The 48,713-nt window shown below is 68.3% G+C and carries 43 protein-coding genes and 2 pseudogenes (1 of these 45 cut by a window edge); 12 read left to right on the top strand and 33 right to left on the bottom strand.

The genetic code is table 11. The features are described from left to right. Positions 1-61: 61 nt before the first annotated feature. From AC1DGI_RS12970 to AC1DGI_RS12960, 3 genes are all read right to left on the bottom strand, one after another. Entirely contained in the window at positions 62-934 is an 873-nt protein-coding gene (locus AC1DGI_RS12970) for a universal stress protein (protein ID WP_476899132.1), read from the bottom strand. 127 nt (positions 935-1,061) lie between these two features. After that, a complete protein-coding gene (gene gabT, locus AC1DGI_RS12965; RefSeq protein ID WP_441399887.1) occupies positions 1,062-2,417 on the bottom strand; it encodes a 4-aminobutyrate--2-oxoglutarate transaminase in 1,356 nt (451 codons plus the stop codon). A gap of 40 nt (positions 2,418-2,457) precedes the next feature. Beyond that, positions 2,458-3,888, bottom strand: a complete 1,431-nt coding sequence (locus AC1DGI_RS12960; RefSeq protein ID WP_441399886.1) for a gamma-aminobutyraldehyde dehydrogenase — start codon at positions 3,886-3,888, stop codon at positions 2,458-2,460. Between the two features lie 159 nt (positions 3,889-4,047). Between AC1DGI_RS12960 and AC1DGI_RS12955 the strand changes: the two genes are divergently transcribed. The 3 genes from AC1DGI_RS12955 to AC1DGI_RS12945 all read left to right on the top strand — a co-directional run bounded on the left by AC1DGI_RS12955 (position 4,048) and on the right by AC1DGI_RS12945 (position 7,550). Then, positions 4,048-5,490: a PucR family transcriptional regulator gene (locus tag AC1DGI_RS12955; RefSeq protein ID WP_476899131.1), complete on the top strand. Its 1,443-nt coding sequence runs from the start codon at positions 4,048-4,050 to the stop codon at positions 5,488-5,490. 105 nt (positions 5,491-5,595) lie between these two features. Next, positions 5,596-6,870 carry an MFS transporter gene (locus tag AC1DGI_RS12950; protein WP_441399884.1) on the top strand — a complete coding sequence of 425 codons (1,275 nt, stop codon included), beginning with the start codon at positions 5,596-5,598 and terminating at the stop codon, positions 6,868-6,870. Beyond that, positions 6,867-7,550, top strand: a complete 684-nt coding sequence (locus AC1DGI_RS12945) for a FadR/GntR family transcriptional regulator (RefSeq protein ID WP_441399883.1) — start codon at positions 6,867-6,869, stop codon at positions 7,548-7,550. The genes AC1DGI_RS12950 and AC1DGI_RS12945 overlap by 4 nt, the downstream gene beginning before the upstream one ends. Here AC1DGI_RS12945 and AC1DGI_RS12940 read toward each other — a convergent pair. Beyond that, positions 7,547-8,083 (bottom strand): hypothetical protein, encoded by a 537-nt coding sequence (locus tag AC1DGI_RS12940; protein WP_476899130.1) that lies wholly within the window; start codon positions 8,081-8,083, stop codon positions 7,547-7,549. The genes AC1DGI_RS12945 and AC1DGI_RS12940 overlap by 4 nt on opposite strands. Before the next feature lie 174 nt (positions 8,084-8,257). Here AC1DGI_RS12940 and AC1DGI_RS12935 point away from each other — a divergent pair, with 174 nt between their 5' ends. After that, on the top strand, positions 8,258-9,115 hold the full coding sequence (locus tag AC1DGI_RS12935) for a DUF1206 domain-containing protein (protein ID WP_476899129.1): 858 nt from the start codon (positions 8,258-8,260) through the stop codon (positions 9,113-9,115). 127 nt (positions 9,116-9,242) lie between these two features. Further along, on the top strand, positions 9,243-9,824 hold the full coding sequence (locus AC1DGI_RS12930; protein ID WP_476899128.1) for a hypothetical protein: 582 nt from the start codon (positions 9,243-9,245) through the stop codon (positions 9,822-9,824). A 24-nt stretch (positions 9,825-9,848) separates the two neighbouring features. Here AC1DGI_RS12930 and AC1DGI_RS12925 read toward each other — a convergent pair whose 3' ends face one another. The 13 genes from AC1DGI_RS12925 to AC1DGI_RS12865 all read right to left on the bottom strand — a co-directional run bounded on the left by AC1DGI_RS12925 (position 9,849) and on the right by AC1DGI_RS12865 (position 24,370). After that, positions 9,849-10,838: a DNA topoisomerase IB gene (locus AC1DGI_RS12925; protein WP_441399879.1), complete on the bottom strand. Its 990-nt coding sequence runs from the start codon at positions 10,836-10,838 to the stop codon at positions 9,849-9,851. Between the two features lie 81 nt (positions 10,839-10,919). Beyond that, positions 10,920-12,386, bottom strand: coding sequence for an FAD-dependent oxidoreductase (locus tag AC1DGI_RS12920; RefSeq protein WP_476899127.1), 1,467 nt, complete (start codon positions 12,384-12,386; stop codon positions 10,920-10,922). A 106-nt stretch (positions 12,387-12,492) separates the two neighbouring features. After that, the gene (gene cobA / locus AC1DGI_RS12915) at positions 12,493-13,770 is read right to left on the bottom strand and encodes a uroporphyrinogen-III C-methyltransferase (protein ID WP_476899126.1); all 1,278 of its coding nucleotides are present in this window, start codon (positions 13,768-13,770) and stop codon (positions 12,493-12,495) included. Positions 13,771-14,033: 263 nt separating this feature from the next. Beyond that, entirely contained in the window at positions 14,034-14,330 is a 297-nt protein-coding gene (locus tag AC1DGI_RS12910) for a putative quinol monooxygenase (RefSeq protein ID WP_441402819.1), read from the bottom strand. A gap of 93 nt (positions 14,331-14,423) precedes the next feature. Continuing rightward, a complete protein-coding gene (locus AC1DGI_RS12905; RefSeq protein ID WP_476899125.1) occupies positions 14,424-15,362 on the bottom strand; it encodes an ABC transporter permease in 939 nt (312 codons plus the stop codon). Next, positions 15,352-16,077 carry an ABC transporter ATP-binding protein gene (locus tag AC1DGI_RS12900; RefSeq protein WP_476899124.1) on the bottom strand — a complete coding sequence of 242 codons (726 nt, stop codon included), beginning with the start codon at positions 16,075-16,077 and terminating at the stop codon, positions 15,352-15,354. Before AC1DGI_RS12900 ends, AC1DGI_RS12905 begins: the two co-directional genes overlap by 11 nt. 62 nt (positions 16,078-16,139) lie before the next feature. Beyond that, on the bottom strand, positions 16,140-17,285 hold the full coding sequence (locus tag AC1DGI_RS12895) for an ABC transporter substrate-binding protein (RefSeq protein ID WP_476899123.1): 1,146 nt from the start codon (positions 17,283-17,285) through the stop codon (positions 16,140-16,142). A gap of 220 nt (positions 17,286-17,505) precedes the next feature. Further along, positions 17,506-18,513 carry a GTP pyrophosphokinase gene (locus AC1DGI_RS12890; RefSeq protein ID WP_441403378.1) on the bottom strand — a complete coding sequence of 336 codons (1,008 nt, stop codon included), beginning with the start codon at positions 18,511-18,513 and terminating at the stop codon, positions 17,506-17,508. Between the two features lie 99 nt (positions 18,514-18,612). Next, entirely contained in the window at positions 18,613-20,040 is a 1,428-nt protein-coding gene (locus AC1DGI_RS12885) for a sulfate adenylyltransferase subunit 1 (RefSeq protein ID WP_476899122.1), read from the bottom strand. After that, positions 20,040-21,110: a sulfate adenylyltransferase subunit CysD gene (gene cysD, locus AC1DGI_RS12880; protein WP_476899121.1), complete on the bottom strand. Its 1,071-nt coding sequence runs from the start codon at positions 21,108-21,110 to the stop codon at positions 20,040-20,042. The genes AC1DGI_RS12885 and cysD overlap by 1 nt, the downstream gene beginning before the upstream one ends. Next, on the bottom strand, positions 21,107-21,817 hold the full coding sequence (locus AC1DGI_RS12875; protein WP_476899120.1) for a phosphoadenylyl-sulfate reductase: 711 nt from the start codon (positions 21,815-21,817) through the stop codon (positions 21,107-21,109). Before AC1DGI_RS12875 ends, cysD begins: the two co-directional genes overlap by 4 nt. Beyond that, positions 21,814-23,559, bottom strand: coding sequence for a nitrite/sulfite reductase (locus AC1DGI_RS12870; RefSeq protein ID WP_476899119.1), 1,746 nt, complete (start codon positions 23,557-23,559; stop codon positions 21,814-21,816). Before AC1DGI_RS12870 ends, AC1DGI_RS12875 begins: the two co-directional genes overlap by 4 nt. A gap of 73 nt (positions 23,560-23,632) precedes the next feature. After that, positions 23,633-24,370, bottom strand: a complete 738-nt coding sequence (locus AC1DGI_RS12865) for a sirohydrochlorin chelatase (protein ID WP_476899118.1) — start codon at positions 24,368-24,370, stop codon at positions 23,633-23,635. Positions 24,371-24,430: 60 nt separating this feature from the next. Between AC1DGI_RS12865 and AC1DGI_RS12860 the strand changes: the two genes are divergently transcribed. Further along, positions 24,431-25,102, top strand: a complete 672-nt coding sequence (locus AC1DGI_RS12860) for a trimeric intracellular cation channel family protein (protein ID WP_441400542.1) — start codon at positions 24,431-24,433, stop codon at positions 25,100-25,102. Between the two features lie 14 nt (positions 25,103-25,116). Then, positions 25,117-25,545: a hypothetical protein gene (locus AC1DGI_RS12855; protein WP_476899117.1), complete on the top strand. Its 429-nt coding sequence runs from the start codon at positions 25,117-25,119 to the stop codon at positions 25,543-25,545. A 243-nt stretch (positions 25,546-25,788) separates the two neighbouring features. Here AC1DGI_RS12855 and AC1DGI_RS12850 read toward each other — a convergent pair whose 3' ends face one another. From AC1DGI_RS12850 to AC1DGI_RS12830, 5 genes and pseudogenes are all read right to left on the bottom strand, one after another. Continuing rightward, positions 25,789-26,097, bottom strand: coding sequence for an endonuclease domain-containing protein (locus AC1DGI_RS12850; protein WP_476899139.1), 309 nt, complete (start codon positions 26,095-26,097; stop codon positions 25,789-25,791). 441 nt (positions 26,098-26,538) lie between these two features. Further along, positions 26,539-26,625, bottom strand: a pseudogene (locus tag AC1DGI_RS12845) (hypothetical protein); the annotation flags it as partial. Between the two features lie 647 nt (positions 26,626-27,272). Continuing rightward, a complete protein-coding gene (locus AC1DGI_RS12840) occupies positions 27,273-28,373 on the bottom strand; it encodes a polyprenyl synthetase family protein (RefSeq protein WP_476899116.1) in 1,101 nt (366 codons plus the stop codon). Next, positions 28,370-29,707: a geranylgeranyl reductase family protein gene (locus tag AC1DGI_RS12835; protein ID WP_476899115.1), complete on the bottom strand. Its 1,338-nt coding sequence runs from the start codon at positions 29,705-29,707 to the stop codon at positions 28,370-28,372. Before AC1DGI_RS12835 ends, AC1DGI_RS12840 begins: the two co-directional genes overlap by 4 nt. 12 nt (positions 29,708-29,719) lie before the next feature. Next, a complete protein-coding gene (locus AC1DGI_RS12830) occupies positions 29,720-30,511 on the bottom strand; it encodes a demethylmenaquinone methyltransferase (protein WP_476899114.1) in 792 nt (263 codons plus the stop codon). 87 nt (positions 30,512-30,598) lie between these two features. Between AC1DGI_RS12830 and AC1DGI_RS12825 the strand changes: the two genes are divergently transcribed. The 4 genes from AC1DGI_RS12825 to AC1DGI_RS12810 all read left to right on the top strand — a co-directional run bounded on the left by AC1DGI_RS12825 (position 30,599) and on the right by AC1DGI_RS12810 (position 34,944). Then, a complete protein-coding gene (locus tag AC1DGI_RS12825) occupies positions 30,599-32,008 on the top strand; it encodes an isochorismate synthase (protein ID WP_476899113.1) in 1,410 nt (469 codons plus the stop codon). Positions 32,009-32,216: 208 nt separating this feature from the next. Next, positions 32,217-33,176: an ABC transporter substrate-binding protein gene (locus AC1DGI_RS12820; protein WP_476899112.1), complete on the top strand. Its 960-nt coding sequence runs from the start codon at positions 32,217-32,219 to the stop codon at positions 33,174-33,176. Positions 33,177-33,211: 35 nt separating this feature from the next. Then, the gene (locus AC1DGI_RS12815) at positions 33,212-34,171 is read left to right on the top strand and encodes an amino acid ABC transporter permease (RefSeq protein WP_441402015.1); all 960 of its coding nucleotides are present in this window, start codon (positions 33,212-33,214) and stop codon (positions 34,169-34,171) included. After that, positions 34,168-34,944, top strand: coding sequence for an amino acid ABC transporter ATP-binding protein (locus AC1DGI_RS12810; RefSeq protein WP_441402016.1), 777 nt, complete (start codon positions 34,168-34,170; stop codon positions 34,942-34,944). Before AC1DGI_RS12815 ends, AC1DGI_RS12810 begins: the two co-directional genes overlap by 4 nt. 89 nt (positions 34,945-35,033) lie before the next feature. Here the strand turns inward: AC1DGI_RS12810 and menD are convergent, their stop codons facing one another. The 4 genes and pseudogenes from menD to AC1DGI_RS12790 form a co-directional block, all read right to left on the bottom strand. Continuing rightward, on the bottom strand, positions 35,034-36,818 hold the full coding sequence (gene menD, locus AC1DGI_RS12805; protein ID WP_476899111.1) for a 2-succinyl-5-enolpyruvyl-6-hydroxy-3-cyclohexene-1-carboxylic-acid synthase: 1,785 nt from the start codon (positions 36,816-36,818) through the stop codon (positions 35,034-35,036). Further along, a complete protein-coding gene (gene argS, locus AC1DGI_RS12800; RefSeq protein WP_441403450.1) occupies positions 36,815-38,575 on the bottom strand; it encodes an arginine--tRNA ligase in 1,761 nt (586 codons plus the stop codon). The genes menD and argS overlap by 4 nt, the downstream gene beginning before the upstream one ends. A gap of 194 nt (positions 38,576-38,769) precedes the next feature. Beyond that, a pseudogene (locus tag AC1DGI_RS12795) lies at positions 38,770-38,958 on the bottom strand (hypothetical protein); the annotation flags it as partial. Between the two features lie 3 nt (positions 38,959-38,961). Continuing rightward, complete coding sequence (locus tag AC1DGI_RS12790) at positions 38,962-40,008, bottom strand: o-succinylbenzoate synthase (RefSeq protein ID WP_441400562.1); 1,047 nt, start codon at positions 40,006-40,008, stop codon at positions 38,962-38,964. Positions 40,009-40,355: 347 nt separating this feature from the next. Between AC1DGI_RS12790 and AC1DGI_RS12785 the strand changes: the two genes are divergently transcribed. Beyond that, positions 40,356-41,300 (top strand): phosphatase PAP2 family protein, encoded by a 945-nt coding sequence (locus AC1DGI_RS12785; protein ID WP_476899110.1) that lies wholly within the window; start codon positions 40,356-40,358, stop codon positions 41,298-41,300. 30 nt (positions 41,301-41,330) lie between these two features. Here the strand turns inward: AC1DGI_RS12785 and AC1DGI_RS12780 are convergent, their stop codons facing one another. The 7 genes from AC1DGI_RS12780 to pdhA all read right to left on the bottom strand — a co-directional run. Next, complete coding sequence (locus AC1DGI_RS12780) at positions 41,331-42,545, bottom strand: MFS transporter (RefSeq protein ID WP_476899109.1); 1,215 nt, start codon at positions 42,543-42,545, stop codon at positions 41,331-41,333. Positions 42,546-42,611: 66 nt separating this feature from the next. After that, the gene (locus AC1DGI_RS12775) at positions 42,612-43,346 is read right to left on the bottom strand and encodes a GAF and ANTAR domain-containing protein (RefSeq protein WP_476899108.1); all 735 of its coding nucleotides are present in this window, start codon (positions 43,344-43,346) and stop codon (positions 42,612-42,614) included. Between the two features lie 16 nt (positions 43,347-43,362). Then, complete coding sequence (locus tag AC1DGI_RS12770) at positions 43,363-44,748, bottom strand: MinD/ParA family ATP-binding protein (protein WP_476899107.1); 1,386 nt, start codon at positions 44,746-44,748, stop codon at positions 43,363-43,365. 123 nt (positions 44,749-44,871) lie between these two features. Further along, the gene (locus AC1DGI_RS12765) at positions 44,872-45,687 is read right to left on the bottom strand and encodes an MBL fold metallo-hydrolase (RefSeq protein WP_441403158.1); all 816 of its coding nucleotides are present in this window, start codon (positions 45,685-45,687) and stop codon (positions 44,872-44,874) included. A 73-nt stretch (positions 45,688-45,760) separates the two neighbouring features. Next, the gene (locus tag AC1DGI_RS12760) at positions 45,761-47,308 is read right to left on the bottom strand and encodes a dihydrolipoamide acetyltransferase family protein (RefSeq protein ID WP_476899106.1); all 1,548 of its coding nucleotides are present in this window, start codon (positions 47,306-47,308) and stop codon (positions 45,761-45,763) included. A 2-nt stretch (positions 47,309-47,310) separates the two neighbouring features. After that, positions 47,311-48,423 carry an alpha-ketoacid dehydrogenase subunit beta gene (locus tag AC1DGI_RS12755; RefSeq protein ID WP_476899105.1) on the bottom strand — a complete coding sequence of 371 codons (1,113 nt, stop codon included), beginning with the start codon at positions 48,421-48,423 and terminating at the stop codon, positions 47,311-47,313. Beyond that, positions 48,420-48,713, bottom strand: the 3' end of a protein-coding gene (pdhA, locus tag AC1DGI_RS12750) for a pyruvate dehydrogenase (acetyl-transferring) E1 component subunit alpha (RefSeq protein ID WP_476899104.1). 921 nt of this gene lie beyond the right edge of the window; only the last 294 of its 1,215 coding nucleotides appear in the window; the start codon falls outside the window, past its right edge; the stop codon is at positions 48,420-48,422. Before pdhA ends, AC1DGI_RS12755 begins: the two co-directional genes overlap by 4 nt.

Below are 48,713 nucleotides of genomic sequence, written 5' to 3'. Positions count from 1 at the left end.
GCTCGGTCGCGCGGCCCGCGGCGGCGCCCCGCGGCGCGCGGCCCGCGGCGGCGCCCCGCGCTCAGTCCTCCGGGTCGCTGTCGATGCGCACGTAGTCCCGCGGCACCACCACCATGGGAACCGGCAGGGCGCGGAGCACCTTGTTGGCCGTACTCCCGAGGAAGAGCTTGTTCTTTTCCGCCAGCCGCGACGAGCCGACGATCATGACTTCCCCGTCGTTCCACTCGAGGTCATCGATGGCCTCCTCGATGGTCCGGCCGTGTGCCACCTCGACGCTGACGTGGTGTCCTTCGGGCAGGCGGCCGGCCGCGGCCTTGAGCACCGTGTTTGCGTGGATGTGCGCGGCATTGATGTTTTCGCCGCTGGCGCCCTCGGCGTCCAATTCGACCAGCGACACCAGCCGCAGCGGCACGCCGCGGCGTTCGGCGGCTCCGATCGCGACGTCGATTGCTGCTTCCGCTCCGGTGCGCTGCCCGACGGCGAGGGTCAGCCCGCTGACCGGTTCGGTCCGCCGGTAGCCGCGGGGCGCCAGGGCCACCGGCACCGGGGAGGCGTGCAGGAGCGCGTTGGCCACGCTGCCGACGCTGTAGCGCTTGAACAGCCCGTTGCGTGCCGCGCCCACCACGATCAGGCCGGCGCGGTATTCCTTCGCCGCGTCGATCAGGCCCCCGGCGAAGGAGTCCCCCTGGCGCACGTGGAACCTGGCTACGAGGCCCTCGGGAACCAGGGCAAGGCCCTGCCGTTCCGCGGTCAGCACGGACTGCTCCGCCACGCTGACGCGGTTTCCCTGCGGGTTGAGCGCGACGTATGGGGTCTTCCGGTCCACCACGTGGACCAGGTCCAGGTGGGCCCCCTGGGCGCGGGCCAGGGCCGAAGCCAGGGCGACGGCATCAGCGCCGCGGTCGTCGGGTGTGTAGCCAACTACGTATCGCATCGATGAACCCCTCATTGGGTCTGGGCAGAATCCAGCTTGGCTCCGGGGGCCCGGGCGACGTCGGCCGGCCTGCGTTCCTGCAGTGGTAGGAACGACTCTAGCCCAGCGACCCCCGGAATAGCGCCGTTTAGGCGTTGGCGCGGATAGCCGCGGCCAGCACCTCGAGTCCGTCCAGCAGCAGCTCGTCGGTGATGACCAGCGGCGGGAGCAGCCGGATTACGTTGCCGTACGTGCCGCAGGTGAGGATGATGACGCCCTCCTTGAGGCAGGCCGCGGCGACTGCCTTGGTCAGCTCCGGGTTCGGTTCCTTGGAACCGGCCTGGACCAGTTCGACGGCGAGCATGGCGCCGCGGCCGCGGACGTCACCGATCACGGGCTGTGCGCTGGCGAGTTCGCGCAGCGTGCCGAGGGCGAGTTCCTCGATATGGCGGGCCCGGGCGTTGAGGTCGTACTGTTCCATCGATCCGATCGCGGCCAGTGCCGCGGCGCAGGCCACCGGGTTGCCGCCGTAGGTGCCGCCGAGGCCGCCGGGGTGCACGGCGTCGAGCAGTTCGGCGCGGCCGGTGATTGCGGAGAGCGGCATGCCGCCGGCGATTCCCTTGGCCATGGTGATGATGTCCGGGATGACGCCCTCGTGGTTCACGGCGAACCATTCGCCGGTGCGGCAGAAGCCGGACTGGACCTCGTCGGCGATGAAGACGATGCCCTTCTCCTTCGCCCACGCCGCGAGCGCCGGCAGGAAGCCCTCGGCCGGGACAATGAAGCCGCCCTCGCCCTGGATGGGTTCGATGATGATCGCGGCAACCTGCTCACCGCCGATCTGCTTTTCGATCATGGTGATGGCGCGCTGGGCGGCCTCGGCGCCGGTGATCGCCGGGTTTTCCTCGCGGAACGGGTAGCTCATCGGCATCCGGTAGACCTCGGGCGCGAACGGACCAAAGTTGGTCTTGTACGGCATCGCCTTGGCGGTCAGGGCCATGGTGAGGTTGGTGCGGCCGTGGTAGGCGTGGTCGAAGGCGACGACGGCGTCCCGGCCGGTGGCCAGGCGCGCCACCTTGACGGCGTTTTCGACGGCTTCGGCGCCGGAGTTGAACAACACGGTGCGCTTCTCGTGGTCGCCCGGGGTGAGGCGGTTCAGCTGCTCGGCGACGGCCACATAGCCTTCGTAGGGCGTGACCATGAAGCAGGTGTGGGTGAAGTGCTCCACGGCTTCCTTCACAGCACCGACGACGGCGGGGTCCGAGGCACCCACGCTGGTGACGGCGATGCCGGCGCCGAGGTCGATGAAGGAGTTCCCGTCGACGTCCTGGATGATGCCGCCGTCGGCGTCGGCGACGTAGACCGGGACGCTGGAGGCGACACCGGACGCGACGACGGCCTTGCGGCGCTCGGTCAGTGCAAGAGACTTGGGGCCCGGGAAGTCGGCCTGGACGCGGCGCTTCTGCTCCAGCCGGAAGATGATGTCGTTTGCTGTGGTGGTCATGGAAGGGCCTTTCTAGGTGTGGAGGGGGACAGAGCCTGCGTTATGCGTCGAGTGCGGACATGACGTGCTTGATGCGGGTGTAATCCTCGACGCCGTACATCGAGAGATCCTTGCCGTAGCCGGACTGTTTGAAGCCTCCGTGCGGCATCTCGGCGGTCAGCAGGATGTGGGTGTTGATCCAGACCGCACCGAAATCGAGGTCGCGGCTGACCCGCATGGCCGTGCCGTGGTCAGTGGTCCAGACGCTGGAGGCGAGGGCGTAGTCGACGTCGTTGGCCAGTTCGATGGCCTCGGCCTCGGTGCTGAACTTCTGCACCGTGATGACGGGGCCGAAGGTTTCCTTCTGCACGATGTCATCGGTCTGCTTGGCGCCGGTGACAATGGTGGGCTCGAAGAAGAATCCCTTTTCCCCCGCGCGGTGGCCGCCGGTCTCGATCCTGCAGTTCGCCGGCAGGTGCTCGACGACGGAGGTGACTGCATTGAAGTGGTTGACGTTGTTCAGCGGGCCGAAGTAATTGTCTTCGTCGTTCTGCGAGCCCGTGTGCAGGGTCTTGGTGTGCTCCACCATGGCGGCAACGACGTCGTCGTGGACCTCGTCCTGGACCAGCACGCGGGTGATCGCGGTGCAGTCCTGGCCGGCGTTGAAGAAGGCGAATTCGGCGATGGCAGCGGCGCTCTTTTTGATGTCGGCGTCCTTGAAAACGATCGCGGGGGCCTTCCCGCCGAGTTCCAGGTGGGCGCGTTTGAGTCCCTTTGCGGCCCCGGAGGCGACGGCGATGCCTGCCCGCACGGAGCCGGTGATGGAGACCAGGCCGGGGACCTTGTGCTCCACCATAAGGGCGCCGGTCTCGCCGGTGCCGAGGACGACGTTGAGGACGCCGGCCGGGAAGATCGCTCCGGCGAGGCGGGCCAGGACGAGGGTGGATTCCGGGGTGGTGTCCGAGGGCTTGAGCACGACGGTGTTGCCTGCGGCGAGGGCGGGCCCGATCTTCCAGATCGCCATCAGGAACGGGTAGTTCCAGGGTGCAACCTGCGCGACGACGCCGATCGGTTCCCGCCGGACGTAGGAGGTGTGGCCCTCGAAGTATTCCCCGGCGGACTTGCCCTCCATGATGCGGGCGGCACCGGCGAAGAAGCGCAGCTGGTCCGCTCCCGCGGCGACTTCCTCGGAGGCGATCAGGGACCGGACCTGGCCGGTGTTCCGGTGCTGGGCCTCGACCAGTTCGTCGCTGTTGGCCTCGACGGCGTCCGCGAGCTTGAGCAGCATCAGCTGGCGCTGGCCGGGAGTCACGTGCTTCCAGTCGGCGAAAGCGTCCTTGGCGGCCGTCATGGCGGCGTCGACGTCGGCCTGGACCGAGATTGGCGACTTCGCCACGACGTCGCCGGTGGCGGGGTTGATGATGTCCAGCAATGCGGTGCCGGCGGGGGTGACGAACTCCCCGTTGATGAAGTTCTGCAAGGTTTGAACCACGGTGTACAACCTCTTTCGAGCTGGCCTGGCGATGGCAGGGATGGGGGATCTGCGGCTGCTCCGAGCCTATGCCAGCCCTGCACGACTGGGAATAGGCAGCTGCACACCGTAAACACGGAAGTTTAGTGCGGTTGACCAGCACCCGGTTATCCTGATTCCATGGCAATTTCCCTCGCGGCCCTGCTTGGGGTCCCGTCCCTGCGGCTGACAAAAACCGGCGTCGCGGAGACCACCTGGCACTCGGATATCCGCTGGGTTGCGGTCACCGAGCAGGAGGACCCGCAGCGCTTCCTCAATGGCGGGGAACTGGTCCTGACAACCGGTATGCGGCTCAAGACGGCCCCCGATCAGCGCCGATTTGTCCGCCAGGTCCAGCGCGCCGGAGCCGTGGGCATCGGTTTCGGCGTCGGTCTCACGCACGATGCGGTGCCCCCGGCGTTGGTCGCCGAGGCCAACCGCTGGGGCCTTCCGGTGGTGTCGGTGCCTTACGAAACCCCGTTCATCGCGATCGGCAAGCTCGTGGCCGATGCCCAGTCCGCGGACCACTACGCCAAGCTGGAGCGCCTGATCGCCGGGCACCAGGTCCTGGCCCGGGCTCTGTTGACCGGCGGGGGCCTGGCCGAACTGCTCAAGCACTTGGGCTCCATGCTGCGCACCGACATAGTGCTTACGCAGTTCACTGCGCAGCTCTACAACAGCGCCACCGGCAGCCCCTCCCCCACGGCGGACGGCTGGGCCTCGTACCCGGTCCCGACCGGCCGCCGCGATGCCTGCACGCTGTGGATCCGGCACCCGTTCGAAGACTCGGGGATAGTCGGCTACGCGCAGAACCTGATCAGCGTCGAGCTCAACAACATGGTCAAGCAGCGGCAGTCACAGCGGGCACTGGCCGGGCAGGTCCTCGAGGACGTCATCCATGGCACCCTGGAGCCCACCGAGGCCACCCGGCGGCTCGCCGGCATCGGCGTCAACAGCACCCGCAAAAACGTGGTCCTGCTGGCGGAATCGGCCGCCCACGCCGCCCAGTTGGCGAGTTCCTCGCTGCCGCAGCCGCTGAGGACGGCGGTGACCGCCGTCGTCGGCCGGGACCTGGTGGCGGTGGTGCACGACGACGGCAGCGGCGCCGCCGCCCTGGCCCGGGGCCTCAGCGACCACCTCGCCGAGGCCGGAATCCACGCCACGATCGGCATCGGCGGGGCGTACACAAAGCCGAATGGACTGCGCTGGAGCTACTTCGAGGCCCGCGATGCGGCGAGCCACGGTCTGCCGGTCAACGAGCCGGAACGGCTGAGCCTGACCTCGCTGCTGCTCGCCAGCGAGGACGTTCCGCTGGCGGACATGGCAAACGAGTCACTGAACCCGTTGCGCCAGTTCGACGCCGCGCATGGCGCCGGCCTGATGGCCACACTGGAGAGCTACCTGGGCAACAACGGCTCGGTCGCTGCCGTCGCCGAGGAGCTCACGCTGCACCGGAATACCGTCCGCTACCGGCTGGCGCAGATCACCGAACTGACCGGATACGACGCGGCGCAAACCGCGGACCGGGTGCAGCTGTGGCTGGCGCTGGCCGTGCAGCGGCTCGGCGCCCGCCACCCCCGCTGACACAGCACACCGACTGTCCGCGCGCTGCGTGCCGGGCGTTGTCTCTTTCGGAGATCTTCGCCACCGCAGTTTGGGTTCCAAACATCAAACGTCTAACCTTTGGAGATGGCCAGCAGCACGGCGCTTCCCGCCCTTCCCCAGACAGCCCCACCCGGCACCGGCCGCCCGCGCGGCGTAATCGTGGCGGGCGTCGTGGCGATCGTGCTGATCGGCCTCAACCTGCGCGCCGGCATCAGCGGGGCCTCCGCGCTGTTCCACGACCTGCAGCAGGTTCTTGGGTACGGGCCGTTTGTCGCTGCCATCGTTCCATCGATTCCCACGCTCTGCTTCGCCGTTGCCGGGGCCGCCACGTCCTGGCTGACCAGACGCCTCGGCGTGGAAAAGGCGATCCTGCTCTCCCTTGTCATGCTCGCCGGCGGCCTGCTGCTCCGCGGCGTGCCCTCGACCGGGATGCTGGTGGCGGGCACTGTGGTCGGGATGTCCGGGCTGGCCGTGTGCAACGTCGCCATGCCGTCCTTCATCCGCGAGTATTTCGCCGACCGGACCTCCCTCATGACGGGCCTTTACACGATGACCATGACCAGCGGAGCCACCGTCATTTCCGTCTTGATCGTTCCGATGGCACAGCAGCTCGGTTCGCCCTCCGCCGGACTGGGGGCGATCGGCATTCTGGCTCTCACCGCTTGCCTGGGCTTTTTGCCGATAGCGCTGCACGCGCACCGTCACGCGCCCGCGCGGAAGGCCACGCATGTCTCACCATGGCCGCTGCTGCGGACCCGCACGGGGATCATGATCACCGCCGGCTTCACCCTGCAGGCCCTCCTCGCCTACTCCGTGCTGAGCTGGTTTCCGTACATGCTGGCCACGGAGGGGGTCAGTGCCTCCCAAAGCGGGCTGATGTTCGGGCTGATGCAGCTCGTTTCGGTCCCGGCCGGAATGACGCTCATCGCGATCGGAGCCCGCCCCCGGATGTTGCGCCCTGCTTTTTACCTGGCCTCCGCGGCCACTTTGCTGGGCGTCGGCGGCATGCTGCTGCTGCCGGCCGGGATGGCACCCTTGACCGCGGTCCTCCTCGGCGTCGGACTGGGCATCTTCCCGCTGATCATGGTGATGATCAGCCGGGCCGGCCGGAACACCGCTGAGACCACCGCCCTGTCCACCGTCGCCCAGTCGGCGGGGTACCTGCTGGCGACCATCGGACCGTTCGGCATGGGTCTGCTGCACGGCGCCACAGGCAGCTGGACCCTGCCGCTGGTCCTGCTGCTGGCCGTGGCGGCGGGCCAGGTTGTCGTGGGGCACCTGCTGACGGTCCGGATAACCAAGCCGCGGGCCGCCGGCGGCCGGCCCGTGGGGCCGCCGCTGGGAGGGGTGCAGCGATGACGTTGACCCCTTCACCCCGGCCTCCCCTGGTGGAGGAGATCACCGCCAAACTCCGCGACTCCATCCACTCGGGCGAGTGGCAGCTGCAACAGCGCATTCCCGCCGAACCGGAACTAATGGCGGCACTGGGCGTCTCCCGTGGCACCTTGCGGGAGGCCATCAAGGCCCTGGCGCACAGCGGCATGCTGGAGGTCCGCCGCGGGGATGGCACCTACGTCCGCGCCACCAGCGAAATCTCTGGCGCCGCGCAGCGCATGTACCGTGACCACTCCCAGATGCACATTTTGGAGGTGCGCGTGGGGCTGGACACCCAGGCCGCCCGGCTCGCGGCCCGCCACGCCTCGGACGACGACGTCGCGGCGCTGCGGGAACTGCTCGAAGTCCGCCGCCGCACGTGGCTGGCAGGGGACTTCGCCGGCTGGGCGCAGGCTGACTGGAACTTCCATGTCATGGTCGCGCAGGCCTCAGGCAACCCGCTCCTGCACGAGCTGTACGTCAGCTTCGGCGGAGTGTTTCACAGCGACCTGCTCCGCCAGCAGCGCCGGGGCGGCTTCGATGGCCTTCCACACCCAGGCCACGGCGGGCTGGTGGACGCCATCGCTGCCCGCGACGCGGACGCCGCGGTCGAAAGCGTCCACCGCAACCTGAACTCCTGTGCGGAATGGATCGGGCGGGTCTAACGAGCGAGACCCTTGAAGACGTTCTTGGGCCGCTGCATTTCGCCGTGCTTGGCGCCCAGGACGATCACCCAACCGGCGAACATCGGGATGGTCCACTGCAGGATTTTCAACTGCTGCTGGGCGGACTGGAGCTCCTGCGAGGCACCGTGCCTGGGCTCGGTGGCTCCGGCAGCGCCCTCGTCGGCGAGCTTGTCCACCTTTGCGCCCTGCAGGCCCGCATAAAGTGTCACGGCCGCGCCGGCCAGGGTGACAACGGACTTGTAGATGCTCAGCCGGGTCACGCCGTCCTGCTTGGCCATCCGGTCCTTGTTCTCCCAGATGATGGCCAGGCCGGAGAGAAGGTGCGCGCCGAAGGCCGCCGTTTGGTACGGGGCCCACTTCTTCCAGCCGAGGCTGGAGAGCCGGGTCCGCTCGGCGGGATCTTTGGCCTCCGCCGTCGCACCGTTCAGCCCGATCGCGCCCATCAGCGAACCGCCGAACCACGCGCCCGCGGTCAAGTCGTGAATGGATCGGGCAACAAGATTTCCTGCCATGGTGAGCGTCCTATCGTGAGTTTGCGAATACGGAACGGCACAGCCCCACAGGGAGTCCGCACCCGGATATAGTAAGCACACTTAGCAACAGGATGGTAGCCCTGCTTTACGGGGGCCTCGTCCTGAAGGGGCCGCCCGGCATGCGGGTAGGCTCGTGGGCATGGAAGGACACCGTTGAGCGGAAACCCATCCGGCGGACGTGCGGGGGCGGCCCCTGAGACCATCCTCGGCGAGGCCGCCGATGCCGCGGAAGCCGCGTCCAACAGCAAGCCGCTCGACGTCGCCGCGCGTTGGGGATTCGCCGTGATGGCCCTGCTCCACGTCGTGATCGGGGCCATCGTCGTCGCACTGGTGCTGGGCGCACCGGGCAAGGCCGAGCCCACCGGTGCGATCGAGCAGCTCGCTGCCAACCCCTGGGGCCCGGCGGTGATGTGGTCGGGCTGCATCGGCTGCGCCGGGCTCGCGCTCTGGCAGCTGAGCGAGGCGACCTTGCGGGCCCGCCACCTGCCACGCAGCGAAGGGCTGGGCAAGCTGGTTTCCTCCGGCTTCCTGGCGGTTGCCTACGGCGGCGTCGGGTACACCTTCGGCAGCTTCGCCGTCGGGGTCCGCAGCGATTCGAGCGACTCCACCGCCGCGTTCAGCCGGTCACTGATGGACCGGCCGCTCGGCGCCCCGCTGTTGACCGCCTTGGGGCTGACAGTCGCCGGGATTGGCGTCTACTTCGTGGTGAAGGGACTGGGCAAGAAGTTCAAGGAGGAACTGCGGCACTTCGAGGGAACGCACCGCGGCCACCTCGTCAGCGCCCTGGGCGTGGCCGGCCATGTGGCCAAGGGGCTCGCACTGGTCCTCACCGGCTTGCTGTTCGTGGTGGCCGCGGCCACCAACGATCCCGGTTCGTCCACCGGGCTGGACGGCAGCCTCAAGGCGCTGCTGCACCACCCGTTTGGTCCGTACCTGCTTCTGCCCATCGGCGCAGGCTTCATCGCGTACGGCGTCTTCGCCCTGATCCGCGCGCGGTTCGGGCGGATGTAGCGCCGCCGTCGGTCCTTGTTGTCGAGCGGTCCGGGCGATATCGTGTGAGCTAGCTTCCGAACCGCGTTTCCTGCCTTTCAGGTAGATCAGTTCGACCCCCGGCGGGCGGGTTCTTCAAGGTAAGGCCATGAGCTACGTCCCAGTCAGCAGGCGCACAGTCCGGCGCCACCGCGAATCCGAACGGGCCACGAGGCGCCTGGTGATCGGTCTGTCCGCCGCGGCAGCGGTGGCTTGGCTCCTCTCGGTCACGATGTCCACCGCGGTCCACGTCGGCGGCACCCCGTACAACATTGCGGTTGTCCTGCATGTCCTCTCCCTCGTCGCAGCGTTCGGCGCCATTATCCTGGTCGACTGGCACGGATTCCTGTGGCTCATCGGCCGCCGCAAACTGGCAGAAATCATCAGGCTCGACGGCGCCGCCACCCCGCTGATCTGGGGCGGCCTCCTCGGGATGCTGGCCACCGGGGCCTTCCTCAGCCCGCATTTGTACAACCCGATGACGGACGTGAAGCTGGCCGCGGTTCTGGCGCTGAGCCTGAACGGCATCATGCTGATCCCGCTCATGCGCCGGCTCGCCCACCTGCCGCCGGATTCTTCGTTCGGGGCCCTCAGCGTCGGGCAGCGGACCCATCTGCTGTTGAGCCTGACCATCTCACAGGCGTGCTGGTGGACGGCGATCATCATCGGCTTCATCAATGCCGAGTTCTGAACCTTCCGCCTGCGGCCGCTCCGGCTACCCCAGCGGGACGACCGCGCCTTCCTGGTAGAGCAGCGCCCGGATCTCCGATTCGGCCGAGTCCAGCCGCTTCGGGTCGATTGTCTCCCCCGCCGCGAAGTGGTCCAGCAGCCGCGGATCCACGTAACTCTTGCGGGCGATCGACGGCGTGTTCCCCAGCACCGCCGCAGCGTCCACCATCGCGCGGCTCACCGCGCGCTTCCGGGCCGAGACCTTCGGCTGCGGCCCGCTCCGGGCCAGGCTCACGGCTGCCGCCACCGTCCCGCGCAGAGTGCGGAAATCCTTGGCGGTGAAGTCCCCGCCGGTGCGTTCTTTCACGTAGTCGTTAATCTCGGCGCTCGTGACCGGGTGCCAGCTGCGGCCGTTCTTGTAGGCGAGCAGGCGGGCGTTTCCACCGCGGCGCTTGAGTGAGCGGACGACGGCGGCGAGGTCGGCGTCGTCAATCCTGGAGTCCCAGGTCTTGCCGCTCTTGGCCGGGAAGCTGAGCCGGAGCTCGTCCTTGCGCACCTTCACGTGGGCGCAGAGCAGGGTGGCCAGGCCGTGGCTGCCGTTCTCGTTGGTGTACCGCTCGGAGCCGACGCGCAGCGAGCCGCTGTCCAGCATCCTGAAGGCGGCCGCCAGCACGCGCTCCCGGGTGAGCCCATCCGAGCGCAGGTCCATGGTTACCAGCCGGCGCGCGGCGGCCAGGGTTTCCGCGAGCTGAAGGGAACGGTCAAACTTCACCCGGTCCTTCCGCTCCCGCCAGCCCGGGTGGTAAATGTACTGGCGCCGGCCGACGGCGTCGAGCCCGGTGGCCTGGATGTGCCCGTTCTCGTAAGGCGCGATCCAGACGTCGGTCCACGCCGGCGGGATGCCGATGCCCTCCAGCCGGTCCCGGATCGGCCCGGGCGGCACGGTGGACCCGTCCAGGTCCTTGTAGCTGAACCCGGTCCCGGCGGGGACCCGGCGGTAACCGCGGCCGGACGCGTTGCTGTGGCGAAGCCTCATCGGCCGGTCCCTGGGTGTCTGGTGTCCATGACGGTAAGCCTACTGACTACGGATCATGGAAACACCGAACAACGCGGGGGCTCAGACCTCCGCGGCCACCCCGCCGCGGGAGATTTCCACCATGTCCTCGCGCGGGACAACCTTGATCCGTTCGCGCTGGACAGCGACGCCGTGCGACTCCCTTGCCGTGCTCGCCTTCTCGCCGAGCGATCGTTCGTGCGCGTCCAGGGCCAGCCAGCCCTCCCAGCTGGTGAACTTCACGCCGCGGTTCTCTAGCAGCTCGACGATCACCTCGGGGGCGGGTGCCGCTGCCGGCGGCAGAGCCTGACGGTCCTCCAGCAGGTAGGTCACGGTCTCCAGGGCGTCACCCTTGGTATGGCCGATCAGGCCGACGGGGCCGCGCTTGATCCAGCCGGTGGCGTAGAGGCCGGGCAGGTGGGCGCCGGAGGCATCCAGGACGCGGCCGCCGTCGTTCGGGACGACGCCCTTGCTGTGGTCGAACTCGACCTCGGGCAGGGCAGAGCCGAAGTAGCCGATGGCACGGTAAACGGCCTGGACCGGGTAGTCGACGAACTCGCCGGTGCCGCGGGCGTTCCCGTCGCCGTCCAGTTCGTTGCGCTCGAACTTGATGCCCGCGACCTTGCTGGGGTGGGCGGCGTCGTCGTAAATCTCGACCGGGCTGTGCAGGAAGTGCAGGTGCAGGCGGCGGGACGCCGTGAGCTCGGAGAGATCCTCGGGCTGCTCGGCGATCCAGTTGGTGAGCGTGCCCACCATCGTCTTGGTCTGGTTGTTGCTCTGGATCTGGCGGTCCGATTCGGCGTCGAACTCGAAGTCCTCGGGGTAGAGGACGATGTCGACGTCCTTGGAGTGCGACAGTTCGCGCAGTTCCAGCGGCGTGAACTTCACTTGGGCCGGGCCGCGGCGGCCGAAGACGTGGACGTCGGTGACCGGGGAATTCTTCAGGGCCCGGTAGACGTTGTCCGGAATCTCGGAGACGAGGAGGTCGTCGGCGTGCTTGGAGAGCATCCGGGCGACGTCGAGGGCGACGTTGCCGTTGCCGATCACCGCGACCTCTTTGGCCTCCAGCGGCCAGTCACGGGAAACGTCAGGGTGGCCGTCGTACCAGGAGACGAAGTCGGCGCCGCCGTAGGAGCCCTCGAGCTCGACGCCGGGGATGTTCAGGTCGGCGTCCTTGATGGCGCCGGTGGCAAAGATGACGGCGTCGTAGTGGGTGCGGAGGTCCGCGAGGGTGAGGTCGGTGCCGTAGTCCACGTTGCCGAAGAAGCGGATGTCGCCGCGGTCCAGGACCTTGTGCAGGGCGTTGACGATGCCTTTGATGCGGGGGTGGTCCGGGGCCACGCCGTAGCGGATCAGGCCGTAGGGCGCCGGGTAGCGGTCGAACAGGTCGATGCTGACGGTCAGTTCGCCGCTCTTGACGGCCTCGCTCTTGGTCAGGATGTCCGCGGCGTAGACGCCGGCGGGGCCGGATCCGACGACGGCGACGCGCAGCGGACGGGCGGCGGTTCCTACGGGGGTGTTCGTTGACACGGCTGTGTTCCTTTGGTTCGTTCCGTCCCAACTGACTCGCATTTGTTGTCGTTATGAGGGCTCAAAACGACAACAACTGCGAGCTAGTTGGGTAGTGCGGGTGAAACTAACGGGCGGCGACGCGCGGGGCGTTCGGGGAGGTGGTGCTGTAGTCCGCGGTCTTGAAGTGCGACGGCGCGAACGGGCTGACGCGGACCACGTCGCCGATCACGATCACGGCAGGATTCGCGACGCCTGCGGCCTCCGCCTGGTCCGCGATGGTCCCGAGCGTACCGATGGTCACCCGCTGGTTCGGCAGGTATCCATTCTCTACGATGCCAACAGGCGTCCCGGCTGGCAAACCGGCGCGTCCCAGCGAGGCCGCGGATTCGCGGAGTTGGCCCACGCCCATGAGCAGGATCACGGTATGGTCGGCGCGGGCCGGGACCTCGGATAGCTCTTCGTGCCCGGTGACCACGCTGAAGCCCTTGGCCAGGCCGCGGTGCGTGACCGGGATCCCGGCGGCGGCCGGGACGGAGATCGCCGACGTCACGCCGGGCACCACTTCGACCTCGATGCCGTTTTGCCGGCAGAACTCGGCTTCCTCGCCGCCGCGGCCGAGGACGTACGGGTCGCCGCCCTTGAGGCGGACCACGCGATGGCCGGCCAGTGCTTCCTCCACCAGGATCCGGTTGATCCCCTCCTGCGGCACGGGGTGGTGGCCTGGGGTTTTGCCCACCTCGATCACCCGGACATCGGCGGCCAGCTCGCCCAGCAGTTCACGCGGGCCGAGCCGGTCCGCGACGACGACGTCGGCTTGGCCCAGGAGCCGCCGACCGCGGACGGTGATGAGCCCGACAGCGCCGGGCCCGCCGCCCACGAGCGCCACGGAACCGGTCCCGGCGGGTGCCCCCGGGCCCGACACTCGGTGCCGGCGCAGCGGAAGGTCCCCGGTCTCCAGTGCGGTGGCGACGGCGTCGCGCAGGGCCATGGCGCGGCGCGGGTCTCCCCCGGCGTTGACGGCGATCTTGACGTCGTCCACGACGGCGACGGCGGGCGTCCAGGCGGCGGAGGCTTCGTGGTCGGAGGCGTTGACGCACCAGATGCGCTGCGCCTCGGCGTCGGCGGCGACCTGCGCGTCGACAGCAAAGTCACCGGTGGCGGTCTGGACGAACCAAACGCCGTCGACGTCGGTGCTGCGGTATTCGCGGGGCTGCCAGGCGAGGAGCCCGGCGCCGGCCAGTCCGTTCAGCGCAGGGCAGGCAAACGGGGCCACGACCGTGACGCGGGCGCCGGCGTCGAGCAGCCCCTTGGCGCGTCGTGCGGCAACGGGTCCACCGCCGACCACCAGCACGGGGCGGCCGAGCAGGCGCAGCGCCGTGGGATAAATGTCCTGAATTGCCATGCATCGACGATAGGGCTGCGTCCGAACGAGGAACAGCGTCGCGGAAACACCGGTTCACGCAGGGTAACGGGACGTAACTTTGGACCCGCCGCCCGGCACGCCAGCTGCCGCCTGCCCGCCGCCCCGGGGGAACTTTGACGGCTGCGGCATCCGCACCGGCCTCAAACGACGGCGTGTCCGTGTCGAAGCCGCCCCGGACGGCAGCCATCCACACCTCACCCCCGACTCCCGACTCCTTAAAGGCCCGCCGCCGGCAGGGCCGGCTACTTCACCGCAATGACTTCCACGAGTTTGATGTCGGGGTCCGTGGCGAGCAGCGCGGGGCCGTGTTCGCCCAGGGCCGCGGGGATGGCTCCGTTGAGGTGTGCCTGGCGGTCTTCCTCGGTGTCGAAAGTGTCGAAAATGCCGAAGGTGTTCGCGCTGACCCGGAACGCATACCAGGTCCGGGTGCCCGGTTCGCTGAGGACGATTTCGCGGCCGCCGTTGAGGAAGTCCCAGACGTCCTGTTCCTTTCCCGCTTTGGCTTCGACCAATGCCAGCACTCCGAATTTTGGTGCCACGGCTGTCTCCTTGGATTGGGACGGATGGGCCGCGTACCGGCCCATTGCCGTGAGTGTAGGCCTGCGGCTGACCCGTGGGAAGGAGCCGGGGAATTAGCGGGTGCTGCCGGCGAGGAGACCGCGGCGGCGCAGCAGTCGCTTTTCGACCGGGGCGAAAACGAGCAATTCGACCAGAATGCCGACGGCGAGGATCAGCAGGATGGCGGCCAGCACGATCGTCATGTCGGCGAGGTCGCGGCCCTGGTTGAGCATCGAACCCAGGCCGAAGCCGATGCTGCCGCCCACCGTAATGATTTCCGCGGCCATCAGGGACCGCCAGGAAAAGGCCCAGCCCTGTTTGAGACCGCTCAGGTAACCGGGCAGCGCGGCCGGGAGAACGATCTGCAGCGCCATTTGCAAGCGGGATGCGCCCAGGACGGTGCCTAAGCGGCGGTACTGCGGCGGGATCTGGTCGACGCCGGAGATCAACCCGTTGACGATCGAGGGGATGGCACCCATCAGCACAACGAAGTACACGGTCGCGTCGGTCAGGCCGAACCAGATGATGGCGGCTGGCACCCACGCCACAGACGGCAGGACCTGCAGCCCGGAAATCAGCGGCCCGAAGGCCCTCCGAAGCGGGGCAACCTGGGCCAGCAGCAGGCCTACCGGCGTCGCGATGACCACGCTGATCAGGAAGCCCGCGAAGCCGCGCTGCAGTGAGGTCCAGACGGCCTCCTGCAGCTTGGCCTCGCTCCAGAGGGTGCCGAGCTGGCCGATGACATCCAGCGGGCCGGGCACCAGGTCACGGCGTTTGATGCCCAACGAGACGTAGACCTGCCACGCGATGATGAGGATGGCGAGTGCGGCCACGGGCAGGAGGATTCGGCTCCAGTCGATCCGGGCCCCGCGGGCGGCGTCGGATTGGAGCGAATCAAGTCCGGCTTCCAGTTGCCGCAGATCCTCGGCCCCGGTGGAGGACCGGGTCAGGGCTGCATGCACCTTGCGGCTCTCGGCAGGCGCATCCGCCACATGGAGTTGGTTATTGGGCATGACGGCGGATCTCCTCGCGTAGCCGGGCGGTGATGACTCCGGTCAGCTGTCCGGCCAGGCCGGCGTCGGTGCGGTGTTCCTCGGAGACGTGCCATTCCTGCACCACGCGACCGGGCCGGGAGGAGAGCAGCAGTACGCGCTGGCCCAGCCGGACGGCTTCCCGGACGTTATGGGTGACAAAGACGATGGTGCGGCCGGTTTCCTTCCAGATCCGTTCCAGCTCGTCGTGCAGGAGGTCACGGGTAATCGCATCGAGCGCCGCGAACGGCTCGTCCATCAGCAGCAACTGCCGGTCCTGTGCCAGCGACCGGGCCAGGGCCACCCTCTGGCGCATGCCGCCGGACAGCTCGTGCGGGCGCTTGTCCCCGGCCCCGCCCAGGTGCACCAGCTCCAGCAGCTCTTCGGCCTGCCCCCGGCGTTCAGTCTTGCCGACGCCCCGCAGCTTGAGGGCAAGCTCCACGTTTTCCCTGGCGGTGAGCCAGGGGAACAGGGCCGCGTCCTGGAACATGAAGGCGGCACCGTCGCTGGGCACCTCCAGGGCGCCCGACGTCGGTGCCTCGAGTCCGGCGATAATGTTCAGCAGGGTGGACTTGCCGCAGCCGGACGCACCGAGCAGGGCGACGAATTCGCCCCGCTCGATGCTGGCGTTGACGCCGTCCAGCACCGGGGCGCCGTCGTCGAAGCGCTTGCCCAGGTTTTCCAGTACAACTGGCATGGTTACGTCCTTAGTGATGGTGGCAGCCGGAGTGGTGGTGGCGGCCGGGCGGCGGGACCCGGCTAGTCCTTGCCCAGTCCTTGCGCCGAGGTCTTCTTCGCCGCCACCGAGTTCAGGGCGGTCAAGTCGAAGATGCCGGTGATGTCCGCCTGTTTGGTGGTGCCGGCGTCGACGCCGTCCTGCAGCAGTTTTTGGTATGTCCCGGCGAGCGGGTCGACGGTGAAGGTGATGTTCTTGAGCGAGCGCTCGACGACGTCGGCGGGCAGCGCGGCGCCGCCGGATTCCTTCAGCGCGGCGTTGAGGACACTGGCTTTCTCGGCAGCCGGGGCGGCGGTGAGCCAGTTCACGGATTCGACGTGTCCCTTCAGGAGCGCCTTCACCGTTTCAGGGTGCTCGGCGGCGAATCTCTTGTTGACGATCAGAACGGTGGTGACGAACTCGCCCTTGTCCCACAGGTCCTTCTCGTCGACCAGGACCTTCGCTCCGGCCTGGAGCACCAGGCGGGAGGCCCACGGCTCCGGCAGCCATGCCCCGTCCAGCTTGCCGTCTTGGAACAGCTTCAGGGTCTGGGCGTTCTCGGTGGGATCGATCGTGACGTCACCGCCGCCGCCCGGGGAGGTCTTGTAGCCCTGTTTGCCGAGCCAGGCCCGCAGGGCCACATCCTGGGTGCCCCCGAGCTGCGGCGTCGCGAGCTTCTTCCCCTTCAGATCCGCCGACGTGATGTCCGGCCGCACTACGAGCTGCGCGCCGCCGGAGGCCGCCCCGGCGATGATGCTGATGGATTCGCCCTTGCTCTTGACATAGGAGTTGATGGCCGGGTTGGGGCCGATATAGGTGGCGTCGATTGCACCGGCGTTCAGCGCCTCGATCGCCGCCGGTCCGGCGTTGAACACCTGGGTGCTGAGCTTGGTCTGGCCGAGATCCTTGGCGATAAACCCTTTATTGACGCCGACAAGGGCGGGGCCGTGGGTGATGTTGCCGAAGTAGCCGAGCTTCAGTTCGGCTGCCGCGGTGGTGCCGCTGGCCGGCGCTGCCGCGGCGTCGTTGTTGCCGGACACCGTCGAGGCGACGGCGGCGCCGGCGCCGATCAGCAGGGCCAGTCCGACGGCGACGCTGATTTCGACGGTGCGCTTGCGCTTCGGCTTCGCCGTTTCGCCGGCAACGATCCGGGTCGTGCCGGGGGTGGGGTCTTCGGGGGTGGATGACATGGACGGATCCTGTTCGTGGGCGGTGCGGGTGGGCCGGGCGGGTGGTCAGCGCCGGCGACATCGCCCCTGGTGTGCCCTGCTGGAAGGCTTGGTGAACAGTTCCGGAGTAGTCATGGATTCACCCTAGGGAGGGTGGCTAACCCGGTTCAATGGTCCGGAAACCCGGGGTCACGCGAGTTCATGCAGCGTCATATGCGGGGCCGACGCGGGGCTGAACAGCTCAGTCCTGCATGCGCTCCAGCCGGTATGTCAGCTTCGCTTCCCGTTTGGGGTCGCCGCCCAGGGACCTGGTGCGCGCAATGTAGTCAACGCCCCACGTCTCCAACAGGAAGTCGTCGGCAATCCGGACGTGGCCGGGAGGAAAGTTGTAGTCCATCCGCTTGGCCACGCCGGACCAGTCGGCGCCGCCGAAGAGCTCTTCGGCGTCGGCCACGGTCCGCACGCCGTTGGCCGCCAGCACGTCCCCCAGCCAGCCGTACTGCCAGGCCTGGCTCCTGGGGTGTTCGGGCAGCAGCCGCGCGAGCATGTCGTGGAGGATGTCGCCCGTGAGCTCGGTGGCCGGGCTCGCCGCGAACTCGGCCGTACTTTCGGCCTGGCGGCGTTTGACGATGTCGTTGATCGCGGAGAACTGGGCGTCGGCGAGTTCAATCAAGGTCGACGCCATGGTGAACGCGCGGTCCACCTCCGCGTTGGCCTCCGCAAGGCCCTTGTAGCGGATGTCATGCTCGAAGGCTGCCCACGCATGCTGCAGCACGGTGCGGATCTGGACTTCGAAGCGCACTCCAATGAACGGTTGGCAGCCGATGGGAACGTTCTCGGCGGGGACCTCCAGAATGAGGTGCCGCCCTGCGTAGCCGATCTGGCCGTTCCGCCTTTGGGAGCTGGTCTTGTCGTCATCCTCGCTGCAGTTGAATTGCCCCTTCAGGGCTGTTGCAACGTCCGCGATGTCGGGTTCCAGGAACATGATGACCCGGACCCCGATGAGGTCATCGAGCTGCTCGAGGCCGCGCGCATATTTGAATTTGCCGTCAGCAGTGAGCCTTTCCAGTTTGTCCCTGACCGAGTCGAGCTCCTTGACCCGGGCCTGCACAGTGTGGTGGTTGAGGCCGTCGTCGCGGAGCCGGGCGCGGATGGCGTCCCCGATGGCTTCTGAAGCCGCATTTAGCCGGGGTAGCAGCGCACGGAATTGCTCCAAGGAGCTGACGACGACGGAATCATGATCTTCCACCCGGTCCCCCTTACAACACCGTGCAGCGGCTCTACTCAGCAGAGTATCGAAGGGCGCCGGTTTGAGCTATTGCAAGGCCAAAAAGGTTACCGGATTGACTCAAATCGAGTAGCGCTCGTCCTCGTGATCGCCCGGGTGGTCCCTGACGAGCCCGGCGGCCAGTGTGTTGCCGTCCTGCGGGTCGATGACCAGGAACGCTCCGGTCCGCCGGTGGTGCGGGTAATTCTCCAGCGGCAACGGCGCTGCGAGCCGGAGCTGCGCATGCCCGATGTCGTTGAGCTCCAGCGTGGACGCGGGTCCCAGCTGAAAACTGGCCAAGTCCAGCTTGCCGGTCACATTCCGGACCAAGCCCTGGACCGTGCGGGTGCCGTGTTTGACCAGCAGCTTCGAACCCTCGCGGAGCGGCTTGGGCGAGAGCCAGCACAGCGCGGCGTAAACGTCCGCGGTGGATTCCGGGAACGTTCCGGCCGCCGCGATCGTGTCCCCGCGTGCGACGTCGAACTCGTCCGCGAGGCGCAGAGCGACGGATTGGGGTGCCGCAGCCTCGGTGAGCTCGCGGCCGGCGAAGTCGATCCCGGTGATGGTGGTGCTGCGCGGATCCTGGCCCGGGGTCAGGATGCTGACCTGATCCCCCACCTTGACCGAGCCTTCGGTGATCTGCCCGGCGTAGGCCCGGTAGTCGCGGTACGTCTCCGGATCGAGGCCGCCGGCGACGGCGTCCGGAGCCAGCGCTCCCTGCGGCCGGATCACGAGCTGGACGGGGAAACGGAAGCTCTCCAGGTGGCTTTCGAGTTCGTCGGCAGCCGGCAGCGTCTCGAGGACTTCCAGCAGCGCCGGGCCGTCGTACCAGGGGGTACGGTCCGAGCGGTCCACGACGTTGTCGCCGTCGAGCGCGGACACCGGGATGACGAAGAGATCAGCGACGTCGACAGTATTTGATTCCTGGCGGCCGAGCCCAAGCTCGCGGCCCACTTTCTGGACGTCCGCCTCGATCTCACGGAACACGTCCTCGCTGAAGTCGACCAGGTCGATCTTGTTCACGGCCACGATCACGTGCGCCACGCGCAGCAGCTGCAGCACGGAAAGGTGCCGGCGGGTCTGCTCCAGCACGCCCTTGCGGGCGTCGATGAGCACGACGACGGCGTCCGCGGTGGACGCGCCGGTCACGGTGTTCTTGGTGTACTGGACGTGCCCGGGGCAGTCCGCAAGGATGAAGCTGCGCCGGTCAGTGGCGAAGTAGCGGTAGGCGACGTCGATGGTGATGCCCTGCTCCCGCTCCGCGCGCAGGCCATCCGTCAGCAGGGCAAGGTCGATCGCGCCAGCCGAACCGCCGAAGCCGCGGTCGGCGGAGGTGCGGGCGACGGCGTCGAGCTGGTCGGCGAGGATCGCCTTCGAGTCGTGCAGGAGCCGGCCCACGAGGGTGGACTTGCCGTCGTCGACCGAACCCGCGGTGGCGAAGCGGAACAGACTGGCGGGCAGCGCAGCGGACGCCAGGTCCGGGCTGGTGAGGAAAGTGTCTGTGCTCATTAGAAGTAGCCGTCCTTCTTGCGGTCTTCCATGGCGGCCTCGGAGATGCGGTCATCGGCCCGGGTGGCGCCACGTTCGGTGATGGTGGAGGCGGCGACTTCGATCACCACGTCGCGCACGGTGGCGGCGCCGGATTCGACGGCACCGGTGCAGGACATATCGCCGACGGTCCGGTAGCGGACGGTCTTGGTGATGACTTCCTCGTCGTCGCGCGGCTGGGACACGTCGCCCACGGCGCGCCACATGCCGTCTCGGGAGAAGACTTCGCGCTCGTGCGCGTAGTACAGGCCCGGCAGCTCGATGTTCTCGCGCTCAATGTAACGCCAGACGTCCAGCTCGGTCCAGTTGCTGATCGGGAACGCCCGGACGTGCTGGCCCACGGTGTGCCGGCCGTTGTAGAGGTTCCACAGTTCGGGGCGCTGGTTGCGCGGGTCCCACTGGCCGAATTCGTCGCGCAGGCTCAGGATGCGCTCCTTGGCCCGGGCTTTGTCCTCGTCCCGCCGGCCGCCGCCGAAGACGGCATCGAACTTGTTGCGCTGGATCGCGTCCAGCAACGGGACGGTCTGCAGCGGGTTGCGGGTGCCGTCGGCACGCTCTGCCAGCTCGCCCGAATCGAGGAACTCCTGGACCGACCCGACGACGAGTTTCAGTCCCAGCCGTTCCACGGTCCGGTCGCGGAACTCGAGGACCTCGGGGAAGTTGTGTCCGGTGTCCACGTGCAACACCGGGAACGGCACCTTCCCCGGCCAGAAGGCCTTGGTAGCCAGGTGCAGCATCACCACGGAATCCTTGCCGCCGGAAAACAGCAGCGCAGGCTTCTCAAACTCGGCAACAACCTCGCGGATGATATGGATAGCTTCGGACTCGAGCGTGTCCAGGCTGGAGAGGCGGGTCGGGGCTGCGACACCGATTGCCGCCCCCGCCCCTGCGCCGCGCGGCTGATCTTCGATCAGCCCAGCGCGCGGCTCCGACAGGCCCGATGCCACTCCCGGGGCGGCAATCGGCGTCCCAGCTGCATCGTGGTCCAGCCCGGACAGCTCCAGGTCCTCGTTGATGATCTTGATGCTCATACGTGTAGTCCGCATTCTGTCTTGTCGGTTCCTGCCCAGCGTCCGGCGCGGGGATCTTCGCCGGGCGCGACCTTGCGGGTGCAGGGCTGGCAGCCGATGGAGGGGTAGCCCTGTGAAAGCAGCGGGTTGACGGGCAGGAGGTTGTCCTCGGAATACTGCACCAGCTGGTCAAAGGTCCAGGCCGCGACCGGGTTGACCTTGACCAGGCCGTTCGCGTCGTCCCAGGTGACCAGCGGGGTGTTGGTGCGGGTGGGGGCTTCGTCGCGGCGGACTCCGGTGAACCAGAGTTCGTAGCCGGCCAGGGTCCGGCGCAGGGGCGCCACCTTGCGCAGCGCGCAGCACTGCGCGGGGTCGCGGGCGAAGAGGTCCTTGCCCAGGAGCCGGTCCTGCTGCTCCACGGTGGCCTCCGGCAGCACGTCGACGACGTTGACGCGCAGGTTCGCGGCGACCTCGTCGCGGGTGGCGTGGGTTTCCGGGAAGTGGTAGCCGGTTTCCAGGAAGAGGACGTCGACGCCGGGGAGCTGGTCCGCGACGAGTGCCGGGAGAACGGCGTCTGCCATGGAGCACGCGACGGCGACGGCGGGCACCTCGAAGTTGCGCGCCGCCCAGGCGATCACCTCTCCGGCCGGGGTGTCCCAGCCGAGCTCGGCGGCCCCGGCGTCGGCGAGCGCCTTGAGCTGGTCGTGGGTGCGGAGTGCAACGGTCACTGGAGATCACCTTCCTCCGCGGCGAACGCCCACTCGGCGAAGGTCTGGCCTTCGGAGCGGTCCGCGACGAACTTCCGAATTACGCGTTCCACGTAGTCGGGCAGGTCGTCGGCTGTGACCTTGAGTCCGCGGACGGTGCGGCCCAGGCCCGCCTCCTCGCGGCTCTCGGACGCCAGGCCGCCGCCGAGGTGGACCTGGAAACCCGGGGTGGGGTCGCCGTCGGGCGTGGGAAGCATCATGCCTTTGAGGCCGATGTCCGCGGTCTGGATCCGGGCGCAGGAGTTGGGGCAGCCGTTGATGTGCAGCGAGAGGGCCTGCGGCAGCTGCTGGCCCTCGGCAAGGTCGGCAAGGCGGCGTTCCAGTTCGGCGATGGCCGTGGCGGCCGTGACCTTGGTCTCGACGATGGCGAGTTTGCAATATTCGATTCCGGTGCAGGCGATGGTGCCGCGGCGGAACACGGAGGGCCGGGCGGAGAGGCCCAGCGCGTCGAGGTCGGCCACGAGGGGATCCACCTGCTCCTTCGGCACGTCGAGGACCACGAGCTTCTGGTGCGGGGTGGTCCGCAGCCGCTTCGAGCCGCGGGCCTCCAGAGTGTCCGCGAGCCGGACCAGCTGACCGCCGGAAAGCCGGCCGGCCACCGGAGTGGCCCCGATGAAGAACTTTCCGTCCTTCTGTTCGTGCACGCCGATGTGGTCGCCCGGGGTGGAGGGCTTGGGCGCTGCGGGGCCGTCGAAGAGTTTGTAGCCGAGGTATTCGTCCTCGAGGACCTGCCGGAACTTCACCGGGCCCCAGTCGGCCAGTAGGAACTTCAGCCGGGCCTTGGTGCGCATCCGACGGTAGCCGTAGTCGCGGAAGATGCTGGTGACGCCGAGCCAGACGTCGGCGGCCTGGTCCGGGCGAACGAAGGCGCCGAGCCGCTTGCCCAGCATGGGGTTGGTGGAGAGCGCACCGCCGACCCAGAGGTCGTAGCCGGGTCCGAGTTCGGGGTGGACCAGGCCCACCAGGGCGACGTCGTTGATCTCGTGGACGACGTCCTGGCTGGGGTGGCCGGTGATGGCCGTCTTGAACTTGCGCGGCAGGTTGGCGAGCTCCGGGTCGCCGATGAAGCGCTCGGCGAGCTCGTTGATCAGCGGAGTCGGGTCGATGATCTCGTCCTTGGCGATGCCGGCCACCGGGGAGCCGAGGATGACGCGGGGGACGTCGCCGCAAGCTTCGGTGGTGGACAGGCCCACTGCTTCGAGCCGGCGCCAGATCTCCGGCACGTCCTCGACCCGGATCCAGTGCAGCTGAATGTTTTGCCGGTCTGTGAGGTCGGCGGAGCCCCGGGCGAAGTCCACTGAGATCTGACCGATGACGCGCAGCTGTTCGGTGCTGAGGGCGCCGCCATCGATCCGGACGCGGAGCATGAAGTACTTGTCTTCGAGTTCGTGGGGCTCAAGGGTCGCGGTCTTGCCGCCGTCGATCCCGGGCTTGCGCTGGGTGTAGAGACCCCACCAGCGGAAGCGGCCGTGCAGGTCGGTGCCGTCGATCGAGTCGAAGCCGTGCTTGGAATAGACCGTCTCGATGCGTTCCCGGACGTTGAGGCCGTTGTCTTCCTGTTTCCAGGTTTCGTTGGCGTTCAGCGGCGCGGTGCCGTCCACCTTCCACTGCCCGTGTGGCTTGGCCGCGGGACGGGCGGGTCGTTTGGCGCGGCCTGCGGCAGCCTGGTCCGGGTACGCGCCGGCTAGAACTGTATCAGTCATGGATCGACTGTAGGGTGCCCGCAATGGCGTCACCAAGGGTCAGAAACGTGGGGTCACCTAGGGCAACATTTCGTCATGAAGTGCCGGCGGCGACTGCAGCGTCGTACCGCGCCAGCGCAATTTCGGCGAGCACCGGGGAGGGCAGCAGCGGCGCCGTGACCAGGTCCGCGCCCGCCTTGGCAAGCTGGTCGTGGAAGAAGCCGGGGGCCAGAAGGTAGGAGGCGATCACCACGCGGCCGCCCAGGTCCACGGCCCCGGCCGACCGTCCCGCGCCCGCGCCCCCAGCCGCCTCCGCGCGAAGCATGGCAACCGCTTCGGGCACCGACGGCTTCGCCGAGGCGCCGTAGGCGGCGACGATCCGGTTGGAACGGAGCGCGCGCAGCTGGCCCGCGAGTTCCTCGACGTTCTCCGCGGCGGTTGCGTCGGAGGAACCCGCCGCGGCGAGGATCACGGCGTCGTTGTCGGTCACGCCGGCTTTACGCAGCCGCTGGTCCAGCAGCGCCGCGAGCCGCGGATCGGGGCCCAGCGGTGCCGCGGCGAGGGTGCCCGGCCGGCCGTTCACGGCCCGGGCGATGTCCACCTTGACGTGGTACCCCACGCTCAGCAGCAGCGGCACGACGACGGCGGATTCCCCGGCCTGGAGCCCTGCCACGACGGCCGTCAGGTCCGGGTCCTGGACGTCGACGTAGGCCTCCCGGACGTCGAGGTCGGGACGCAGGGCGGCGAGTCCGGCACGCAGTGCGTTGACCTCCGCCGCCCCTTGGGAGCTGGATGTCCCGTGGGCGCAGGCGATCAGGATAGGGCTATTCATAGCTGTTAGCGTAGCGTTGGACCCGCCCCATCCGCCCTCCAGAAATCGACCGGGAAACCCATGACCTTCTCATTCAGCGCCGTGCTGGTCTGGCTGGACTTGTCTGGCGTCTTTTTCTTCGCGGTCTCCGGTTCGCTGCTCGCGGCGCGGAAGCAATTCGACGTCGTCGGTTCGCTGCTGCTCGCGGCGATGGTCGGCCTGGGCGGTGGCATCATGCGCGACATCATCATCAACGCCGGTCCGCCCGCGGCGTTTACCGACCCCGCCTATCTGGTCCCACCGCTGCTGGCCGCCGTCCTGGTGTTCTTCCTGTTCTCCAGCGTCCAGCGCTTCACCTCGTTGCTTTTCCTGTTCGACGCCGGGGGCCTTGCCCTCTTCTGCATCACGGGAAGCCTGAAGGCGCTCGCGGCGGGCATGAACGCGGCGGCCGCGATCCTGCTCGGCGCCGGCACTGCGGTGGGTGGCGGACTGCTGCGGGACATCACCGCCAACGAGATCCCACAACTTTTCGACCCCAAAGATCTCTATGCCGTGCCGGCCTTTGCCGGGGCCGCGGTGACGGTTGTGCTGTCCGTCACCGGCTCCTTCAACGCAGTAACGGGGGGCGCGGTGGCGGCTGCGGTTTTCGCGTTCCGGGTCACGTCCCGGCGGCGTCACTGGCATGTGCCGCTCGCGGTCCGCGGCTGGCACCGCCGGAGTGCGGACGCGGCCGAAAGCGGACCTCAGGATTAGCTAGGATGTGAACCATGACTGACATGTTCCTCGAGAAGTTCCGCGCGCTAGTTCCGAAGTATCTCGAAGACGAATGGCAGGAAGAAGACGGTCTGCCGGCGGACGAGTTGGATGCCGCCCTCGCCGAGCACCAATTCGAGATCCCGCTGGTGCTGCGGGAGTTTTACCTGGCTCTCGGCGGCTGCGAGGACCTCATGGAGGCCTACCACTACTTCTGGGATCCCGAGGAGCTCGAAGTCGACGACGAAGGCTTCCTGATGTTCCTTGAGGACGAGGAAGAGCAGCTCACTTGGGGCTTCCGCGTGGGCGACCTCAGCGTCCCGGACCCGATCGTGTACCGCCGCAACAACGCCAGGGCCCAGTGGAAGAGCGAGGAAGGCACCTTCTCCGAGTTCGTCTTCGACATGTTCGAGTGGGCCTTCAACGACGAGGACGAGGACTAGCAGCCTCTTCCGGGGCGACCCGCCGCGGCCGTGTTCCGGCTACCGGCTACCCGCCGCGGCCGTGCGCCGCGGAAGCTCCCCACCTTCGGCGGCGCGGGCCGGCGTGTCTGCGGGCCGGCGGTACCACGACACGTACCAGACCACACCTCGGAGGAATGGGGGCACTTTGACACAGACACGCCGCCATCCGGGACGGAGACTGGCGGCCCGACACTCATAGCCGCCCCCGACGGCGGTCTCCCCTTACAGTCGGAGGTCACCGCGACGCCACATCGCCAGCACGGCCTTCACCTCAGCCACCATCCGCTCCGGGTGATGGACGACGTCGTCGTAGCCGTACCGAAGCACCAGGTAGCCGCCAACCATGGCCGCGTTGTTGCGACGACGGTCCTTCTTCACCTGCTGCGGCTCCAGATGTGTGGCACCGTCGGTCTCCACCACGATGCAGTCCTCCACCAGGAAGTCCACTTCCCCAACGCCTGCGATCTCGACATGCCTGCGTAGCTGCAATCCGGCCCTGAGGAAGGCCACATTCGCAAGGACCTCGAGCACCGAATCCGCCCGCGGAACTAGTAGGTCAAGGATTCCTCTGGCCCGGCCGTTTCGGTTGCCGGCGAGCGCGCTTCGGAGGAAGTCCGCGCTGATCTCTCCCCTACCAACGGCGCACTGCAGCATCGCGATCGCCTCAAGTTCTGGCAGACAACGCGCGGCGTGGATCAGGACGTCGGCAAGTCCGGCGACAGGCAGGAATGGATGGCGGGGATGCCTGCAGCATCCGTGTGCCACCGAACCGGGCGGCGTCGGACGATGCCCGACCCACAAATGGAGGCGTTGTGCTGGCGCCAAAGTCCACAAGCCGTAGCTCGGGGCGGCCGAGAGGCAGGTCAGGAGTCCGCCTGCCTCCCGCGCTGCCCGATAAGGGCTGGAATCGTCCGGCAGCACGTAAAGCCCTCGGCGGATCCTCGCCAAGCTGCCCACGGCCACGGCCGCAGCTATTCGGTGGCGGCTAATTCCGGCACGGCCAAGTTCAACGGAAGTGGCAGTTCCACCCCGACTCGCCAGGAAATTGAGAACGGTCATTCCGCCACTATGCCTTGTCGTCGATCCACGCCACCCACGCCCTCCCCGCCATGTGGACAACGCCGTCCCGGGACCCTATGGCACGGACACGCCGCGGCGAAGCCTGTGGAGCACCCCGACGCAGCTCAAAACGCCCCTATACCGCGCGAACAACCCACGGCGGACACATGAATCCAACCCGGCTCTTCACTCCCGCGCCGGCCAAACAACGCCGTCCGGGGCACTATGGCTCAGACACGCCGCGGCGAAGCCTGTGGAGCACCCCGACACAGCTCAAAACGCCCCTATACCGCGCAAACAACCCACGGCGGACACATGAATCCAGCCCGGCTCTTCACTCCCGCGCCGAGCGCCAGACCGACCCGGCCGGTGCCGGTCTAAGCTGGGGAAACTCCGCCAGGGACAAGCCCCGCGCCGCCGTGACATCCAATTTACAAAATTGCTAGACAACATGACACAACTGTCATAGTCTTGTTACGGGTTCACTAAATGCCTCCGGTGAATCTGATGCGAACGGAGAAATGGCCCCGGTTCCGCACAACGGATGACTCGTTGCGTTGTGAGGAACCGGGGCCATTCCGTTTAACTTCAGACGGTAAGGACCGGTGCCGGCTACCGCGGACGGCGCCGAAGAGCCGACGGATACCCTAGCTGCTGCGGTCCACCACGGCGCGCGCGAAGCTGGTCAGCGAATCCTTGACGACGCCCTCGGGCAGCGGGGCGAGGGCTGCAATGGCTTCGTCGGCCCAGGCCCGCGCCACCGTCCAGGACTCTGCGGTGACAGGGTGTTCACGCAGCCCGGCGACGGCAGCGGCGAGGGCCTCATCCGAGCTGAGGTCGCCGTCGATCAGCTGCAGCAGCCCGACGGCGGACTCGTCGCCGTCGGCCGCGGCCTTGCGCAGCAACAGCACCGGCAGGGTAGGGACTCCCTCACGCAGGTCGGTGCCGGGCGACTTGCCGGACTTCACCTTGACGCCGGTGACGTCGATGACGTCGTCGGCGAGCTGGAAGGCGACGCCGACCTTCTCGCCGTACTCGACCAGCAGCGCCTCGTAGGCCGGGTCGGCGTTGGAGAAGATCGCGCCGAGCTGGCCGGATGCCGCCACGAGCGAGCCGGTCTTGTCCGCGATCACGGAGAGGTAGTGCTCCACCGGATCCTCGTCCGGACGGGGCCCCACCGTCTCGTGCAGCTGGCCCAGGCAGAGCCGCTCGAAGGTGCGCGCCTGGATGCCCAGGGCGCGGGCCCCTAGCTCGGAGACCAGGATCGAGGCTCGGGCGAAGATCAGGTCACCGGTCAAAACGGCCACCGAGTTGCCCCAGACCTCGTGCGCGGTGGGGGCGCCGCGGCGGAACGGCGCGGAGTCCATCACATCATCGTGGTACAGCGTGGCCAGGTGGGTCAGTTCGACGACGACGGCGGCCTGCACCACCGCCGGCAGCGAGGCGTCGCCGAGGTGGGCGCAGAGCAGGGCCAGCAGCGGCCGGATGCGCTTGCCGCCGGCTTCGACGAGGTGCCGCGACGTTGCGTCGGCCAGCGGATCGGAGTTGGCGATGGCCTCGCGCAGCTTCTTCTCCACGCGCGCCAGGTTGGTGGTGATTGCCGGGCCGAGATCGGGGTCCCCGGCGATGGCTGCGAATCCGGCCGGCAGCTGGAGGCCGGTAGCGATCGCGGTGGTGTTGAGGCTGGGTTCAGCGCTCGGCAGGCCGTGTCCGGCGTGCGTCCAGCTTTGGTCTGCAGAGTTGGTCACGGGTTAACCCTAACTTGTTGCGGAGTCCGCGGAATTGAGGCTGAAACGGGCCGGGTATTCGAGGTGGCAGGGACCAGGGCTTCCAGGACTCGGATCATCCGGTCCTCGATCCCCCTGGCCGAAGGATCGGTCAGGTTGGCCAGCAGCCGGACGACGAACTTCATCAGCACCGGAAGGGGCATCCCGGTCCGGAGCGCCAGTTTCATCACGGCGGGCCTGCCGATCACGGCGGCAAAGGCGCGCCCCAGGGTGAAGTGGGAGCCCCACTGCCCCCGGACAAAGTCCGCGTAGCCGGCCAAATGCGCGTCGGCGTCGGCCCCGGTCCAGCCGGCCGAGGCAGAGCGCGCCGCCGTGTCGATGATGAACTCGGCCGCGAAGCGGGCGGACTCCATGGCGTAGGAGATGCCCTCGCCGTTGAACGGGGACACCATGCCGCCGGCGTCGCCGAGCAGCAACAGCCCCGGCGAATAGTGCGGGGTCCGGTTGAAGCCCATGGGCAGCGCCGCGCCGCGGATGTCGCCGACTTGGTTCGCCGGGGTGAAGCCCCACTCGGCGGGCATCGCGGCGGTCCATTCGCGCAGGACCTGCTTGTAGTCCAGCTTGCCGAATTCCTTAGAGGAGTTCAGGATGCCGAGGCCCACGTTGGAGGTGCCGTCGCCGACGCCGAAGACCCAGCCGTAGCCGGGCAGCAGCTTGCCGTCCCGGCCGGGGAGCTCCAGCCAGCCTTCCATCCAGTCGTCATCGTGCCGCGGGCTGGTGAAGTAGGTGCGCACGGCCACGCCCAGTGGACGGTCATCGCGCTTCTGGATCCCGAGCGAGACGGCGGTGCGGCTGGAGTTGCCGTCGGCGGCGAGGACGACGTCGGCGGCAAAGTCGCGCGTCTCCCCCGTCTTGCGGCCGGACCCGTCCAGGAGCGCTGCGCGGACACCGGTCACGCGGCCGTCTTCGGACCGCAGGGCTTCAGTGACGCTGTGGCGTTCAAGCACGACGGCGCCCGCCGACTGGGCGTGCCGGGCCAGTTCCTCGTCGAACCCCAGGCGGGTCCGGATCAGCCCGTATTGCGGGAAGTCGGAGACCTCGGGCCAGGGAAGTTCGACCGTGCGGCCGCCGGCGATGAGCCGCAGGCCCTTGTTCCGCCGCCAGCCGTCGGCTTCGGGGTGCGGCAGCCCGAGTTTTTGGATCTCGCGGACCGCGCGCGGAGTGAGCCCGTCGCCGCAGACCTTCTCCCGCGGAAAACTCGTCTTTTCCAGCACAGTGACATCAAGGCCGGCCTGGGCAAGGTAAAACGCGGCGGTGGATCCGGCCGGCCCCGCCCCGACGATCAGTACTTTCACGGCAGCTGTCAGCTAGCGCTCGGGCCGGGTGATGTTGCGGCGCAGCTTGGCCACGGGACCGGTGTGGTTCGCCAGTGCTGCAGCGCCCGCGGTGTGGCCGGCGGCCGGGGCAGCGGGTTTCTGGGCGCGGTGGACCGCGACGATGCCGCCGCTGAGGTTGCGGTAGCTGACGGACTCCCAGCCGGCTTCCTGCAGCCAGGCGGCGAGGTGGTCCTGGTCGGGCCAGGCGCGGATGGATTCGGCGAGGTAGACATAGGCGTCCGGGTTGGAGGAGACCTTGACGGCGATCGCGGGCAGCGCACGCATCAGGTACTCGGTGTACATGGTGCGCCAGAGCGGCACCACGGGCTGGGAGAACTCCGCGATGACCAGCCGGCCGCCGGGTTTGGTGACCCGGAGCATCTCGGCAAGCGCCTTCTTGGGCTCGTTGACGTTGCGCAGGCCGAAGGAGATGGTGCTGGCATCGAAGGTATTGTCCGCGAAGGGCAGCCGGGTGGCGTCCCCAGCGACGAAGTCGATGTCCGGGCGCCGGCGCTTGCCTACCTTGAGCATGCCGAGGGAGAAGTCGCAGGCAATCACGTCGATCCCGGCGTCGGCATACGGCTCGCTGGAGGTGCCGGTTCCCGCGGCGAGGTCGAGCACGCGCTGGCCGGCCTTTACATCCATGGCTTCGACGACAATCCGGCGCCAGCGGCGCGTCTGTCCCATGGACAGGACGTCGTTGACGACGTCGTATTTCGGGGCGACGTCGTCAAACATCGTGGCCACTTCGTCCGGACGCTTATCCAAGGATGCTCGGTTCACCCCGTTATTGTCTCAAATCTTCGACGCACCCCCTAACCGCGGGCGCGTCCGGGGCGCGGCGGACGTCGGGAGTAGTGTTGTCTCATCATGACGAGCACGTTCCCTACCAGAATTATCAGGACCCTGACAGTCCCCCTCGATGCAGATTCGTTCCCCGGGGGGCTGCCGTCGTTTCTGGTCCGCGACGACGTACTCTGCTGGACCCGCCGCGAGGCCGGCCTCGTCGGCTTCGGCGAGGTGGCCCGGTTCACCGCCACAGGTCCCGAGCGGTTCCTTGAGGCGGACATCTGGTGGCGGCACCTGGTCCTGGAAGCGGACGTCACGGACGCCGTCGGCTGCCCGGGCACCGGCCCCGTGGCTTTCGGCTCCTTCGCCTTCTCCAAGGTCTCCGCACACTCCTCCCGGCTGATCGTCCCCGAAATCGTCGTCGGGCTGCGTGACGGAACCGCCTGGCTGACCCAGCTCACGTTCGACGACGGCGAGCTCACCGAGGCCGGCGCCCGCGCCGCCCTTCGGCGCTGGCTGGGCGCGCCCGAGACCGTGCAGGGCCTCCCGGCGTCGGACGCCCCTTGGGACGCCGCGGCCGCGGTCCCGGCGGCGCAGGCCGCTGCCACCGGAACGATGTCCTCCGATCAGCCGGCCGGTGCGCGGGAAGCCAAACTAAGCACCGGCTCGCTCAGCGAGGCGGACTGGATGGCCGCCGTCGCCGAGGGCGTCGCCGAAATCCGGACCGGAGCGCTGGAGAAGCTGGTGCTGGCGAGGGACATCGTCGCCACCGTGCCGGATGGCGTGAACGCCGCCGAGATCCTGCGCCAGCTGGCGGTGCGGTACCGCGAATGCTGGACCTATGGCGTCGACGGGCTGGTGGGCTCCACCCCCGAGATGCTGATCCAGGTGGAAGGCCGGACCGCGCAGGCACGCGTCCTGGCCGGCACCCTGGACCGCCGCGATGCCGAGGGCATGGCCGGCTCGCCGATGGAATTTGCCGAGCGCGTACTCGCCGGGTCCGAGAAGCAACGGCACGAACACGACATCGCGATCCAGTCGCTCACGACGCAGCTGGCGCCGTTCTCCGAGGCGATGAACGCGCACAGCGAGCCCTTCATCCTGGAGCTGCCGAACGTCTGGCACCTGGCGTCGGATGTCAAGGCCGAGCTGGCCGAGGTGGAAGGCCATGTGCCCACCTGCCTGGCCCTGATCAATGCGCTGCACCCCACCGCTGCGGTGTGCGGAACGCCCACCAGCGTGGCTGGTGCGCTGATCCGCAAACTGGAGCACCTGGACCGCGGCCCGTATGCCGGACCGGTCGGCTGGCTCGACGCCGCTGGCAACGGCGAATGGGGCATCGCACTCCGCGGCGCCGTCATCGAAGGGCCGGACACCGTCCGGCTTTACGCCGGCTGCGGGGTCGTGGAGGGTTCCGTGCCCGAGGCCGAGCTGGCGGAAACCTGGGCGAAGTTCCGGCCGATGCTGGAATCCCTCGGCATCAGCAGCTGACCTTGGCGGGGTGTCGGGTCCCCGGCCGCGGACCGCGCGGGCCGGGGAATCCGTAATCCCAGACAACTCGCGGCGGGGCCACTTGAAATCCGCCTGCCTATAGTTATCCAATAGTGAAACTAAGTTTTCTGTGACGTACATCTCTTGTTCGGCGATATACTATGCGCGACTTAGTTTTCGCATGCCCCTGCAAAAAAAGGTAAGAAAAATGCAGATCTCCCGTTCGTTCTTGGGCAACTCCAAGTTCAAGGCCGCTGCCGTGCTCGCGGTCGGCGCCCTGGCCCTCACTGGCTGCACCAACGCCTCCGAGTCGGGCACCGGCGGCGCGGCTGCTCCGTCCGGCAGCGCCAACGCCAGCGCCAGCTTTGACCCGACCACGGTCCAGAAAGACGATTCGCTTGCGGCCATGGTGCCGGCAGCGATCAAGTCCAAGGGGATCCTGACCGTGGGCGCGGACACCAGCTACGCCCCGGCGGAATTCCTCGGCACCGACGGCCAGACCCCGGTGGGCTACGACGTCGACATCGCCAAGGCGATCGGCGCGACCCTGGGACTCAAGGTCCAGGTGCAGACGGCCGAATTCACCGGCATTCTTCCGGCGCTGGGCCCGAAGTACGACCTGGGCATCTCATCCTTCACCATTAACAAGGAACGCCTCGGTGCGGTAAACATGGTCAGCTACTTCAACGCCGGCACCGCCTGGGCCGTGCAGAAGGGCAACCCGAAGAAGTTCTCCCTCGACGACGTCTGCGGCAAGTCGATCGGCGTTCAGACCGGCACCGTCCAGGAAGACCCGGATCTCTCCGACCGCAATAAGAAGTGCACGGCCGAAGGCAAGAAGCCCATCGACATTGTTACGCTCAAGAACCAGACGGACGTGACCACCCGGCTGGTCAACGGCAGCATCGATGCCATGGCGGCGGACTCCCCCATCATCGGCTACGCGCTGACCCAGACCAACGGGCAGCTTGAGAAGCTCGGCGACGTCTACGATGCCGCCCCGCAGGGCATCGCCGTCGCCAAATCGGACACCGCCCTCGCCGACGTCATCCAGAAGACCATGACGAAGCTGATCGAAAACGGCTCCTACAAGAAGATCCTGCAGGGCTGGGGTAACGCTGAAGGTGCCATCACCAAGTCCGAGGTCAACCCGACGGCCGGCTCTTGAGTCTTCCCGCCACCGACCACTCAGCAGGTGAAGCGATGAAAAGCCAGCAGGATAGCGCCGCGCCGGTACTGAACAAACCAGTACCGGTCCGGCACCCCGGTCGCTGGCTCAGCGCGGTGATCATCCTCGGCTTGCTCGCGGTGTTCCTGCAGTCGCTCGTAACCAACAGCAACTTCCGTTGGGACATTGTCGGCACCTACATCCTGGACGTCAAGGTCGTTCAGGGCGTTGGCTGGACTCTGCTGCTGACCGTGGCTTCGATGGTCCTGGCCATTGTCCTGGCGATCCTGCTGGCCTTCATGCGGCAATCCGACAACCCTGTGTTCCGCTGGTCCAGCTGGGCCTGGGTCTGGTTCTTCCGCGGCACCCCGGTATACACGCAGCTGGTGTTCTGGGGTTTGATCTCGGTGCTCTACCCGAAGATCAGCGCCGGTGTCCCGTTCGGACCGGAGCTGTTCAGCGTGGATACCAGCACGATTGTCACCACCACGATAGCGGCCATCCTCGGCCTGGGGCTTAATGAATCCGCTTACCTTGCCGAGATCTTCCGTGCCGGCCTCAAGTCCGTGGACCGCGGCCAGATGGAAGCGGCCGAAGCGCTGGGCATGGGCAAGACCAAGATCATGTGGAGGATCATTCTGCCGCAGGCCATGCGCGTCATTGTCCCGCCTACCGGCAATGAAACCATCGGGATGCTGAAGACCACCTCGCTGGTGTTGGCGGTGCCGTTCACCCTGGACCTCACCTTCGCCACGAATACCCTGGCCAACCGGACCTACCTGCCGGTTCCCCTGCTCATCGTGGCGGCCATCTGGTATCTGCTCATCACCAGCATCTTGATGGTCGGCCAGCACTACATCGAGGCGTACTACGGCAAGGGCGTGGACAACCTGGCGCCCGCGGCGGTGGCTCCGGGCGCCGCCAAGGCTGCCGGTGGCGGCGCAGACGTCCAGCGCTCAATGAAGACGGACTTCCCCGAGGAGAGTGCGCGATGACGATCACCGCAGAAAAGCCGCTGGTCAAGATCGAGGGCCTTCACAAGTTCTACGGCCAGCACCATGTCCTGCGCGGCATCGACATGACCGTCAATCAGGGCGAAGTTTCGGTGGTGATCGGGCCGTCGGGTTCCGGAAAGTCCACCATGCTGCGCTGCGTGAACCTGCTCGAAACGATCAGCGCCGGGCGGATCTCCGTCGGCGGCCAACTGATCGGCTACCGCGAGGTCAAGGGCCGGCTGCACGATCTGAAGACCAAGGAAATCGCCGCCCAGCGCCGCGAGATCGGCATGGTCTTCCAGCGCTTCAACCTGTTCCCGCACAAGACGGCGCTGCAGAACGTCATGGAAGCGCCGGTCCAGGTCAAGGGCCAGTCGCGCGACGCCGCCCGGAAGCGCGCGCTGGAACTGCTGGACCGGGTGGGCCTGGCGGACCGGGCCGGCCACTACCCCTCGCAGCTCTCCGGCGGACAGCAGCAACGCGTGGCCATCGCCCGTGCCCTCGCCATGGACCCGGAACTGATGCTCTTTGATGAGCCCACGTCCGCGCTGGACCCGGAACTCGTGGGCGACGTCCTGAACGTGATGAAGGACCTCGCCAAGTCCGGCATGACCATGATCGTGGTGACCCACGAGATTGGCTTCGCCCGGGAGGTCGGCGACCGGCTGACCTTCATGGACGGCGGCGTCGTCGTGGAATCCGGGGACCCGCGGGAGGTGCTCGCGAACCCGCAGCACGCCCGCACCAAGGAATTCCTGAGCCGGGTGCTGTAGGCCGGCTCACACAGTACCTGTCGACCCGCTAATGCCCTGTCGCTGCCGGAATATCCGCAGCGGCAGGGCATTTGCGCCTCAACGGTGCGTCAGTCCGTGACGGGGACCCCGGTCACGGCCGCGGCCACCGCGGCCCGGATCCGCCCGTGCAACTCCCGGAGTCCATGCCGGTCCGTCCGGACCTCGATGATGCTGCGGCCCTCGACCGGTTCGGCCAGTGCCGCGGCAAGCTCCGCCGTCGTGCTCACTGCCCGGTGCGCGACGCCGTAGGCGGCGGCGAGGGCGGCGATGTCCACGGTGTGGGGGGTGCCGAACAGTCGCTCGACGGCGGTGCCGTAACGGCCGGACCGCTCGACGGCGCCGTGCTCCAGGAGCCCGAAGATGGCCCCGCCGGCGTCGTTGAGGACCACGATCCGCAGTGCCGGCACGGCCTCCCCGGCGCCCAGCAGGAGGCCGCCCGCGTCGTGCAGGAAGGTCACGTCGCCCAGCAGCACGGTGGTTTCCTGCCTGCCGCCGAGGGCGATGCCGGTGGCAGTGGCGATGGTGCCGTCGATCCCGGCGAGCCCCCGGTTGGCGAAGACAGTGGCCCGCGGTTCCTGGGCCGGGGTACCCGCGAGGTCGACGTCGCGGATTCCGTTGGAGGAGCCCAGCACGAGCTGTCCGCGGGTATGGGCCCACACCAGGGCCCCAACTTCGGGGCCGGAAATTGCGGGGTCCGACGCGGGACCGGATCCCGCAGGGGCGGGCGTCACCCCCGCGGATCCAGAAAGCACCAGGTCAACGGCATGCTGGGCGGCGGCGCCGGCCAGCAGCCACGCATCGAGCCACGCCGGCGCACCCCGGCCGGCGAAATCGGCAAGGTCGGCCAGGGTCTCGAGCGGCAGTTCGGTCCGGCGGCCGGGCTGGTACCACGCCACCGGAACGGGCTGATAGAGGGCGGACGGGACGTCTGCGCGGGCGAGTAGTTCGGACACCGGGCGGGAGAGGGTCGGCCGGCCGAAGAGCACGACGCGTTCGATCGGCTGGCGCGATTCCGGGCCGAAGTGTTCCACCAGGAGCCGGTAGGGGCCCACCGCGTTCGGGCCGAAGCGGGCGTTGGAGGATGGCTCGGCGAGCAGCGGCAGTCCGTGGGCGCGGGCGAACGCCTCGGCGACGGGGCCGGCGTCGTGCCCGGCCAAAACCACGGTGCGCCGCTCGGGCAGGGCCCGGGAGGCCGCCGGGAAGTCCAGCGCCAGCGGAGGCCGCGGGGCATGGTGGACCCGGTGCCCGGACGCTTCGCCCAGGCCGTCACCGGCGGCCGGGACGAGCGGGTCACGGAAGGCGAGATTCAGCTGCACGGGCCCCGGCGGAATGTCCTCCAAGGCGCCGGTGGCGGCGCTGAGCGCAGTCTCGACGGCCCGGAGCGGGTTTTGGCCGGCGGGCACGTCGGCGGCGAAGCGGACGTGCTCGCCGAACAGGTCCGGCTGCACGGTGGTCTGGTTGGCTCCGGTGCCGCGGAGTTCCTCCGGCCGGTCCGCTGAGAGGACCACCAGGGGGACGGCGGCGTGGTTGGCCTCCATCACGGCCGGCAGCAGGTTCCCGACCGCGGTTCCCGACGTGGTGAGCACGGCTGCCGGGGCCCCTGTGGCCAGGGCGAGGCCCAGCGCAGTGAAGCCGGCGTCGCGTTCGTCGATGCGGACCAGGAGCTCCACCCGGCCGGCGGCGTCGGCTTCGGCAAGCGCGTAGGCCATCGGCGCCGAACGGGAGCCCGGGGCCACCACGACGTAGCGCACTCCGGCGCCGATCAGGGCCGCCACGGCCACCCGCGCGGCCTCGACCGCGCCCAGCCCGTCGCCGCCCGCAGCGGGAACGGCTTCCCCGCCGTCGGGGCTCACATGTTCTCCGGCGTCTCGATGCCCAGCAGGTCCAGGCCGCCGGAGAGCCGCCGCAGGACGAGTCCGCAGAGTGCCAGCCGCGAATCCCGGACCGTGTCTTCGGCCTTGAGGACGGGGCACTGCTCGTAGAAGGCGGTGAAGAGCTGCGCGAGTTCGAACAGGTACGCGCAGAGCCGGTGCGGTTCGAGCAGCTCGCCGACTTTCTGCAGGGTGGCGCCGTATTCGAGCAGGTGCAGCGCCAGCGCGCGTTCGGCGGGTTCGACGACGGCGATGGTCGCCGCGGGTGCCGCCCCGGCGGCGGCGCCGAGGTGCCGGTCCAGTTCCCCGGCTTTGCGCAGGATGGAACGGATCCGGGCGGCCGCGTACTGGACGTACGGTCCGGTGTTGCCGGTCAAGGCGAGCATCCGGTCGAAGTCGAAGACGTATTCCGTGTCGTGCCCGGTGGAGAGGTCCGCGTACTTGACCGCGCCGATGCCGACCTGCCGGGCCGCGACGGCCCGCTCGGCGTCACTGAGCTCGGGCCGGCTGGCGTCGATGACTGCCCGGGCCCGGTCCACGGCCTCCTGCAGCAGCGCCATCAGCTTGACCGGATTGCCGGCGCGTGACTTGAGGATCTTGCCGTCGTCGCCGAGCACGTTGCCGATCTGGACGTGGGTCGCCTCCACGGTGTCCGGCAACCAGCCGGCGTCGCGGGCCGTGGCCATCACCATCCGCAGGTGCACATTCTGCGGCGCGCCCACCACGTAGAGCACGCGGTCTGCTTCGAGTTCGCGGACCCGGTAACGGATCGTGGCGAGGTCGGTGGTCCCGTAGCCGTAGCCGCCGTCGGACTTCCGGATGATGAGCGGCAGCGGGTCGCCGTCCCGCCCGGTGAAGCCGGCCGGGAAGGTGCAGAGCGCGCCTTCGCTGATCCGGGCGATGCCGCGCTCCTGGAGTTCCTGGCACAGCTGTGCCAGGTGAGCGTCGTAGGAGCTCTCGCCGGCGATGTGGTCGTCGGTGAGGCTGATCCCGAGCATCTTGTAGATCGCGTTGAAATAGCGCTTCGACTGCGCCACGAGCCGCTCCCAGACGGCGAACGTCTCCGGATCCCCCGCCTGCAGCGCCACGACGCGCAGCCGGGCCCGGGTGGCGAACCCGTCCGTCTCGGCCGCGGAAGCATCGAACTTCGCCCGAGCGGCCTGGTAAAAGGCGCTAGGGTCATCGATCAGCAGGGCGGCCTCGGGCGATTCCTCCCCCACCTCGAGCCAGTGTTCGATCAGCATGCCGAACGGGGTGCCCCAGTCGCCGATGTGGTTCTGCCGGATGACGGTGTGGCCCAGCGCCTCGAGCACCCGCACGATGCTGTCCCCCACCACGGTGGTGCGCAGGTGACCGACGTGCATTTCCTTGGCGACGTTCGGGGAGGAGTAGTCGACGACAACGCGGTGCAGCGGCGCGGACTGCGCACCGCCGGCGGGTTCGGGCGCGTTGAGCAGTTCCTGGATCCAGCTGCCGTCGAAGGTGAGGTTGATGAAGCCCGGCCCGGAGACCTCCACGAGGCTGCAGACGCCGTCGAGGTCCAGGGCTTCGACGATCCGGGCCGCCGCGTCGCGCGGCGGCAGGCCGACGTTCCTGGCCAGCGCCATGGCGGCGTTGACCTGGATGTCGGCGAACTGCGAAGGCCTGATGACCGGATCAGTGTCGCGGAACTCCTCGCCGAACGCGTGGGCAATAGCTGCCTGGACTCTGGGGACAACTAATTCGGCCGGATTATTCACACTGTTCAAATTATCAGTTCCGCCCCGCCGCAGACGCTCCCGCACATCCGGCAGCCCACCAGCAGACGCTCCCGCACATCCGGCAGTCCGTGCCGAAACGCTCCCTCACGTCCGGCGGACAACCCGCCAAACGTGAGGGAGCGTCGGACCGGAAGGCGCCAAACGTGAGGGAGCGTCGGGAAATGCCAGGAGTCGCCTCGGAAGACCCGGACCACGGACGGCCGGGGCAGGCGTGCCTGGCCCGGTTTGGCCGCCGCACCCGCGCCGACGTAATCCGGGAAGGCCGAGTGTTGGGCTTCGAACGAGCCTTCCTCGCCCGGGTGCTGCACAGCGACGAACACGGTCCGTTCCTCGTCGTGGATGATCGGCGCACTTCGGCGCGCAAGTCACAGGGCTGCGCTTGTCCCTGTGGCTGATGCGAGCACGGCGTAGGTGCGCCGTAGCCGGTCCAGCCACCAGTCAGTGCGTTCCGGCGGCGCGGCGTACCCCTCCAATAGCTCCGGGTCGGCCGCCACATCGCGGAGCCGGATGGCGCCGTCGTCGGGAACGAGGGGGTCCCGGGTGATGTCGGCGGCTAGCAGTGACACGGTCCCGAGCCCGCAGGCGTACGGCAGCTCGGGCAGGGCTGCGGCGAGGGCCAGCCCGGCGCGGATGCCCACCGAGGTGTCAAGCGCGGAGCTGACGACGGCGGGCAGCCCGGCCTGCGCCACGATCCGGAGGGCACGTCGCACGCCGCCCAGGGGCGCGACCTTGACCACAATCAGGTCCGCGGCACCGGCCCGCGCCACCTTGAGCGGGTCCTCTTCCTTGCGTACGCTCTCGTCCGCGGCGATCAGCACCGGGACCCCCGCGGACCGGAGCCGACGCCGAACCTCGGCCAGGCCAGCGATCTCCGGAACCGGTTGTTCGGCGTACTCCAGCCCGACGGCTGCCAGCCGGGTGAGTGCCTCGACGGCCTCCGGGATGTCCCAGCCGCCGTTGGCGTCGACCCTGATCGCAGCGTCCGGGAGCGCTGCCCGGACGGCGGCCACCCGGGCAGCGTCGTCGGCAAGCGTCTGGCCCGGCTCGGCGACCTTGACTTTTACGGCATCCACCCGGCCGAAGCGGGCCAAAATGTCCGGCACCCGCGCTGCCTCGACGGCGGGAACGGTGGCATTGACCGGGATGCTGGTCCGACGGGCCTCCGGAAAGCCCTGCCAGCCGGCTTCGACGGCCGCGGCCAGCCAGCGTGCGGCCTCGGCGTCGCCATACTCGAGAAAAGGGCAGAACTCGCCCCAGCCGAGCGGGCCGGGGAGCAGTAGGGCTTCGCGCTGCGTGATGCCGCGGAACTTCACGCGCATCGGCAGGCTGACCACCCGGGCGACGTCGAGGAGTTCTTCCACGCCGCCGGGGTTCAGGCCGGAGGATGGCGTGGTCTCGGCAGGGCTGGGCATGTGTGTACTCTACCGGGGAAGCGCGCACAGGGGTTGTGACCGCAACACCGTCCCGGAGCCCTGGGCGGGCCGGCATCGACTGGGGGTGAGATCCCGGTTTGGGACACTCGTCTGCATCGGCCCGCCCAAGTTACGCCCGGGGACTAGCCGCTCGGGTTCTGGAAGTCTATGGATACGGCACCGAACCGCACACGAGTAGTCGCTACTCGTCCTGGGGCGGGCTCTACGTGATTCACTTGCTGCCGAGCCAGGGCCGTCAGGCCCGGCCGGACTGGCCGGCCCCGGCGTCGGCACAGGGTTCTGTGGGACCCTAGATAACGATGAATTTTGGGCAAGAAGATAACAGCGTGCAGACGGGAGCCCGGCCCCGTGCTGTCCGTTTCTGGAACCGTGCCGGAGCGCATCCGACCCCGGAGCCGGCCGGCGCAGGACCGGCCGTCGGATTCTTTTTCCTGCTGGGCACCCTCGCGTGCGCAGCCGCTCTTGCCGCCACGTATTACTTCTTCGTGCGCACCGCCACCGGGCAGTTCATTGACGAATCCGCGCTGGTCGAGGCCGTGGACATCCATGGGGCCGCCGGAAAGGCGAGTACCCAACTCCTGGACTGGCTGCCAACGCTCTCGGTGGTAGTCGCATCGGTGGTGCTCCTTTTCGTGACGGTGAGGCGCCGCAGGTGGGCCGCCGCCGGCATCGCCGTCACGGCCGCCGCGGGGGCCAACATCGCCACGCAGCTTCTGAAGGACCTGGTTCCGGTCCGGCCTTTCCGCGGGATCGAGACCCTGGAGCTCAACTCCCTCCCGTCCGGCCACACGACCATGGCGGCTTCGGCAGCGGCCGTGGTGTTCCTCATGGTCTCGCCGCGCTGGCGGCCGTTAGCCGGTTTCCTGGGCGGCAGCTTCGCCGTCGCCACCGGAGTGTCCACGCTCATCAATCAGTGGCACCGGCCTGCCGACGTGGTGGCAGCGTTTCTGGTGGTAGGAGGGTTTACCCTGCCGGCAGGCTGGTTGATCATGCGCACGGGTCGACTGTGGAATGTCTGGGACGGCTACAACGGCCACTGGGCCTCCGCCCGGCTGTGGCTCGTCCTCCCGGTACTGGGAGGGCTCGCCTCAGCCGCGGTATCCGCCTATTCGCTGCTGAAGATCGCGCCGGGGCCGGGCCAGGAAGCCAGTACCACGAACTATTTTTGGGCCGGAACGTCGCTGATCGTCATCGCCGGCTACCTCGCCACCGTCGCCGCTGTGTGGTTGTTTGGGCAGGCCGCACGACCCCGGCAGACCGCCAGCTTCTGACCTCGCCCCTCAGGTCCCAGCGGGGAGCTGTCAGTAGTTGCGGCGGTGCCTGAGCCGGGGAATGGTGATCGCAAAGACGGCAGCAGCGGCGAACCCGAGCACGCCGGTGGCGCCTACCCCGGCCCCTAGTGAAACCGCGGCCGTAACGCCGGACAGGAGCACCGGGCCGCCGGTGGCGCCGGCGTCGGCCATGAACCTCCAGATCCCGAGAAACTGGCCGCGTCCGTTGTCCGGCGAGAAGTCGGCGCCGAGGGTCATGTTCAGCCCGGAGCTGATGCCGTTGCCGAAGCCGATCAGCAGCCCGGCCAGCATGAGGCCGACGAACCCGGTGCTGAGCGGGATCAGCAGCATCGCCGTGCCCATGATCAGCGTGGATGGCACCGCCACCCACTGGCGGCCCTTGCGGTCCATCAGCTTCCCGGCCGGGTAGAAGACCAGCATGTCGATTGCCCCGGAAATGCCGTAAATGAGCGACGCGTGGGTGGCGTCCAGGCCCAGGTGATCGGCCCAGAGCGGGATCACCACCTGTCTGGAGGCGCGCAGTGCACTGAGCAGCAGGACGCCGAGTCCGACGCTGAGAAACACGCCCGCGTGCGAGGCCGCGACGCTCCGCAGCGTGGGCTGACTGGCAGCGGTGCCGTCGGCCGGGCCGGGCGCCGCAACGAGATCAGGGATGGTCACGGACAGGCCCGCGGCTGCCGCCATTGCCACCACGCCGGTCCAGTAGGCGGCGGTGATACCGCCGAACTGCATCACCGCGGCGCCTATGAACGGGCCGATAAAGATGCCGATCCGGTTGACGCCGCCCAAGGTGGACAGCGCCCGGGCCCGGAGGGTGACGGGGACGGCCTCGGTCAAGTACTTCTGCCGGGCGAGGCTGAATACGCTGGCGGCCATGCCGACAACCACCATGGATGCGGCCAGAAGCCAGATTCCGTTTTGTGCCAGCGGAGCCAGTGCGGCTGCAACCAGGGCGGCGGCGCTCGCGGCGGCCGCACCGACGATCGCCCAGCGCTCGCCGAATTTAAGGGTGATGACCGACGCCGGCAGGTTGAAGAACCATGAACCGAGCCCGATCAGTGTCACGATCAGGGCCGCAACGGGCACTGACGCGCCGAGCTCGCGGGCGGAGAGCGCCACGACCGGCAGGATCGCGCCTTCTCCGATGCTGAACAACAGTGCCGGACCGAAGGCAGGGACGGCGATGCTGCGGAGGCTGAAGGCTGCGGGGCGCGTGGTGGTCATCCCCTTCATCCTATGGCCGCCAGCTGTTCACACAGCCGTTGCCACCTGGTGGAGCTGGCGGGAGGGTCAGCCGTCGAAGTGGGTACGGATGTCCTGGCCGGTGAGGTTCTTCAGCACGTCCGCGGCGACGTCGCGGAGTTTCTGGTTCCGGTTGCTGGAGACCCTGGTCAGGATGCTCATCGCTTCGTCCTGCGAGCACCGGTTCTGCGCCATCACGACGCCGCAGGCCAAGTCGATGGTGGTGCGGTGTTCCATCGCTGCCTGAAGGTCTTCGGCGCGGGACTGGGCGGTGCCGATTCGCACGGCGAGGCGCAGCGCGCGCCCGGCCAGGTCGGCGAATCCGGCCGCCTCGGCCACGATGGGCGCCGTGAAGACGCCGGTAGCGGAGGCGAAAAAGTTCAGCGCGGCCGCCGACTCCTCGCCAATTTCCAGCGGGACGCCGAGGGTGCTGCGGCAGCCGTGGACGGCGAGCTGTTGCTGGTATTCGGGCCAGCGCGGATCAGTGTCGACGTTGGCGAGGAGCACAATCCCGCGGGTCCGCAACGCCTCGATGCAGGGGCCCTCGCCTAAACTCTGCTCGATCCGGTCCAGCATCACCGCGTTGTTGCTGCTGCCGGCAACGGTCATGGTCTTCTTCCGGCGCTGAAGCGTCACGCCGCATTCGATGTCCGCGCCGACGGAATGGCTCAGCGTCGCCGCGGAGAATTCCGAGAGGCGTTGAAGGAAGTCTTCGACGTTTTCGGTGTCTGCAATTAGGTCCTGCAGCTGGACAGCGGCGTCGTCTCCGGCGTACTTGCTCATGGCCTAAATGTAGTCCCTAGACGTATCCGTCGACGATCGCGGCGGCGATCTCCCGGTACGCCCGGCGGGTTTCGGGCCGCAGCGCATCGAGCGTGACCAAATCGCCGTCGGCTACTCCCCGGTCGTGCGGAACGGCGATCAGTTGGCGGCAGATGCCGGAGAGGTGGTCCTCGATGGCGTCCTTGTCCACGCGTGAGGAGACTTCGTCCTTGTCCGTGATGACCACGACGGCGTTGCGCGCCAGGTCCTCGTAGCCGTGGCCGGCGAGCCAGTGCAGGGTGCTCCGGGCCCGCTTTGCGCCGCTTACGGCGTAGCCGGCCGCGATGATCAGGTTGTCGGCGGACTGCAGGATCCCGCTCATGGCGTTGTGCGTGACGCCGGTGCCGCAGTCGGTCAGGGCCACTGAGTAGTACCCGGAGATGAGCTTGCGGATGCGCAGGTATTCCTCCGCGGTGAGCGAATCGGACACCTCCGGATCCTGTTCCCCGGCGATCAGGTGCAGCCGTCCGGCGTGGTGCATGTAGCGGGCCAGACCGGTCAACGACTCGATGGAGTCGACGTTGCGGAGCAGGTCGCTGATGGTCCGCGGCGCCTGCCGCTGGTAGATACCCTCGCCGAGGGCACGCTCCACGAGGTCGCCCGAGTCGGGGTTGGCGTCGATGGCGCAGGGCGGGTCGCCGCGGTATTCGGCCAGGGTCAATCCGACGCCGACGGTGGTGGAAGTCTTCCCGATGCCGCCCTTGAGGCTCAGCACAGCCGTGTTATAGCTGCCCTGGAGCTGGCGGGAGATCCGGCGCGCCAGCTCGTCCTCTTCGCGTTGCCGGGCGCTCGGGCCCAGGTTCAGGCCGCCGCCCGTCATCTTGTAGAGGGCCCCCCGGAATCCGCCAACGGGCCGCGGCTTTTGTTCCCGGACAAAGAGGCCCGGCGAGCTGATGAAGTCCGGGACCGGAGCGTTCGCCAGGGCGGCGGACCGGCTCGCTGAGCGGGTGGCGCGGGTGGGCAGCGGGGGAACGACGGCGGGTGCGGAGTCGGGCAGGTGCGCTTCCTCCGGCGCCACCGGGGCAGACGTCGGCGGGGCGGCAGGCGGCCGCGGGGCGGCAGGCTGCTGAGGGGCGGGCGGCGCCTGGACGATCACCGGGGTGGTTCCGGTGGCCGGGTTCCCAAAGCGCTCATCGGCGGCCTCCGCGGCCTGGGCCCAGGAGCTGCTGCGCGGTGGCGCCGGGCGGGAAGGGGGTTCAGTGGTTTCCGCGGTGGCGCTGCGGGGGTTGACGACCGGCATGGTTCCTGTCCGGACAGCCTCATCTGGACCGTCGGCGCGACGCAAATCGCGGCGACGGCGAAGTTCAGGCTGTCCTGAGTTTTCAGCAGTGGCGGCTGAGTTGTCTTCCACCGGTTCGGGCATGTTTTGGTTTCTCCCCCAGGACTCACAGCGGAGCACGCTGCGGCGCTTGTTGTGACTTCTTTCAAAGGGCAAGTCTAGGCGAAGTAGTGAGCACCCTTATCTTCGGGTCTTTCGGTTCCCGGTTCAGTGGTGGGCGCCGGTCTCCTTGAGCCGCTTGATGAACCAGCGCGATTGCTCCGGGCCGTAAGGCAGGATCGGGATGGCCTTGGTGGCGTCGTTCGGCGTCTCCCGGGTAGCCTGCGTTGCCTGCCGGACGGCCGTGCTCATGGTGTTGGCCATGGTCTTGACGAACTCGTCGCTGCAGGGTTCGCCGTGGCCGGGGATCAGGAATTCGTAGCGGTGCCGCAGCGCGGAAATATGCCGCAGGGCGTCGGCCCATTCTTCCGGGAAGGAGTCTTCGAAGGACGGGTGGGATCCTTGTTCCACGAGATCGCCCGCATACAGCGTGGTTGCCGTGCCCACCAGGAGGTCGCCGTCGGTGTGCCCGCGTCCAAGGTAGAACAGGGTTGCGGTTTGGCTGCCCAGATCCACCAGCACCGGCTGGTCCCGGACGATTGCGTTCGGCACCACGAGCTCCACGGCGTCGCCGTCGCCCGCGGCCATTTCCGGTTCCGCGGCCGCCACGAGGTGGCGTTGGGCGTCGCCGTTGCCCTCGATGTCCGCGGCGCAGTTTTGGTGCCCCCAGAACTCGGTCACGCCGTCGTCGGCGAAAACGGCGTTGCCGAAGAAGTGGTCATAGTGGGCGTGCGAGTTGACCACCACCAGCGGCAGTTGCGTCTTTTCCCGCACGGCGTCCAGGATCTCACGGCCCTGCCGGGGCCCGCCGCCGGTGTCGATCACCATGGCCCGTTCGGTGCCGACAACCAGCCCGGTGTTGAGCAGGGATCCTTGGGTGGTCAGCACGTAGTTGTCCTGGCCGACCTCGAGCCATCGTGACATGAAATCTCCGTAGTCCGGCACGGCGCCGGCATGGTTGGTGCGATGTTCAGGCCTCGATTCTACCCAGCGGGCCTTAGAGATCCGCCAGCACCGACCCCGGGTTTTCGATCGCGTCGGCGACAAAGCGCAGGAATCCGCCGGCGGTTCCGCCGTCGCAGACACGGTGGTCGAAGGTGAGGGTTAGCTCGGTGACCTTGCGGACGGCGAGCTCGCCGTGGACCACCCACGGCTTGTCGATGATGCGGCCGACACCGAGGATGCCCACCTCGGGGTGGTTGATGATGGCCGCGGAACCGTCGACGCCGAAGACGCCATAGTTGTTCAGCGTGAAGGTGCCGCTGCCCAGTTCCGCGGGCGTCGCCTTGCCCTCGCGGACGACGGCGGTGAGCCGCCGGATCTCAGCGTCCAGTTCCCGGGCGCTGAGTTTGTCCGCGTTGCGCACCGAGGGGACCATGAGTCCCCGGCCGGTCTGGGCGGCGAAGCCGAGGTTGACCCCGTCGAAGGCCACGATCTCCTGGCTGGCGCCGCCGGTGGTGTCCTCGGTGGTGACGATCCGGGAGTTCAGTTCGGGGAATTTCTTGAGCCCTGCGGTGACAAACCGGGCGATGAACGCCAGCAGTCCCGGGGTGTGCTGCGGATCGGATTTTTTCAGCGCGGAGCGCAGTTCCACGAGCGCCGTGGCGTCCACGTCCACCCACACGGTGGCTTCGGGAATCTCCGACCGGCTGCGGCTCATGTTGGCGGCAACGGCCTTGCGCACACCCCGCACCGGGGTCCGCGCGGAGATACCGAGGCCTGTCCGTGCGTCCGTGCCGCCAGCCTGGGCCGGAGCCGCAACGGGGGCGGCAGCTGGTGTCTCCGGGCGCTCAACCTCCGAGGGCTTGATGGCGGCCTCGACGTCGCGCCGCATGATCAGCCCGCTGGTGCCCGACCCCTGAAGTTCCCCCAGATCCACCCCATGGTCCCGGGCCATCCGCCGGACCAACGGAGAAATCACAGCCCCCAGCTTCCCCGGAACCCGTGTCCGCATCAGCAAAAGATCGTCGGCAGCCTTCTCCGCCTCCGAAACCTGCACCGACCCCCGCTTCGGAGCCCGACTCCGCCGAGCAACCCCGTGCCCGCCCGGAGTCCCATACCCAATCAACACATTCCCGGACCCAGCCTTCTCCTCCTCCCGGTAAACCTCGGCGGCAACAGCGGCCGGCGACTCAGCATCAGGCGACACGCCCGCGGACGCCGCCGACGCAGGCAATGCCGCCCCGGGAGTGGCTTCGGGCCTGCCTGAGCCGGCAGCATCGTCCGAAGGACGAATGCTGTCCGGCGAGGGGGCGGGGGCGGCATTGCCTGTGGGGGCGCCACCAGCGCCGGCGGCGGCGCCAAGCGGAGTAACAGAGATCAGCGGCTTGCCGACGTCGAGCGTCTGCCCGGGCTCGCCGTGCAGCACGGCAACGGTGCCGGCGTACGGGGAGGGGACTTCGACCATGGACTTGGCGGTCTCCACCTCGGCGATCGGCTGGTCGACCCGGATCTCATCGCCCACGGCGACGAGCCAGTTGACCAGTTCGGCCTCGGTCAGGCCTTCGCCGAGGTCCGGGAGGCGGAATACTTTCGGTTCGCTCATGGTCAGTCTTCCCACTGGAGGTCGTCGACGGCGTCGAGGATGCGGTCCACGCCGGGGAGGTAGTAGTGCTCAAGTTTCGGGGCCGGATACGGCACGTCGAAGCCGGTGACGCGGCGGATCGGGGCGGCGAGGTGGTGGAAGCAGCGTTCCTGGACCCGGGCGACGATTTCCGAGGCCACCGACGCGAAGCCGTGGGCCTCGGCGATGACGACGGCGCGGCCGGTCTTGCGGACCGAAGCGCAGACCGTTTCGTCGTCGAACGGCACGATCGAGCGGACATCGATCACTTCGAGCGAGCGGCCTTCCTCGGCGGCCGCAGCAGCGGCGGCGAGCGCCGTCGGAACCGACGGGCCGTAGGCGATCAGCGTGGCGTCGGTGCCGGGCCGGGCGACGGCGGCGCGGCCTTCGGAGGATGTGCCGCGTGCGGTGTTGGCCGCGTGTTCGGCCCGGAGTGCCTCGAGGTCCACCTGGTCCTTGGACCAGTAGAGCTTCTTGGGCTCCATGAACATCACCGGGTCATCCGAGTCAATGGCCTCGCGCAGCATCCGGTAACCGTCGGCCACGGTGGCGGGGGTGAAGACCTTGAGCCCTGCGGTGTGGGCGTAGTAGGCCTCGGAGGAGTCACAGTGGTGTTCCACTCCCCCGATGCCGCCGGCATAGGGGACGCGGATGACGATGGGCAGCTTCACGGTGCCCTTGGTGCGGTTGTGCATCTTGGCGACGTGGCTGACAATCTGCTCGAACGCGGGGTAGGCAAAGGCGTCGAACTGCATCTCGATGACCGGTCGCATGCCGTTCATGGCCATGCCCACGGCCATGCCCACAATGCCGGACTCGGCCAGCGGGGTGTCGAAGCAGCGGCTGGTTCCGAAGGTCCGGGTCAGCCCGTCGGTGATCCGGAAGACCCCGCCGAGCATGCCGACGTCCTCGCCGAAGACCAGGACCGACTCATCGGCGTGCATGGCGTCGGCCAGTGCGGTGTTGAGTGCCTTGGCCAGCGTGACGGACTGCGGGCCGGTCTTCTCGGCCGCAACTGCGGCCTGGGCAGCCGCTCGGGCCGTGGCAGCGCTGACGTTGCCGTTCGCCTCGGAGGAGGTGGTGATGGTGGGGCTCATTTCGCGGCCTCTTCCCGGGAGAGCTCGTCGGCGAGCATGTCGGACTGTTCCTTCAACTGTGGCGTCGGGGTGGAGAAGACGTACTGGAAGAGGTCCTGCGGGTCGACCGGGACGTCCTCGCCCAGGCCCTCGCGCAGCTGAGTGGCCACGGTTTCCGCCTTTTCGGCGATCCGGGCGGCGCCGTCGTCGTCGAGCAGGCCGCGTTCCGTCAGGTAGGTCTTCACCCTGCTCAGCGGATCCTTGGCCACCCATTCGGCGACTTCGCTGTCCTGACGGTAGCGGGTGGCGTC

Source organism: Arthrobacter sp. 05N428_2, assembly GCF_056397065.1.
The sequence above is the reverse complement of the archived record's forward strand: the minus strand, read 5'-3'. Positions and strand labels throughout refer to the sequence as shown.

What these genes read in the sequence shown, in the direction of transcription:
- AC1DGI_RS12950 (WP_441399884.1), top strand. Translation starts at nt 5,596, where the DNA reads ATGGCCAGCAGCACGGCGCTTCCCGCCCTTCCCCAGACAGCCCCACCC.
- AC1DGI_RS12815 (WP_441402015.1), top strand. Translation starts at nt 33,212, where the DNA reads ATGAAAAGCCAGCAGGATAGCGCCGCGCCGGTACTGAACAAACCAGTA.
- AC1DGI_RS12865 (WP_476899118.1), bottom strand. Translation starts at nt 24,370, where the DNA reads ATGAATAGCCCTATCCTGATCGCCTGCGCCCACGGGACATCCAGCTCC.
- AC1DGI_RS12925 (WP_441399879.1), bottom strand. Translation starts at nt 10,838, where the DNA reads ATGAGGCTTCGCCACAGCAACGCGTCCGGCCGCGGTTACCGCCGGGTC.
- AC1DGI_RS12765 (WP_441403158.1), bottom strand. Translation starts at nt 45,687, where the DNA reads ATGTCACGATGGCTCGAGGTCGGCCAGGACAACTACGTGCTGACCACC.
- AC1DGI_RS12760 (WP_476899106.1), bottom strand. Translation starts at nt 47,308, where the DNA reads ATGAGCGAACCGAAAGTATTCCGCCTCCCGGACCTCGGCGAAGGCCTG.
- gabT (WP_441399887.1), bottom strand. Translation starts at nt 2,417, where the DNA reads ATGACCACCACAGCAAACGACATCATCTTCCGGCTGGAGCAGAAGCGC.
- AC1DGI_RS12955 (WP_476899131.1), top strand. Translation starts at nt 4,048, where the DNA reads ATGGCAATTTCCCTCGCGGCCCTGCTTGGGGTCCCGTCCCTGCGGCTG.
- AC1DGI_RS12820 (WP_476899112.1), top strand. Translation starts at nt 32,217, where the DNA reads ATGCAGATCTCCCGTTCGTTCTTGGGCAACTCCAAGTTCAAGGCCGCT.
- AC1DGI_RS12810 (WP_441402016.1), top strand. Translation starts at nt 34,168, where the DNA reads ATGACGATCACCGCAGAAAAGCCGCTGGTCAAGATCGAGGGCCTTCAC.
- AC1DGI_RS12945 (WP_441399883.1), top strand. Translation starts at nt 6,867, where the DNA reads ATGACGTTGACCCCTTCACCCCGGCCTCCCCTGGTGGAGGAGATCACC.
- AC1DGI_RS12770 (WP_476899107.1), bottom strand. Translation starts at nt 44,748, where the DNA reads ATGCCCGAACCGGTGGAAGACAACTCAGCCGCCACTGCTGAAAACTCA.
- AC1DGI_RS12905 (WP_476899125.1), bottom strand. Translation starts at nt 15,362, where the DNA reads ATGCCCAATAACCAACTCCATGTGGCGGATGCGCCTGCCGAGAGCCGC.
- AC1DGI_RS12825 (WP_476899113.1), top strand. Translation starts at nt 30,599, where the DNA reads ATGACGAGCACGTTCCCTACCAGAATTATCAGGACCCTGACAGTCCCC.
- AC1DGI_RS12780 (WP_476899109.1), bottom strand. Translation starts at nt 42,545, where the DNA reads ATGACCACCACGCGCCCCGCAGCCTTCAGCCTCCGCAGCATCGCCGTC.
- AC1DGI_RS12755 (WP_476899105.1), bottom strand. Translation starts at nt 48,423, where the DNA reads ATGAGCCCCACCATCACCACCTCCTCCGAGGCGAACGGCAACGTCAGC.
- AC1DGI_RS12940 (WP_476899130.1), bottom strand. Translation starts at nt 8,083, where the DNA reads ATGGCAGGAAATCTTGTTGCCCGATCCATTCACGACTTGACCGCGGGC.
- AC1DGI_RS12855 (WP_476899117.1), top strand. Translation starts at nt 25,117, where the DNA reads ATGACTGACATGTTCCTCGAGAAGTTCCGCGCGCTAGTTCCGAAGTAT.
- cysD (WP_476899121.1), bottom strand. Translation starts at nt 21,110, where the DNA reads ATGAGCATCAAGATCATCAACGAGGACCTGGAGCTGTCCGGGCTGGAC.
- cobA (WP_476899126.1), bottom strand. Translation starts at nt 13,770, where the DNA reads ATGGCAATTCAGGACATTTATCCCACGGCGCTGCGCCTGCTCGGCCGC.
- AC1DGI_RS12870 (WP_476899119.1), bottom strand. Translation starts at nt 23,559, where the DNA reads ATGACTGATACAGTTCTAGCCGGCGCGTACCCGGACCAGGCTGCCGCA.
- AC1DGI_RS12885 (WP_476899122.1), bottom strand. Translation starts at nt 20,040, where the DNA reads ATGAGCACAGACACTTTCCTCACCAGCCCGGACCTGGCGTCCGCTGCG.
- AC1DGI_RS12900 (WP_476899124.1), bottom strand. Translation starts at nt 16,077, where the DNA reads ATGCCAGTTGTACTGGAAAACCTGGGCAAGCGCTTCGACGACGGCGCC.
- AC1DGI_RS12860 (WP_441400542.1), top strand. Translation starts at nt 24,431, where the DNA reads ATGACCTTCTCATTCAGCGCCGTGCTGGTCTGGCTGGACTTGTCTGGC.
- AC1DGI_RS12775 (WP_476899108.1), bottom strand. Translation starts at nt 43,346, where the DNA reads ATGAGCAAGTACGCCGGAGACGACGCCGCTGTCCAGCTGCAGGACCTA.
- AC1DGI_RS12790 (WP_441400562.1), bottom strand. Translation starts at nt 40,008, where the DNA reads ATGCCCAGCCCTGCCGAGACCACGCCATCCTCCGGCCTGAACCCCGGC.
- AC1DGI_RS12895 (WP_476899123.1), bottom strand. Translation starts at nt 17,285, where the DNA reads ATGTCATCCACCCCCGAAGACCCCACCCCCGGCACGACCCGGATCGTT.
- AC1DGI_RS12970 (WP_476899132.1), bottom strand. Translation starts at nt 934, where the DNA reads ATGCGATACGTAGTTGGCTACACACCCGACGACCGCGGCGCTGATGCC.
- AC1DGI_RS12930 (WP_476899128.1), top strand. Translation starts at nt 9,243, where the DNA reads ATGAGCTACGTCCCAGTCAGCAGGCGCACAGTCCGGCGCCACCGCGAA.